The 56,438-nt window shown below is 64.1% G+C and carries 50 protein-coding genes and 1 tRNA gene (1 of these 51 running past the window's edge); 24 read left to right on the top strand and 27 right to left on the bottom strand.

Features of this window, described 5'->3' with window-relative positions:
• The 3 genes in view from ACJRPG_RS05760 to ACJRPG_RS05750 are tightly spaced (at most 26 nt apart) and all read right to left on the bottom strand, a layout consistent with a single transcriptional unit that may run on beyond the window.
• Positions 1–39, bottom strand: the start of a protein-coding gene (locus ACJRPG_RS05760) for a sensor histidine kinase, YfiR-like protein-associated (RefSeq protein ID WP_407999083.1). 1,863 nt of this gene lie to the left of the window's left edge; only the first 39 of its 1,902 coding nucleotides appear in the window; it begins with the start codon at positions 37–39; the stop codon falls past the left edge of the window.
• Between the two features lie 26 nt (positions 40–65).
• On the bottom strand, positions 66–668 hold the full coding sequence (locus tag ACJRPG_RS05755) for a TOL_0243 family YfiR-like periplasmic protein (RefSeq protein ID WP_407999082.1): 603 nt from the start codon (positions 666–668) through the stop codon (positions 66–68).
• A 4-nt stretch (positions 669–672) separates the two neighbouring features.
• Entirely contained in the window at positions 673–2,604 is a 1,932-nt protein-coding gene (locus ACJRPG_RS05750; protein ID WP_407999081.1) for a TOL_0244 family TonB-dependent receptor, read from the bottom strand.
• 371 nt (positions 2,605–2,975) lie between these two features.
• Between ACJRPG_RS05750 and ACJRPG_RS05745 the strand changes: the two genes are divergently transcribed.
• A complete protein-coding gene (locus ACJRPG_RS05745) occupies positions 2,976–3,764 on the top strand; it encodes a 2OG-Fe(II) oxygenase (protein WP_407999384.1) in 789 nt (262 codons plus the stop codon).
• Positions 3,765–3,887: 123 nt separating this feature from the next.
• Here the strand turns inward: ACJRPG_RS05745 and ACJRPG_RS05740 are convergent, their stop codons facing one another.
• Positions 3,888–7,541 carry a DUF4214 domain-containing protein gene (locus ACJRPG_RS05740; protein WP_407999080.1) on the bottom strand — a complete coding sequence of 1,218 codons (3,654 nt, stop codon included), beginning with the start codon at positions 7,539–7,541 and terminating at the stop codon, positions 3,888–3,890.
• Between the two features lie 466 nt (positions 7,542–8,007).
• Here ACJRPG_RS05740 and ACJRPG_RS05735 point away from each other — a divergent pair, with 466 nt between their 5' ends.
• Complete coding sequence (locus tag ACJRPG_RS05735) at positions 8,008–8,850, top strand: hypothetical protein (protein WP_407999079.1); 843 nt, start codon at positions 8,008–8,010, stop codon at positions 8,848–8,850.
• A 40-nt stretch (positions 8,851–8,890) separates the two neighbouring features.
• Here ACJRPG_RS05735 and ACJRPG_RS05730 read toward each other — a convergent pair whose 3' ends face one another.
• From ACJRPG_RS05730 to ACJRPG_RS05705, 6 genes are all read right to left on the bottom strand, one after another.
• Complete coding sequence (locus tag ACJRPG_RS05730) at positions 8,891–9,439, bottom strand: TetR/AcrR family transcriptional regulator (RefSeq protein WP_407999078.1); 549 nt, start codon at positions 9,437–9,439, stop codon at positions 8,891–8,893.
• Positions 9,436–9,969: a dihydrofolate reductase family protein gene (locus tag ACJRPG_RS05725; RefSeq protein ID WP_407999077.1), complete on the bottom strand. Its 534-nt coding sequence runs from the start codon at positions 9,967–9,969 to the stop codon at positions 9,436–9,438. The genes ACJRPG_RS05730 and ACJRPG_RS05725 overlap by 4 nt, the downstream gene beginning before the upstream one ends.
• Positions 9,970–10,063: 94 nt before the next feature.
• A tRNA-Ser gene (locus ACJRPG_RS05720) sits at positions 10,064–10,154 on the bottom strand.
• A gap of 103 nt (positions 10,155–10,257) precedes the next feature.
• Positions 10,258–11,547, bottom strand: a complete 1,290-nt coding sequence (gene serS / locus ACJRPG_RS05715; RefSeq protein WP_407999076.1) for a serine--tRNA ligase — start codon at positions 11,545–11,547, stop codon at positions 10,258–10,260.
• Between the two features lie 84 nt (positions 11,548–11,631).
• The gene (locus ACJRPG_RS05710) at positions 11,632–11,832 is read right to left on the bottom strand and encodes a hypothetical protein (protein WP_407999075.1); all 201 of its coding nucleotides are present in this window, start codon (positions 11,830–11,832) and stop codon (positions 11,632–11,634) included.
• 140 nt (positions 11,833–11,972) lie between these two features.
• The gene (locus ACJRPG_RS05705) at positions 11,973–13,421 is read right to left on the bottom strand and encodes an aminotransferase-like domain-containing protein (RefSeq protein WP_407999074.1); all 1,449 of its coding nucleotides are present in this window, start codon (positions 13,419–13,421) and stop codon (positions 11,973–11,975) included.
• A gap of 175 nt (positions 13,422–13,596) precedes the next feature.
• Here ACJRPG_RS05705 and ACJRPG_RS05700 point away from each other — a divergent pair, with 175 nt between their 5' ends.
• Positions 13,597–13,923, top strand: coding sequence for a DUF2917 domain-containing protein (locus ACJRPG_RS05700; protein WP_407999073.1), 327 nt, complete (start codon positions 13,597–13,599; stop codon positions 13,921–13,923).
• A 1-nt stretch (position 13,924) separates the two neighbouring features.
• On the opposite strand, the gene ACJRPG_RS05695 is transcribed toward ACJRPG_RS05700, so the two are convergent.
• Positions 13,925–14,221 carry a YciI-like protein gene (locus ACJRPG_RS05695; protein WP_407999072.1) on the bottom strand — a complete coding sequence of 99 codons (297 nt, stop codon included), beginning with the start codon at positions 14,219–14,221 and terminating at the stop codon, positions 13,925–13,927.
• Between the two features lie 46 nt (positions 14,222–14,267).
• Here ACJRPG_RS05695 and ACJRPG_RS05690 point away from each other — a divergent pair, with 46 nt between their 5' ends.
• Complete coding sequence (locus ACJRPG_RS05690; protein ID WP_407999071.1) at positions 14,268–14,597, top strand: DHCW motif cupin fold protein; 330 nt, start codon at positions 14,268–14,270, stop codon at positions 14,595–14,597.
• Between the two features lie 3 nt (positions 14,598–14,600).
• Here the strand turns inward: ACJRPG_RS05690 and ACJRPG_RS05685 are convergent, their stop codons facing one another.
• Positions 14,601–14,981: a tautomerase family protein gene (locus tag ACJRPG_RS05685; protein WP_407999070.1), complete on the bottom strand. Its 381-nt coding sequence runs from the start codon at positions 14,979–14,981 to the stop codon at positions 14,601–14,603.
• Between the two features lie 84 nt (positions 14,982–15,065).
• Between ACJRPG_RS05685 and ACJRPG_RS05680 the strand changes: the two genes are divergently transcribed.
• The 8 genes from ACJRPG_RS05680 (at position 15,066) to ACJRPG_RS05645 (ending at position 26,833) form a co-directional block, all read left to right on the top strand.
• Complete coding sequence (locus ACJRPG_RS05680; RefSeq protein WP_407999069.1) at positions 15,066–15,923, top strand: LysR family transcriptional regulator; 858 nt, start codon at positions 15,066–15,068, stop codon at positions 15,921–15,923.
• Positions 15,924–15,978: 55 nt separating this feature from the next.
• Complete coding sequence (locus ACJRPG_RS05675; RefSeq protein WP_407999068.1) at positions 15,979–16,962, top strand: Gfo/Idh/MocA family protein; 984 nt, start codon at positions 15,979–15,981, stop codon at positions 16,960–16,962.
• Between the two features lie 312 nt (positions 16,963–17,274).
• Complete coding sequence (locus ACJRPG_RS05670; protein WP_407999067.1) at positions 17,275–17,748, top strand: gluconokinase; 474 nt, start codon at positions 17,275–17,277, stop codon at positions 17,746–17,748.
• Positions 17,749–17,851: 103 nt separating this feature from the next.
• A complete protein-coding gene (locus ACJRPG_RS05665; RefSeq protein ID WP_407999066.1) occupies positions 17,852–20,818 on the top strand; it encodes a TonB-dependent receptor domain-containing protein in 2,967 nt (988 codons plus the stop codon).
• Positions 20,819–20,830: 12 nt separating this feature from the next.
• Positions 20,831–22,138 carry a gluconate:H+ symporter gene (locus ACJRPG_RS05660; protein ID WP_407999065.1) on the top strand — a complete coding sequence of 436 codons (1,308 nt, stop codon included), beginning with the start codon at positions 20,831–20,833 and terminating at the stop codon, positions 22,136–22,138.
• Positions 22,139–22,152: 14 nt separating this feature from the next.
• The gene (locus ACJRPG_RS05655) at positions 22,153–25,173 is read left to right on the top strand and encodes a glycosyl hydrolase family 28-related protein (protein WP_407999064.1); all 3,021 of its coding nucleotides are present in this window, start codon (positions 22,153–22,155) and stop codon (positions 25,171–25,173) included.
• Complete coding sequence (locus ACJRPG_RS05650) at positions 25,170–26,060, top strand: alpha/beta hydrolase (RefSeq protein WP_407999063.1); 891 nt, start codon at positions 25,170–25,172, stop codon at positions 26,058–26,060. Before ACJRPG_RS05655 ends, ACJRPG_RS05650 begins: the two co-directional genes overlap by 4 nt.
• A 14-nt stretch (positions 26,061–26,074) precedes the next feature.
• On the top strand, positions 26,075–26,833 hold the full coding sequence (locus tag ACJRPG_RS05645) for a ThuA domain-containing protein (RefSeq protein WP_407999062.1): 759 nt from the start codon (positions 26,075–26,077) through the stop codon (positions 26,831–26,833).
• 124 nt (positions 26,834–26,957) lie between these two features.
• Here the strand turns inward: ACJRPG_RS05645 and ACJRPG_RS05640 are convergent, their stop codons facing one another.
• The 3 genes from ACJRPG_RS05640 to ACJRPG_RS05630 are packed head-to-tail and all read right to left on the bottom strand — an operon-like array spanning position 26,958 to position 31,266.
• Complete coding sequence (locus tag ACJRPG_RS05640; protein WP_407999061.1) at positions 26,958–28,265, bottom strand: replication-associated recombination protein A; 1,308 nt, start codon at positions 28,263–28,265, stop codon at positions 26,958–26,960.
• Positions 28,266–28,267: 2 nt separating this feature from the next.
• Positions 28,268–28,900, bottom strand: a complete 633-nt coding sequence (gene lolA / locus ACJRPG_RS05635; protein ID WP_407999060.1) for an outer membrane lipoprotein chaperone LolA — start codon at positions 28,898–28,900, stop codon at positions 28,268–28,270.
• An 8-nt stretch (positions 28,901–28,908) separates the two neighbouring features.
• Positions 28,909–31,266 (bottom strand): DNA translocase FtsK, encoded by a 2,358-nt coding sequence (locus ACJRPG_RS05630; RefSeq protein WP_407999059.1) that lies wholly within the window; start codon positions 31,264–31,266, stop codon positions 28,909–28,911.
• A 205-nt stretch (positions 31,267–31,471) separates the two neighbouring features.
• Between ACJRPG_RS05630 and trxB the strand changes: the two genes are divergently transcribed.
• The 3 genes from trxB (at position 31,472) to ACJRPG_RS05615 (ending at position 33,860) form a co-directional block, all read left to right on the top strand.
• Positions 31,472–32,422, top strand: coding sequence for a thioredoxin-disulfide reductase (trxB, locus tag ACJRPG_RS05625; protein ID WP_407999058.1), 951 nt, complete (start codon positions 31,472–31,474; stop codon positions 32,420–32,422).
• A 3-nt stretch (positions 32,423–32,425) separates the two neighbouring features.
• The gene (locus ACJRPG_RS05620; protein ID WP_407999057.1) at positions 32,426–33,115 is read left to right on the top strand and encodes a Smr/MutS family protein; all 690 of its coding nucleotides are present in this window, start codon (positions 32,426–32,428) and stop codon (positions 33,113–33,115) included.
• A gap of 115 nt (positions 33,116–33,230) precedes the next feature.
• Positions 33,231–33,860 carry a trimeric intracellular cation channel family protein gene (locus ACJRPG_RS05615; RefSeq protein WP_407999056.1) on the top strand — a complete coding sequence of 210 codons (630 nt, stop codon included), beginning with the start codon at positions 33,231–33,233 and terminating at the stop codon, positions 33,858–33,860.
• Here ACJRPG_RS05615 and ACJRPG_RS05610 read toward each other — a convergent pair.
• Positions 33,857–34,195 carry a P-II family nitrogen regulator gene (locus tag ACJRPG_RS05610; protein WP_407999055.1) on the bottom strand — a complete coding sequence of 113 codons (339 nt, stop codon included), beginning with the start codon at positions 34,193–34,195 and terminating at the stop codon, positions 33,857–33,859. The two genes, ACJRPG_RS05615 and ACJRPG_RS05610, sit on opposite strands and share 4 nt — an antisense overlap.
• Before the next feature lie 28 nt (positions 34,196–34,223).
• On the bottom strand, positions 34,224–36,278 hold the full coding sequence (locus ACJRPG_RS05605) for an NAD(+) synthase (RefSeq protein WP_407999054.1): 2,055 nt from the start codon (positions 36,276–36,278) through the stop codon (positions 34,224–34,226).
• A gap of 206 nt (positions 36,279–36,484) precedes the next feature.
• On the opposite strand from ACJRPG_RS05605, the gene ACJRPG_RS05600 reads away from it, so the two are divergent.
• The 6 genes from ACJRPG_RS05600 to ACJRPG_RS05575 all read left to right on the top strand — a co-directional run bounded on the left by ACJRPG_RS05600 (position 36,485) and on the right by ACJRPG_RS05575 (position 44,220).
• Positions 36,485–37,627 carry a GNAT family N-acetyltransferase gene (locus tag ACJRPG_RS05600; RefSeq protein ID WP_407999053.1) on the top strand — a complete coding sequence of 381 codons (1,143 nt, stop codon included), beginning with the start codon at positions 36,485–36,487 and terminating at the stop codon, positions 37,625–37,627.
• A gap of 81 nt (positions 37,628–37,708) precedes the next feature.
• Complete coding sequence (locus ACJRPG_RS05595; RefSeq protein WP_407999052.1) at positions 37,709–38,056, top strand: winged helix-turn-helix domain-containing protein; 348 nt, start codon at positions 37,709–37,711, stop codon at positions 38,054–38,056.
• Between the two features lie 94 nt (positions 38,057–38,150).
• Positions 38,151–39,647: a DUF4331 domain-containing protein gene (locus ACJRPG_RS05590; protein ID WP_407999051.1), complete on the top strand. Its 1,497-nt coding sequence runs from the start codon at positions 38,151–38,153 to the stop codon at positions 39,645–39,647.
• Between the two features lie 10 nt (positions 39,648–39,657).
• On the top strand, positions 39,658–39,900 hold the full coding sequence (locus ACJRPG_RS05585) for a hypothetical protein (protein WP_407999050.1): 243 nt from the start codon (positions 39,658–39,660) through the stop codon (positions 39,898–39,900).
• Between the two features lie 70 nt (positions 39,901–39,970).
• Complete coding sequence (locus ACJRPG_RS05580; RefSeq protein WP_407999049.1) at positions 39,971–41,152, top strand: tetratricopeptide repeat protein; 1,182 nt, start codon at positions 39,971–39,973, stop codon at positions 41,150–41,152.
• Entirely contained in the window at positions 41,149–44,220 is a 3,072-nt protein-coding gene (locus tag ACJRPG_RS05575; RefSeq protein WP_407999048.1) for a TonB-dependent receptor domain-containing protein, read from the top strand. Before ACJRPG_RS05580 ends, ACJRPG_RS05575 begins: the two co-directional genes overlap by 4 nt.
• Here the strand turns inward: ACJRPG_RS05575 and ACJRPG_RS05570 are convergent, their stop codons facing one another.
• The 7 genes from ACJRPG_RS05570 to hemC all read right to left on the bottom strand — a co-directional run bounded on the left by ACJRPG_RS05570 (position 44,221) and on the right by hemC (position 50,419).
• Positions 44,221–44,916, bottom strand: a complete 696-nt coding sequence (locus ACJRPG_RS05570) for an anti-sigma factor (RefSeq protein ID WP_407999047.1) — start codon at positions 44,914–44,916, stop codon at positions 44,221–44,223.
• The gene (locus ACJRPG_RS05565; protein WP_407999046.1) at positions 44,913–45,500 is read right to left on the bottom strand and encodes a sigma-70 family RNA polymerase sigma factor; all 588 of its coding nucleotides are present in this window, start codon (positions 45,498–45,500) and stop codon (positions 44,913–44,915) included. Before ACJRPG_RS05565 ends, ACJRPG_RS05570 begins: the two co-directional genes overlap by 4 nt.
• 45 nt (positions 45,501–45,545) lie before the next feature.
• Positions 45,546–46,082 (bottom strand): inorganic diphosphatase, encoded by a 537-nt coding sequence (gene ppa, locus ACJRPG_RS05560; protein WP_407999045.1) that lies wholly within the window; start codon positions 46,080–46,082, stop codon positions 45,546–45,548.
• 81 nt (positions 46,083–46,163) lie between these two features.
• On the bottom strand, positions 46,164–47,360 hold the full coding sequence (locus ACJRPG_RS05555) for a heme biosynthesis protein HemY (RefSeq protein WP_407999044.1): 1,197 nt from the start codon (positions 47,358–47,360) through the stop codon (positions 46,164–46,166).
• Positions 47,361–47,363: 3 nt separating this feature from the next.
• Positions 47,364–48,521, bottom strand: coding sequence for a uroporphyrinogen-III C-methyltransferase (locus tag ACJRPG_RS05550; RefSeq protein WP_407999043.1), 1,158 nt, complete (start codon positions 48,519–48,521; stop codon positions 47,364–47,366).
• On the bottom strand, positions 48,518–49,282 hold the full coding sequence (locus tag ACJRPG_RS05545) for a uroporphyrinogen-III synthase (protein ID WP_407999042.1): 765 nt from the start codon (positions 49,280–49,282) through the stop codon (positions 48,518–48,520). The genes ACJRPG_RS05550 and ACJRPG_RS05545 overlap by 4 nt, the downstream gene beginning before the upstream one ends.
• A gap of 12 nt (positions 49,283–49,294) precedes the next feature.
• Entirely contained in the window at positions 49,295–50,419 is a 1,125-nt protein-coding gene (hemC, locus tag ACJRPG_RS05540; RefSeq protein WP_407999041.1) for a hydroxymethylbilane synthase, read from the bottom strand.
• Positions 50,420–50,570: 151 nt separating this feature from the next.
• On the opposite strand from hemC, the gene ppc reads away from it, so the two are divergent.
• Complete coding sequence (ppc, locus tag ACJRPG_RS05535; protein WP_407999040.1) at positions 50,571–53,390, top strand: phosphoenolpyruvate carboxylase; 2,820 nt, start codon at positions 50,571–50,573, stop codon at positions 53,388–53,390.
• Positions 53,391–53,580: 190 nt separating this feature from the next.
• Positions 53,581–54,201, top strand: coding sequence for a GIN domain-containing protein (locus ACJRPG_RS05530; protein ID WP_407999039.1), 621 nt, complete (start codon positions 53,581–53,583; stop codon positions 54,199–54,201).
• Here the strand turns inward: ACJRPG_RS05530 and ACJRPG_RS05525 are convergent.
• Both ACJRPG_RS05525 and ACJRPG_RS05520 read right to left on the bottom strand, forming a co-directional pair.
• Positions 54,198–54,350 (bottom strand): hypothetical protein, encoded by a 153-nt coding sequence (locus ACJRPG_RS05525; RefSeq protein WP_407999038.1) that lies wholly within the window; start codon positions 54,348–54,350, stop codon positions 54,198–54,200. The genes ACJRPG_RS05530 and ACJRPG_RS05525 overlap by 4 nt on opposite strands.
• A 34-nt stretch (positions 54,351–54,384) precedes the next feature.
• Positions 54,385–55,077, bottom strand: a complete 693-nt coding sequence (locus tag ACJRPG_RS05520) for a GNAT family N-acetyltransferase (RefSeq protein ID WP_407999037.1) — start codon at positions 55,075–55,077, stop codon at positions 54,385–54,387.
• Between the two features lie 46 nt (positions 55,078–55,123).
• On the opposite strand from ACJRPG_RS05520, the gene ACJRPG_RS05515 reads away from it, so the two are divergent.
• Entirely contained in the window at positions 55,124–55,462 is a 339-nt protein-coding gene (locus ACJRPG_RS05515) for a zinc ribbon domain-containing protein YjdM (RefSeq protein WP_407999036.1), read from the top strand.
• On the opposite strand, the gene ACJRPG_RS05510 is transcribed toward ACJRPG_RS05515, so the two are convergent.
• On the bottom strand, positions 55,459–56,436 hold the full coding sequence (locus ACJRPG_RS05510) for a 2-dehydropantoate 2-reductase (protein WP_407999035.1): 978 nt from the start codon (positions 56,434–56,436) through the stop codon (positions 55,459–55,461). The genes ACJRPG_RS05515 and ACJRPG_RS05510 overlap by 4 nt on opposite strands.
• Positions 56,437–56,438: the final 2 nt, after the last annotated feature.

Below are 56,438 nucleotides of genomic sequence, written 5' to 3'. Positions count from 1 at the left end.
TGTGGTTGCCAGCGCCATCACGATCAACCGGACGCGCACCGAGCCCGCCCTCAACAAGGGGAACACTAAGGCTTGTCCTTCTGAATATGGTAGGCCACGGACAGCAGGCGTGAGCTCAGGCGCAAGCCGCTTTTCTCGGCAGCCGGCAGCGACACTTCGAAGCGCACGCGGTTATCGACCAGCCTGAAATTGATCACGGCGCCCTGCTGCAGGCCATTGTCCATTTCGGTCACGCTCAGCACCGACTTCTCGGCGGCATTGCGCAGGGCCTGCACCGGGCGCGTGGCGTCGGCGCCGATGAACACCATCTCCAGCCCATCAAGCGCATCGCCGTCGCGCAGGCGGCGCACCAGCACCGGCCGTCCATTGACCGGTCGTCCGGCCGTGATGCGGGTGAGCTCGGCGGCGATATCGTCCGCCGCCAGCACGCCCACATGCAGCGGCGCATTCGGCGCCGGTTCGGCAAAATCCACATAGCCGAGGAATTTCGAGAGATAGGCCGCCTTCACGCTGCGTTCCAGCGTGGGCACGCCCGGCAACGCGGACTGCGCGCCGCCGGCCAGGCAGGAGAGGCCGAAACCGGCCAGCAGCGCGGCCAGCAGCAGCACCAGCCAGCCGGGCAAGGCGGGCGCCGCCACCTTGTTGTGGGAAAGCGTAGCAGTCGTCATCGGATCAGAACCGCCACGTGAGTTTCAGCTGCGCGCTGCGTTCATACAAGCTGCGCCCGGCCGCTCCGCCAAATTCAGGATGCGAGGCATGCAGCAGGTTCTGGCCGATCAGCGCTACGTCGATATGCTGTGTGGGCTTCCACATCCACTGCATATCGAGCTCGTAATATGCGGGTACATGCGGATTGGGCAGCGCGCCCGTATAACGCAAGGTCCAGTCGAACTGGGTCTGCTCGCTCAGGTCATGCGAGGAGCGCAGCAACCAGTGCCGGGGCGGGTCATTGGTCGCCAGCCCGCTGCTGCCCGATGCGTCCTTGCTGCCGGGCTTGAGTCCGGAGCGCACGCTCTGCACCACGAAGCCCGCGTTCAGGCGCCAGGTGTCCACCGGTTGCCAGCGGCCCCACATTTCGATGCCGCGCACATGGCCATCGCCCATATTGCGGAATTCCTGCAGGCCGGTATTCGGCAGGTTCGCCGTATTCGGCTCCAGGGTGCGCAGGCGGTCATACTGGGCGTAGTAAGCCGTGGCCGAGAACGAAAGCTGGGGCGAAGGCTGGATGCGGTAGCCCAGCTCCGCCACATTGGCCACCTCGGACTGGAATTCGGGGCCGCCGCCCACGACGTAGCGCGGCACGCCGCCGACCATCACCGGAACAACCGGCACGTAGAAATCGCGGTCGATACGCGATGGCGCGCGCACCGTGCGCGCCACATTGGCCCACAGCAGCTGGGTGGGATCCAGCGACCAGCCGAGGCGCACGCCCGGCAGGTATTCCGCGCCGGTATAGGTATTGTGTTCGACCTTCATGCCGAGGGTCAGGCGCAGGTCGTCGCGCAGCGTAATCTCGTCCTGCGCGAACACATTGGCCCAGTGCAGGTCTTTATGCGCAGGCAGGAAGCCCGACAGCGCGTTGGTGATCTGGTCGCGCGAGAAACGGTAGCCGGCGCCCCAGGCCAGATTGTGGCGGTCGCCGAGGCGGGCGCCATGCTGCGCTTCCAGCTCCATCGTGTCCAGCTTCTCGATGAAGGCATTCGGCTGGTTGCGCTCCGTGTGGTCGAGAATCAGTTGCAGCCGCAGGTCCGATTCGTCGGACAGCTTGCGCGTCCAGCGGCTCAGCAGGTTGGCGCCGGAGATCCTGATGTCGCGCGTCCCCGCCTGGCCCAGGGCGCCCTGGTAGGCGTCGCCGGACACGGTCAGGCCGCCCTGCGCCAGATCCCAGTCGGCACGGAAGCCGGCCTGGCGGCGGCGGAACCCGGTTTGCGTATTGGTGCCGCCTGCCGTGTAGGTATCGTCCACTTCCACCGTGCGCGCATAGGCGCGGTAGTGCCCTGCCCCGCCCAGCTTGCCGCCGTAGCGCACCGTACCGTCCCGGTCGCTCTTGCCGCCGCTCACGGTTGCCAGGCCATCCTGGGTATCCTTGGCCGAACGCGTGATGACGTTGATCACGCCGTTTACCGCATTCACGCCCCAGATGGTGGCGCCCGGCCCGCTGATCACCTCGATGCGCTCGATATCCTCCATCACCACGTCCTGGGCATCCCAGAACACGCCGGAGAACAGCGGGCTATAGATGCTGCGCCCGTCGATCATCACCAGCAGCTTGTTTTCGAAGGGGCTGTTGAAGCCGCGCGCCGTAATGGCATAGTTGCGCGCGTCCACCCGCGACACCTGCAGGTTGGGCGCCAGGCGCAGCGCTTCGGGTATCGAGCGCACGCCGCTGCGCCGGATATCGCTGGCGCTGATGATGAAGATGCTGGCGGCCGCATTCGCCAGCCGCTCTTCCTGGCGCGACACCGAGGTAATGACAATGTTCTCCAGCTGCTCCAGCGAGAGGTCGGCTATGTCTCCGGGGGGCATGTCCGCCGCGCAGGCTGTACCAGCCGCCAGCGCCAAGCTCATGGCCAGCGCTACAGGCGCTATTTTCTTATTGTCCACGGGCAGTATCTTATAAATGTAAGAATTGTCGAGGGGCATTATAGGTTCGAAGCTATCACAAGCCGCGCACAACAGGACTTGTAAATGTGTGTATTAGCCACAAATTAGCCGGCAAACAACAAACGAGGATGTCCGGATGTTTCCCAAACCACCGAAACCCGAGCCGCCGCCGCGCGCGGTTCCCACGCAGGTCGTCCAGCGCAAAACCCCTGCCCCGGACTTGCGCATACTGATCGCGCCGCCTCCACCGCCAAAAAAACCTTAGGTATACTCCGGGCATGGAAAAATATACTCGCATGTCCCCCGATTGGGAACGCTGGCTAGATGGTTGCATCCTGAAAGGCTGCAGTACCGCAGATATCGTGACTGCCATGGTCGCGGCCAATTACGACCAGGCCTATTCCGAAAGCGCCACCGCCGAGCGCCGCGCCGTCCTCCAGCAGCGCGCTGCCGAAGCGGCTGCCGGCATCATCCAGACCACGCCGAGCGAGGAGCCCTACCGCTACGGCACGCCGCGCTTCCAGCAGCAGGGCAATGTGATCAATACCAGCGACCGCGTGGTGCGCGTGGCCATGCGCATCGGCCAGCCGGTGGTGGCGGTGCTGGACAACCTCCTCAGCGACGAGGAATGCGACGGCATCATCGCCCTCGCGCGCGGCCAGCTGCAGCCATCGGCCACGGTGGACCCGCTGACGGGCGAAAACCAGGTGAAGGACCACCGCACCAGCCAGGGCACCTTCCTCAAGTCTGAAGGCAATGAGCTGGTGCAGCGCGTGGAACGCCGCATCGCCGAAGTCATGAACGTGCCGGTATCGCACGGCGAAGCGCTGCACGTGCTGCACTACCAGGTCGGCGCCGAATACCGTCCCCACTTCGACTACTTCGATCCCGCCAACACCGGCTTCCACGCCACCCTGCAACGCGGCGGCCAGCGCATCAGCACCCTCATCGTCTACCTGAACGATGTGGAAGACGCGGGCGACACCATCTTCCCCAAGATCCACCTGTCGGTGGTGCCGAAGAAAGGCGCGGCGGTGTACTTCGAATACGTGAACGAATCCGGCCAGCTCGACGAGCTCACGCTGCACGGTGGCGCGCCGGTGCTGGCCGGCGAAAAATGGGTGGCCACCAAGTGGATGCGGCTGGGCGAATTCAAATGACGGTGGCCAGCGCTCCTTCCCATAGCGGAAAATAGTATCAGATAGCGTGATTTAGTAACGCCTGCAAAACACGCTCCGCCCCTCTGGCTGTTCAGGCCTGCAGGGACGGGGCGTACGCAAGGATTACAAGGTATAGGCGATCCCGGCCGGGAAACTGCCAATGATCGCTGCCATGCTCTCATCGCTCAGGCTGAAATCGACCAGGAGCGTGGTTTGCAGGTCCTCGCCGAGTGGCTGGTGCAACTCATTCACGCGGGCGACCCACCAATCGAAGCCTGCCTTGTCGGGCGCACGGTGCAGGACATTTTCGTAGAAGGTCTCGATAAACTCTTCCACGCTACCGGTATTGCCGTAGGTCCTGGCGAACTCGCCACTGCGGACGAACTCCCTTGCGATCGTCCTGATATCGACATCATGGTCGTGTTTATCGAGCCAGAAGCCCATCCCCGCCTTATCCGGGGAGCGCTCGAACGCCGCCTGGTACAGCGCCGCGACACGGCCGGCGTTGCCATTGAGGTCGAGCGCAATAGCACCGTCGCGGAACTGCAGGCGCTCGACGTCGACAGCGAGATCGCTCCCTTCCGCGCCTTTACTGTCCCGCACTGAGACGCCGTTTATCCCGCGTTCCACCACGAAATCGGCGATGCTGCCTGTATATCGGGCGATATCGCGTCCGGCGCCTCCCATCAGTACGTCGTTGCCGGCCCCGCCCACCAGCACATCGTCTGTCGTACCGGTACTGCGTAACAGGTCATGGCCGGCTCCGCCTACCACCGTGCCCTGCCCGCTCACCTCATGTTCCGTCGCCGGCACCGGCAACTCGCGCGGCACATACTTCGCTGGATCTGTCGGCGCCGGCGCCGGCGGTGGCGGCGGTGGCGGCGGTGGCGGCGGTGGCGGCGGTGGCGGCGGTGGCGGTGGCGGCGGTGGCGGTGGCGGTGGCGGTGGCGGTGGCGTAGAGTCGACAACCGTCAATCCACCGGGCCCGTGCTGAAGGAGTGCATCGGCAAACTGCAGAAATTCCATGTTATGAAGCACGTCGCTGCCTTCTGCGCCCTTGACGGTAACAATGCCGCCTTCGGCACGAACCAGATAGCTGGCGAAGCTGCCGTTGAAAACCGCCACATCGGTCCCATCGCCTCCGTCCAGCATGTCGTTGCCGCGCCCGCCCGTCAGGCGGTTATCCGCCCCGTTTCCGACAATCCGGTCGTCACCATCCCCACCCACCGCATTTTCGATGACAGTGCCGTAATTGATGGTTAACTGCCCGGGTGCGGTGATCATGCCGCCCCGGCTGCCAACGTAGTCCCACATCCCGGGCGTCAGGTGCAGCACCAGCGGGGCCGTCAGTCCGGCGCCGCTAACGGTGTCGATGCCAGCGCCATCCCAGATAAAATTGGCAGCGCTCGCGGAAATCGCGTAGGTGTCGTTGCCCGCGCGCTGCGCGGAATTCGGGCCGTAAAGATAATGCAGCGCCGCCAGGTCAAGCGGCCCCACACCGAATCCGGGTTGCAGGTATCCAGGCATCGGGAACGGCACCTTGGGCCCCATCAGCGTGTTGGCGCCATCCACTTCGCGTGACGGCAAGGACGGATCGTCCGGCCCATCCTGTCCAGGGTGCTGCAGGCCGAGGGCATGGGCCAGCTCGTGCAAAATCACTGCCCGATTGCCTGGCCCGGCGGCGTCCCCTGCCTCCAGATTGAGCGCAAGCTGGACCCCGTGCGAACGGTCCTGGAAGACCGCGCCGGAGAGCTCCTGCCTGCCGCCCTGATAGATGTTGATGGTATGGTTATCGCTGCCCGCAGCCTCGTCAAAACGGACGCCCGTCACTGAAGCGAGATAGGACAAGGCATCCCTGACATCATTCTGGAACGTCGAGGGGAGCGTGGCCGGCGCACGCTGCGTGCCGTCCGCCGGACCAGTGTCGCTGAAGCGAACGTGCCAGACCGTGGCAGGCCCCACATCGGAGCCGTTGACCGGGTCCGTATCGATGCCGGCCTCAAGGCCCAACAGCATGGCGTCCACCCAGTAAGGGCGCGCATGCGGCCGCTCAGTCACGGTCACGATGCTGTGCATCGAAGCGGAGGTCTGGCCATCGGAGAATGTCCAGAGCAGGTCAGCCACTTGCGACGCCTCGTTGCGATAGGTAATGCCCTGCAGCAGGGCGTTAACGCGAGCGCTGCTGGCATTGGCATTGAACACAATATGGAGCTCGCCATCGGCCTGCGACGCAGTGCCAATATCGCGCCCGCCGACCCAGGCATGGCCATCGTGGAAGGCCAGCACGCCAGACGCGCCGAATTCGCCTGGAAGCGTGCTGGCACCGAGGTGCTCGATATGGAGCACGCTGCCGGCGTAGTTCCCTTTGCTGTCGGACTCGGCGTCGCTGACGCGGGCCGCCGGCGCGAGCAGTACCCCCGCATCGCCGGCAAACACGGTCAGCTCGGTTCCCTCCCCGGCCGGCGCAGCCAGGCTGCGGTCCAGCTGGCCGTCCGGCGTATAGCGTGCCCAAAAATGGCCGGTATGGCGGATTGGCCCGATGGTAATCCCGGCGGCCCCGGTCACGCTGATCGCGCCGTCGGCGCCGATTTGCATGTCACCGACGGCAGCGAAATCGCGGTCCGGCAAGCTGGTCACGGTCAGGCCCTGCGTCCCGAAGCTCATGTCGAGCGTACCGTCGTCCAGCAAACGCGCCAGTGCGAGTTGCTCGCTTGTCCGTTCAGGCGCAGGCACCGATACGCCATCGACCGGGTGCGACACCACGCTGCGCAGACTGCCCGCGAGCGTAATCCGCCCGTCCGCCATCAGCTCGATATCGAACGCGGTGGCGTCCTTGCCCCGAATGCGGTAGCCGGCATCGTCCAGGAAGGCCGACTCCGGGAACAGAATGGTCGCCATGCCGTCGTGCGCGAAGCTGGTATCCAGCGTTCCATCCGGAAGATAGCGGGCGACCGCCATCGCCGTCTCCCCGCCGGCGGGCACCACCGCCAAGGCTTGTCCAGCAGCTAGAATCTTGCCGTCCGGTGTGATGGCCAGCGCTTTGAGCGCGCCATTGGCGGTCGCCGCACCGAAGGGGAACACCGTGGTGACCCGGCCATGGTCACCAAAAGTGGTATCCAAGCCGCCGTCCGCGGACAGGCGCGCCAATTGCCATTTCTGAAAACCGCTGATCTCCCTCAGCGCCAACACGATGCTTCCATCCTGCTGCAGCACGCCGCTACTCACTGCGGCGTTCGCAATGTGAGTGCGGCCATTCGTGCCGAATGCCGTGTCGAGCGCGCCATGATTGTCGGTGCGGATAACAGTAGCACCGTGTTCGGTATCGCAGACGAGCATGAAACGCTCGTCCTCCGTGACCAGCAAACTGCGGGCACCCTCATTGCCCGCCTCGATGAGCACCTGGCCGCCCGTGCCAAAGGAAGTATCGCTACTGCCATCCGCATTCAAACGCATGAGAACCAGGCTGGCCTCATTAAGGTCGTGACCGTCGGCATCCACCGAGGTTTTGCCGAACAAGAGTATCTGGCCGTTCGACAGCTGCACGGCGTCGGCAAACGAGGTTTTGGTGCCGAAATCGCGCGCCAGGTGGCCCGCGCTCAGGCTACCGTCCGGCTCGTAGAACCTTACGCCGTTTTGAACAAGCACGAGTGTCTTGCCGTCCGTCATGGACAGCGTTTTTTTGCCGGGAACGGAGCTCGTATCCGCAGGGCTGATTTGATAGCCCCCAAGGCCGTTCGTTATGACCGGGGGCTGATTGGCCGCCTGAATCAAATTCATATCGTCCTTCGCATTCTCTATTGATCATGATGTCTACCGATCGCCGTGCAGCCGGGGGTGCCGGCCAGCGACGGCCAATGGTAGAACTTGCGAAGCGAAAGAAAGTGCCAAATCCCCGTACAATCCTGCCACCGCAAACATGGGACGAAGTTGCGCCGTTGCGGTAGGGCTTCCGCCCACCCGGCACTCAGGCGCAGGCCCTGCTGGCACGCCTGTTCGACGTTGGCCGGTTTGCGCCGCACTTCGAGTCCGACCGCTCGTCCTCGTCCCGCTACTTGCCCGCCCTTGCGGCGCCTGGTGCGCCGGGTGGCGCTTTGTTCGCCCCGATTGGCAGCCATGGCCTGCTGCAGCTTTCTACAATAGCTGGATTTTGATCAGTGAAAGCGGCTCATCCTATCGGACATACGCCGCCTCACCCTTGCCGCGGTTTTGTCCACGCATGCCGGGGGCGTGCAGCACAGGCAACATGCGCCGTCCTCGGTCTACCTGCGAACGTGCCGCCAGCGGCGGCCGGGAATATTTCCCGCCGCTCAATAATTTAAGCCTCGGCAATGAAAAATTGAAGGACAAGACGGGGAAGCAAATGGCAGAACTCGAAGTAGCGAAGCACGGCAAAAAATTCATCCAGCTCGCGTGGTCGACGGAATACCCGCTGATGCAAAAACTGCGTGAGATCGTGTTCGAAATCGCAGTGATCGTATTCGCGGTCAGCATCAGCATCTGGTTCCACAGTATGAGCGAGCATCGCCACGAGCAAAGGCAGGTCAGGACATTCCTGCTCGGCCTGAAGTCCGACTTGACGCGCAACGTCGCCCAGCTGCAAGGCCTCACGAAACAATACCAGGCTTTTGACGCCAACTACCGATATCTGGCAGCCCTCGATGTAAAAGCCCCGCCCGATTTCGACAAGCTCGCGCATCGCTACGACGCAATCTTCGGCAACGCCTACTTCGTTCCCGTGAACAGTCGCTTCGAAGGATTCAAATCGAGCGGCAAACTGATCAATATTGAAGATGAAGAGCTGCTCAACGACGTCCTGACGCTGCATGAATCCAACCACGCCGCAATCAACAGATCGGAAGGCGGATGGCTCAGAAAACATGCAAGGCTGCTCAATTATCTTGACGCGTCCCTGGCGCACGGGGACGCCCCGGAACAGCGCTATCACGCACTGACGAGCGCCAACGGCAAACGCCTTCTGCGCGACATGGCGACTTATCCTCAACTGTACGAACGCTATCAGGCCGCGATCGACTTGAGCAACAAGATCATCCGGCGCATCGATGAACTCTACGCAAAAGGCGGCTGACAGCATCCACCAGGATAGGTTCGGAGGCCGCCCGATGGGCTCAGGCCAGCCTCGCCAGCAGCTGGTCAAGCGCCTCCAGGTAGCGTGACTGCATCGACGCAGCCTGCTGCGGATGATCACGCAGCGCATGGAATGCCAGCGCATTGCCGTGCGCATGGTCAACCAGGATTTCGAGCCAGAGCACCGCTTCCTTCGTCAGCATCCCGAGCAAGGCAATCAGCCGGTCCGTGATGTCGCGCGTCGTTCCCGCGAAGGCTGCGGGCTGGGCGAAAATGGCCAGCGTAAGCTGCGGGTAGTCCTTCACCGCGCCGTGATAGCGGACCAGCAAGGTCCGGATCCGCGTGGCCGGATCTTCGTCAGCAGCATCCGCGGCAAGTACCGCAGCATAGACCCGGTCCGAAATCGCACGCAGCAGCCCGGCGTGATCGCTCACGTGATGATAAAGGCTCATCGGGGTCACATTCAGCCGCGTCGCCAGCGCCCGCATCGAAAGCCCCTGCCCCTCCTCCAGCAACAGCAAGGCAGCATCGAGAATCTGCCCGCGCGTCATGCCATCGCCGCGCACCGGGCGCCCGCGCGGCTTGTTCATTGCAGGCGATAGCTGGATTGCACAAGGCCGGACGGGAAGCTGCGGCTCGCCGTCAGCGTGAGGCTGCGGTCCTCCGGCAGCGCACCGAACAGCGGGCGGCCTGCCCCGATCAGCACCGGTACGGTGGTGATGACCATGTCTGCGATCAAGCCCTCGCGCAGGAAGGATTGCACCAGCTGGCCGCCGTCAACATATGCGCGCCGCGCGCCTTGCCGCGCCAGCTCCTCCATTGCCTCCCTCGGGGACAGTGCGGCAAAGCGCACCTTGCCTTGCAGCGACGCGGGCACCGGCGTTCCTGCAAGCTGCCGCGACAACACCAGCACCGGCAGCCCATAAGGCCAGGCATCGAAAGTCGCCACCTTCTCATAGCTGCCCCGGCCCATCACGATCACGTCCTTGTCGGCGATGAAGTCATTGAAACCATGGTCTTCGGACGGATCGTCGCGCGCGAGGAGCCATTCGATATCGCCATCAGCGCGGGCGATATAGCCATCAAGGCTGGCAGCAATAAAAACATGTCCCGTAATCATATGTCCCCCAGTATTTATACGCTGTATATTTTAATGGAAAATAAGGCGCAAAACAAAAACCCGCTTCCTTTTCAGGAAACGGGTTTCGTCATACTGGCGGAGAGGGTGGGATTCGAACCCACGGTAGGGGGACACCCTACGCCTGATTTCGAGTCAGGTACATTCGACCACTCTGCCACCTCTCCAGGTGTTCTGTACGTTGGTCTGTGTGACTCACATTTTCCGCTTACTGCTGCGGAAGACCAGCATTATAGCAGCCCTTCCAGAAAATGGAAGGGCATTTTTGCATTAAGCCGAGAGCTTCGTGAGACCGCCCATATAAGGCTGCAGCACTGCGGGAATTTCCACGCTGCCGTCGGCCTGCTGGTAGTTCTCCAGCACGGCCACCAGGGTGCGGCCCACGGCCAGGCCGGAACCGTTCAGGGTGTGCAGCAGTTCAGGCTTGCCCTGCGCATTGCGGAAGCGCGCCTGCATGCGGCGGGCCTGGAAGGCTTCGCAGTTCGACAGGGACGAGATCTCGCGGTAGGTGTTCTGCGCCGGCAGCCACACTTCCAGGTCGTAGGTCTTGGCGGCGCCGAAGCCCATGTCGCCCGTGCACAGCGACATCACGCGGTACGGCAGGCCAAGCTGCTGCAGGATGGTTTCGGCATGGCCGACCATCTCTTCCAGCGCTTCATACGATTTCTCCGGATGCACCACCTGCACCATCTCGACCTTGTCGAACTGGTGCTGGCGGATCATGCCGCGCGTGTCGCGGCCGTAGCTGCCCGCTTCGGAACGGAAGCATGGCGTGTGCGCCGTCATGCGCAGCGGCAGCGTGTCGGCCGCCACGATTTCGTCGCGCACGATATTGGTCAGCGACACTTCCGAGGTCGGGATCAGGTAGAAGGTCTCGCCCTCGCCTTCCGCGCCGCCCTTCTTCACCGAGAACAGGTCGGCTTCGAACTTCGGCAGCTGGCCGGTGCCCAGCAGGGACTCGGCGTTCACCATATATGGCGTGTAGCACTCGGTGTAGCCATGCTTGTCGGTGTGCGTATCGAGCATGAACTGCGCGAGGGCGCGGTGCAGGCGTGCGATGCCGCCTTTCATGACGGAGAAACGCGAGCCGGTCAGCTTGGTGGCGGTGTCGAAGTCGAGGCCCAGCGGCGCGCCCACGTCGACGTGATCCTTGATCTCGAAATCGAAGCTGCGCGGGGTACCCACTTTGCGCACTTCGACATTGCCCGTTTCATCGGTACCCACGGGCACGGATTCGTGCGGCAGGTTCGGCACGGCCTGCAGGAAAGCGCCCAGCTTCTCCTGCACCACGGCCAGCGCCTGTTCATTGTTCTTGAGCTCATCGCCCAGGCCTGCTACTTCGGCCATGACGGCGGTAGTGTCTTCGCCCTTGCCCTTCATCATACCGATTTGCTTGGACAGCGAATTGCGCTTGCCCTGCAGTTCTTCGGTACGGGTCTGGATCGCCTTGCGCTCGCCTTCGAGGGCGTTGAAGCCGGCCACGTCCAGCTGGAACTTGCGGGTCGCCAGTTTGGCGGCGACGGTATCAATGTCTTTACGGAGCAGTTGGATGTCAATCATGGGGTCATGCGGCTATGTCGAAACCACAATTGTACCAAGACCAGCTCCTGCAGCCGCGAGTTTTGCGCCCTCCGGCGTTCCGGCTCAGATCAGGGCGGCTTTTTCGGCGGCGCTCAGGCGTTTGGCGGCCACGTGCACCACCGGCATTTCGGTTTGCTGGGCGCTCATCACTGCGCGGTCGGCCGCCACGTCCAGCGGCTTTTCGCTCACGGTAGCGAAGCTGAATACACCGCCGATCAGGGCGGCTGCGAGGAAGATGGCTTCCATGTGTTTGGTGGCATTCATGATGTTCTCCTTCAGGTCAGTGTTAAGTGCTGCTTGCATGGTTACACTGTACCTAAAGGCCCTATGCACCGCGAGCGGTGTGCGACAAGGCGCAGAAAACGCGGAATGAAATGCAAAAAGGCGGCGCCGAAGCCGATCGATCAGGCGGCGCGGCCCATATCCGGGGAGCCCTCCTCGGCATGGCGCTGGACCAGCTGCCCCAGGCGCGCGACCGCGCGTTCGATCTCGTCGCTCCAGGCGTTGCCGCAGTTAAGGCGGAGATAGTTGGCGAATTTACCGCTGGCCGAGAACAGCGGACCGGGCACGAAGGCCACGCCTTTCGCTACCGCTTCCTCATGCAGGGCGAGCGCATCCACCTGCTGCGGCATCTGCACCCACAGCACAAAACCGCCCTGCGGCTCGCTGACCGAACAATCGGAGGGGAAATGCGCGCAGACCGCGTCCGACATGCGGGCGATGCGCTGCGCCAGCACCCGCCGCATCTTGCGCACCTGGATATCGTAGCTGCTGCCGTTCAGGAAATCGGCCAGCACGGCCTGGAAGAACTGGCTGGTAGAGCCGCTGGACACCATCTTGAGCAGCGCCACTTCCTGCGCCCAGCGCCCGGCCGCCACATAGCCCACGCGTGAAGCGGGCGTCACCGCTTTCGAGAACGATGAGCACAGCAGCACGTAGCCGCTCGTATCGTAGGCCTTGATCGGCCATGGGCGCTCGGCCGTGAAGCACAGGTCGCGGTACACATCGTCTTCGATCAGCGGCACCTTGTGCCGCGCCACCAGCGCGGCCAGGCGGCGCTTGTTCTCGTCGGGCATGATGCAGCCCAGCGGGTTGTTCGCATTGGGAATGAAAAGGCAGGCCTGCACCAGTCCCGCATCCAGCGCCAGCTCCAGCGCGTCGATGGATGGCCCGGTCTTCGGATGCGTGGGAATCTCCAGCGCCTTCATGCCCAGGCTCTCGATCAGCTGCAGCAGCACGAAATAGGTCGCGGATTCGATGGCAATGGTGTCGCCCGGCTGGGCCACGGCGCGCAGGCACAGGCTGATGGCTTCGGTGCAGGAGCTGGTGACGACGATTTCGGCCGGATCCAGCTGGCCCCAGTCCAGCGCGCGCCGCACCACCTGCCGCGTGAACGCCGGCTCATTGGTTTCGTAGCAGCTCACCTTGCTCAGCAGCGCCGGGTCGCGCCGCGCCACCGAGGCCACCGCCTTCTGCACGCGCCGCATCGGCAGCAGCTCGTCCGGCGGCCAGGCCGAGCCCAGGTGCACCACCTGCGGCGACTCGTTCGCCTTGAGCACGCGCATCAGGGTATTGTTAATGCCCACATAGGCGGGCTCGCGCAGCGGTTCGGGATCGGGCAGCGCCGCCAGCATGCGGCTGCGGTGGCGCACGTAGTAGCCGGCCTGCGGACGGGCTTCGATCAGGCCCCGGTCCTCCATCAGGCGCAAAGCCTGCAGCACGGTGCTGACGGACAGGCGCTTCTGCTGCGCCAGATGGCGTATCGACGGCAGCTTGTCGCCGGGCGCAAACATGCGCTGGGCGATCAGCGCGTCCAGCTCATTGGCCAGCTGCTCGTACAGATTGATGGACATCCCGCTATTCTCGCGCCGCCGCTGCCTGCCGGAACAGGTACAGCGGCATTCTTTTTCGACCAGTACAGTGTAGCGGAAGTGCATCTGTACACATAACAATATCGTTTTGCTGCATCTGTTATGGTTTCTGCCGGCTGGCTATTCTGGAGACATTGCAACAGCGCAGGAGGCCGCCATGGAATACCAGCTCACCCCGAACCGTCCGCTTCGCCTGGAACAGGCCGAGGGCCAGACCGTGCAGTGCATCGAGGGAACGGCCTGGATTACCGCCTACGGCCAGCACACCGATTTCATGCTGCGCTCCGGCCAGCAATTCGTGGTGCCGAACGACGGCCTGACCCTGGTGGAAGCAGTGGGCGACGGCCGCATCCGCGTCGGCGAACCGGCCGAACAGTCGCGCATGCAGCAGCTGCTGCGCCAGGCCCATATCCGACTGGTGCAGGCGCGCGACCACACCCGCCACAGCCTGCAGCCGGCGCCCTGCGACGACTGCATCTATTGAATCAGCGCAGCGGATTGCTCGCCGTTTCGCCGACGACCGTGTGCCATTTGCGCACGGTCCACTTCTTCACGATACCGTTCAGCACATAAGGATCGGCTTTGGCGAAAGCTTCCGCCGCGGCGGGCGACTCGCTCGTGAACAGCAGCATGGCGCTTTCGATCGGTTCGCCAACCGCGCCGCCCAGCACCAGCTCGCCGCGCTCCACGTACTGCCAGGCCAGCCCGAGATGATCGGCGCGGAACAGTTCGCGACGCTGGAGGTAGTCGTCGGCGAGTTCATAGGACAAAAGGAAGTGCATGGTCGGGTCTCCGGCAAAATATCCATCATAACGCGAAGGAGCAAGGATGCAGATGAGCGGCATCCCGTTCGGCACCACCGATTGGGCAGGGATTGAAACCACCGAACACCCCGGCGTCACCGGCAAGGCCTTCGGGCGCACACAGCGCTTCGGCGACGTCCGCGTGCGCATGGTCGAATACACGCCGGGCTACCTGGCCGACCACTGGTGCGTGAAAGGCCACGTCCTGCTCTGCCTCGAGGGCGAACTGCACACCGAACTGGAAGACGGCCGCAGTTTCGTACTCAGGTCCGGCATGAGCTACCAGGTCGCCGACAACGCCGAACCGCACCGCTCCTCAACCGCAACGGGCGCGAAACTCTTCATCGTCGATTGAACTTCAGGCGTACTGCGCCAGCCCATTCCCCAAGGACCAATTCTCCTTTTCGACTTCCACCAGGTTGACGAAAACGTCTTCCGGGCGGATTCCGGGCTGGTACGCGAGAAGTTCGGCGATGCGGCGGAACAGGGCTTTCTTCTGCTCGATGCTGCGCGTGTTGTTGGCCGTGATCTGGATGTAGACGATGTCGGCGCTGCGCGCAACACCCAGATAGGTGGTGCTGAAGCGGAAGCTGGCCGCCTCGTGCTCGGTGATGGCCATGAACTGGTCGTCTTCCGGCACATTGAAGGTTTCGTGCATGGCTCGGGCCAGCTGGTTGAAGATGGCCTGGCGGTAGCTTTCCGGCTTTCCGGCGCGGAGGGAGATGTGGCAGAGCGGCATGATGGGTCCATAAAAGTTGTTCAGGACTTCATGCTATCCATTCTGATATGATATCTCCACTCATATCAATCATTACAAATAGCCATGACTGAGCGCGCACTGGATGTGGATGCCGTGGAAGCTTTCGTCCGTATTGCCGAACTGGGCAGCTTCACCCGGGCGGCCGAGGTGCTGGGCAGCACCCAGGCTGCCGTCAGCCTGAAGCTCAAGCGCATGGAGGACAAGCTGGGCTACCGGCTGATCGAACGCACGCCGCGCTATGTGGAATTGTCGGCGCGGGGCGCCGCCTTCCTGGAACCGGCGCGCGAGCTGCTGGAGGTGCACGAGCGCGCACTGGCGGCGCTGGTCAGCACGCGGCAGCGCCTTACCATCGGCATCAGCGACCACGTGGCTGGGCCGGAACTCCCTGCCCTCATCGCCCGCATGAATGCGCAGGATCCACAGCTGCTGATCGAAATCCGCATCGGCTCCTCCTGCGACCTGCTGCAAAGCTACGACCGGCGCGAACTGGATACGGTCATCGTCCGCCTGCACACCGGCCGTGATGATGGCGAGACGCTGGCCGAGGAGCAGTTCGCATGGTTCGCCGGCCCGGCCTGGCAGTATCGCGCGGGCGAGCCGCTGCCCATCGTGACGCTGGCCGAACCTTGCGGTGTGCGTGTGATGTCGAGCAGGCTGCTGGACGAAGCGGAGATTCCCTGGAGCCAGGCCTTCGTTGGCGGCGGCGTGGCGGCCGTGACGGCGGCCGTGATGGCAGGCCTTGGCGTCGCGGCGCTGGCCCCGCGCATGCTGCCTTTCGGCGCCGTGGATGTGGGCAGCAAACTGCGGCTGCCTGCCCTGCCCCGTTTGCCCGTGCTGCTGCATACGCGCGTGAAGGAAGGCAGGCCGCAGCAGGCGCTGACTGCCCTGTCGGCGGCCTTCCGCAGCGCCGTGCGCGCTTAATCCGTTCGCGTATATAGTGCGGGTTCCGCGCACAGCGCATTCAAACGGAACGGACATGGAAAAACAGATCAGGTGGGGAATTCTCGGCACCGGCCGCATCGCACACGACTTCGCCGTCGGCCTGCGCGATGTGCCGGGCGCAGTACTTGCAGCAGTGGGCTCGCGCACCAAAGAGAGCGCACAGTCCTTCGCCGGCGAGTTTGGCGCTGCGGCGGCCTATGGCTCCTATGAAGAACTGGCGCAGGCGCCGGACGTGGACATCATCTACATCGGCACGCCCCACCCCATGCATGCCGCGAATGCCAAGCTCGCCCTGCATGGCGGCAAGGCCGTGCTGTGCGAAAAACCGTTCGCGATGAACCTGCGCGAGGCGGAGGAAATCGTGGCCCTGGCACGCGCCCGTAATCTCTTCCTGATGGAAGCAATGTGGACCCGCTTCATGCCCGCCCTGGCCGAAGTGCGCCGTATCATCGGCTCCGGCGAGATCGGCGCCGTAGGCCAGGTGCACGCCGACTTCGGCATCTCGGCCACCACCGACCCGGAGCACCGGGTGAACAAACTGGAACTGGGCGGCGGCGCATTGCTGGACCTTGGCATCTATCCGCTGTCGATCGCCTGCGCCCTGCTGGGCAAGGTGAGCTCGGTGCAGGCCCAGGCCATCATCGGCGAAACCGGCGTTGACCTGAGCACCGCCTTCACCATGAAACATGAGGGCGGCACGCTCTCCGTGTGCAGCTGCTCGCTGCGCGCCCGCTCAGCCTGCGAGCTGGTCGTCTCCGGCACCAAAGGCAGCATACGCATGCACCGCATGTTCCATATGGCCACCCAGCTCACCGTCGCGCTGCAGGACGGCAGTTCGCGCGTCGTCGACGTGCCTTATCTCGGCAACGGCTACCCCCATGAGGCCATCGCTGCCGGCGATTGCCTGCGTGCCGGCCGGATCGAACATCCGCTGATGAGCCACGAGGAAACGCTGAGCCTGATGGCGCTGCTCGACAGCATTCGCGGCCAGATCGGCCTGCGCTACCCGGCGGACTGATGGTTAATCACGTGTCGTAAATACCACATCAAATATTCGATGCTGCACCGCAGCACTGATAGCGCTATCAGTGCTGCACCCTGTTCCACTGAGTGAAAGCCCGTTATTCCTTGGCGCAACGCCGGGCGAAATCGCCCCACGACAGATCCTCCACACTGCGCTGCAGCGAAAATCGGATGTTTACAAAGTAGCGAACTTGTTTAAAACTTAGCAAAAGTAAATGATAGCGCTAACTAGAGTACCCCGGACATAGAGAGAAACATGACATTAGCGAGCAATTCAACCCCGCCTAGCGCGACCCGCTGGGTTGTTATGGGCGTCAGCGGGTGTGGCAAGAGCACCATCGGCACCGCCTTGGCGGCCACCCTTGCCGTGCCCTTCCTGGAAGGCGACGCCTTTCACCCCGAAAGCAATGTGGCCAAGATGTCAGCCGGCATTCCGCTCGACGACCAGGACCGCGCCGGCTGGCTGCGCGCCCTGGCGGCCGAGATCCGGGGCGCGCGCGAACAGGGCAAGGGGCTGGTGCTTTCCTGCTCCGCACTGAAACGCCGTTACCGCGACCTGCTGCGCGAGGCCGACCCTGCGCTGCAGTTCGTGCACCTGTCCGGCCCGCGCGGCCTGATCGCAGCGCGCATGCAGCAGCGCGTGGACCACTACATGCCGCCTGCGCTGCTGGACAGCCAGCTGGACATTCTTGAGGCACTGGAGGACGACGAAGCAGGCATGGTCCTGGACATCACGCTGGCGCCAACGACGCTGGTGGACCGCATCACCGGTAAAGCTTGACCGCGGGGGTCCGCACCCGCCCTGTTGTAAAGACTGGCGTAGCACCCCGCTTCGAGGCGGCACGCCGATTTCACTAAGAAGATGGCAATAATAGGAGACTGAAATGCGTAAACCCGTTCAACGAACTTTAATCAGCCTGGCCGTATCCAGCGCCTGCTATATGCTGGCGGCCGGAGCGCAGGCCCAGGAGCAGGCCCAGCCTGCCGCCAGCGCCACCGCGGCGCCGGAAGCCCAGGCCCCTGCGGCCGCCGAAGCCCCGAGCAGCGTGGTCACGGTGTCCGGCTCGCGCATCGCCGCGCGCGGCTTCAGCATGCCGACGCCGACTACCAGCCTGTCCACCGCGGACCTGGAGAAAGCGGCCAAGCCCAACCTGTTCAATACCCTGACCGAACTGCCTGCACTGCAGGGCAGCACCGGCCGCACCACCAGCACCAACAGCACCAGCTCCGGCATCCAGGGCCTGTCCTCGCTCAGCCTGCGCGGCCTGGGCACCATCCGGACCCTGACCCTGCTGGACGGCCAGCGCGTGGTGGGCGCCAACGTCACCGGCGTTACCGACGTCAGCCAGTTCCCGCAGCTGCTGGTCAAGCGCGTGGACGTGGTGACGGGCGGCGCCTCGGCCTCCTACGGTTCGGACGCAGTTGGCGGCGTGGTCAACTTCGTCACCGACAAGCGCTTCACCGGCTTCAAGGCCAATGTGCAGGGCGGCCAGACCAAGTATGACGACGACCGCGGCGCCACCGTGCAGGCTGCCTGGGGCCGCGGCTTTATGGACGACCGCCTGCACGTTACCGTGAGCGGCGAGTTCACCAAAGAGAACGGCATCGAATCGCCCGGCTTCGGCGAAGTGGGTCCTAACGGCCGCACCTGGTACCAGAATCCTGCCTATTCGGTGCGCCCGCTGGCGCAGACCAACGACGGCCTGCCGCAATACCGCGTGATCAAACACGCGCAGCAATACCAGTACTCCAAATACGGCCTGATCACCAGCGGCCCGCTGCAAGGCACCGCCTTCGGCGATGGCGGCGTGCCATATCAGTTCCAGTACGGCTCGAACGGCAAGCCGACCGGCACCGGCGCCGTCACCAACTGTATCAACCCGTTCTGTATCGGCGGCGACTTGAGCGGCAGCGTGGGCGCGGGCACCAACCTGGCCATGGAATTCAAGCGCCAGGTGGCTTATACCCGTGTGTCCTATGACCTGACACCGGACCATACGCTCTATTTCACCGCCAACTTCGGCCAGGTGGCCTCGCACTTCTCGCCCAATCCGGGCGCGGCCAAGAACGCCAACCTGACCATCCAGTGCAGCAACCCTTACGTGCCGGCGTCGATTGTGGCGGCCTGCGCGCAAAACAACATCACCAGCTTCCAGTACGGCACGGCCAACGCCATCTTCCCGGAAAATATCAATGTGCATCCGGTACGCACGCAGCGCCGCTTCGTGGTGGGTGCGGAAGGCAAGTTCCCTGCATTCGGCAAGGAATGGCGCTATGACGCCTACGTCACGCACGGCGAGAACAAGACCAATATCGACGTGCATGACATCACGCTCAATGCCCGCTACAACGCGGCCATTGACGCGGTGCGCCTGCCGGACGGCACCATCGCCTGCCGCAACACGGTGGCGCGTGCATCCGGCTGCAAACCGTTCAACATCATCGGCAACAACCCGGTGGACATGGCTGCATGGCGCTACATCGCGCCGGAACAGGGTCCGCGCCAGCGCACCACCCAGAGCCAGCAAGTGGGCAGCTTCAACCTCAACGGCGAAGTGTTTGAAGGCTGGGCCGGTCCGATCGCACTCGCGACCGGCGCCGAATACCGCCGTGAAAAATACCGCGTGCGCGGCGATGCCTATGGCAACGGCGTGTGGCAGGAATCGCCGAACAACGAGTACTACCCGGTCGATCCGCTGCTGAACACCAGCATCGGCAACAACTGGTACGCCGGTAACTACCACAACGGCAAGGGCGAATACAGCGTGCGCGAAGCTTACGTGGAACTGAACGTACCGCTGTTCAAGAACGCCACCTTCGGCGAGGCCAACCTGAACCTGGCCGACCGCGAAACCAAGTACAGCACCGCCGGCAGCATCGGCAGCTGGAAGCTGGGCGCTACCTGGCAAACGCCGGTCGATGGCCTGCGTCTGCGCGGCGTGACCTCGAAAGATGTGCGCGCACCTAACCTGAGCGAGCTGTATGCGGCGCCGCTGGTCGTGAACAACGTGGTGCAGTACCAGGGCAACACCATCAGCGTACAGGAACGCACCATCGGCAACACCAACCTGCGTCCTGAAGTCGCCCGTAACAACACCTTCGGTATCGTGCTGAGCCAGCCGAAGTGGGCGCCGGGCTTCTCGGCCTCGGTGGACTACTTCGACATCGAGGTCAAAGGCGTGATCTCGGCGCTGACCATCCAGCAGGAAGTGGACCTGTGCGTAGCGGGCAACCAGGAAATCTGCTCGGCCATGGTGCTGAACAGCCCAGGCAACAACTATGTGACGCTGCAGGCATTCAACCTGGCTTCGCTGAAGACCAAGGGCTTCGATATCGAGACCTCCTACCGCACCAATCTCGACAAGCTGAACCTGCCGGGCCGCTTCACCTTCCGCGCACTGGCCACCCGCAACCTGCACTACATCACCGATTCCGGCGTGGTGGGCACGATTCCGGTCGATAACGCCGGTTCGAACATGAGCAACACGCCGAAGTGGAAACTGCTGGCGCAGCAGACCTGGGATCATGACAAGCTGAGCCTGACCCTGAGCGAACGCTGGATCAGCGATGGCGTCTACCGTAATGACTTCATCGAGTGCCAAACGGGCTGCCCGACGTCGACCATCATCCACCCGACCATCTACAGCAACAAGATGAAGGGCGCGACCTACTTCGACCTGGGCGGCAGCTACAACTTCTCGAAGCAGCTGCAGTTCTACTTCAAGATCGACAACCTGACGGACCGCGATCCGGAAGCCGCGCCGCAGAACAACGCGAGCTACGGCATCAACCCGGCGCTGTACGACGTGGTTGGCCGTACCTACCGCGTGGGCCTGCGCTACAGCCTGTAACGGGAGCCAGCCGTGGGAAACATCGTTTCCGTACTGCTGGCGGTCAGCCTGCTGACCATCCTGATCGCGTGGGGAAAGGTGCCGCCGCTGCTGGCCTTCGTGGCCGCAGCGCTGGCGGCCGCCTTGCTGCTGGGCGTCCCGCCCGCCAGCATCCCCGGCGCGATCGAGAAGGGCATCGGCGACCTGCTCGGCTCCCTGGTGGTGGTGATCTGCCTCGGCGCGGTGTTCGGCAAGCTGATCGCCGACAGCGGCGCCGCGCGGCGCATCGCCACCTGCCTGATTGCGGCGCTCGGCCCATCGCGCCTGCCGGTGGCGCTGACCATCACCGGCTTCGTGGTCGGCATTCCCCTCTACTACAACGTCGGCTTCGTGCTGCTGGTGCCGCTGATCTTCTCGCTGGTTTACCAGTCGGGACGGCCGGCAGTGGCGCTGGCAATTCCTTTGCTGGCCGGTTTATCGATTGCGCACGGCTTCCTGCCGCCGCACCCCTCCCCGGTAGCGCTGGTGTCGGCGATTCATGCCGATATGGGCACGACGCTCCTGTACGGCATTCTGGTCGGTGTGCCTACGCTGATCATCGCCGGGCCGGTGTTCGCCATGAGCCTGAAGCGCATCGAGGCCGCACCGGCCGCGATGTTCCGCAGCGAGCCCGCGCCGGAATCCGAACTGCCCGGCGCCTTCAACAGCTTCGCCACCGCCCTGCTGCCGGTGCTGCTGCTGGCTGCGACCACGCTCATCACAACGGCCCGGCCGGAGCTGAATGGCGCGCTGCCGCTGCTGTCCAATCCACTGATCGTGATGCTGCTGTCTTACGTGATTGCGCTGTTCACGCTTGGCCTGGCGCGCGGCCGGCGGCTGTCGCAGCTCATGCAGGGCCCGGCGGACGCCATGCGTGAAATCGCCCCCATCCTGCTCATCATCGCGGGCGCCGGCGCCCTCAAGCAGGTGCTGGTGGTGTCCGGCGTGAGCGCGGAACTGGGGGCGCAGCTGGCCAGCCTGCCGGTGCCGCCGCTGGTGCTGGGCTGGTCGGTGGCCACGCTGATCCGCATCTGCCTCGGCTCGGCCACGGTGGCCGGTGTGACGGCAGGCGGCATCGTCGCGCCGCTGGTGGAAAGCTCGGGCGTGAACCCGAACCTGATGGTGCTCGCCATCGGCGCCGGAAGCCTGATGTGCAGCCATGTGAACGATTCCGGCTTCTGGATGTTCAAGGAATATTTCGGCCTGTCGCTGCGGGATACCTTCCGCTCCTGGACCCTGATGGAAACCCTGGTCGGCGTGGTCGGCCTGCTGTTCGTCCTGCTCCTGTCGCTATTCGTCTGATAAGGATACAAACAATGAAATTGACACTACCTGCCCGCCCGGCGCTGGCCCTGGCGGCGCTGCTGGCCGCATCCGCAGCATCCGCAGCTTCGCAGTCCGCCTACCAGAGCATGCCTGAAGACCCGCGCTCCGTCGTGGTCCGCGCCAAGGGCGATGGCAAGGCGGACGACAGCGCCGCCATCCAGGAGGCCATCAACCGCGCCGCCAACAAAGGCGAAGGCGGCGTGGTCTTCCTGCCGTCGGGGCGCTACCGCATCACCCGCTCCATCCTGATTCCGCTGGCCGTGCGCGTGTACGGCGTGGGTCCCACGCGTCCGGTGCTGCTGCTGGCGCCGAACACGCCCGGCTTCCAGAAGGGCGTAGCCAATATGGTGATCTTCACCGGCGGCGACCAGTACAGCGTGGGCAAGGTGCCGATGCCGGTGCCGAGCGCCGTGCCCTTCAGCGAAAACGTGCGCAATGCGAATTCCTCCACCTTCTATTCTGCCCTGTCGAACGTGGACTTCGAGATCAAGGACGGCAATCCGGCCGCTGCCGGCGTGCGCATGCACACGGCCCAGCACTCGAACCTGAGCCACATCGACTTCCACATCGGCTCCGGCCTGGCCGGCGTCTACCAGGTGGGCAACGTGGCCTACAACCTGCGCTTCTACGGCGGCCGCTACGGCATCCTGTCCGAGAAAACATCGCCGGCCTGGCAGTTTACGCTGATGGATTCGAGCTTCGACGGCCAGCGCGATGCGGCAATCCGCGAGCATGAGGCCGGGCTCACCATGGTCAATACGGAGATCCGCAATACGCCTGTGGGCGTTGAGATCGACCGCGGCTACGGTGACTGGCTGTGGGGCAAGGACGTGCGCTTCGAAAACGTGAGCAAGGCCGCGCTCATCGTCAGCAACGAGAACAACGTTTATACGCAGGTCGGCTTCGAACAGGCCCGCGCACGCAACGTGCCGACCTTCGTGCGCTTCCGCGACAGCGGCAAGACCCTTCCGGGCAAGGGCCGCGACTATCTGGTGAATGAATTCAATTACGGTCTTACGCTGAAGCAGATGGGCGAGCCGGGCCAGTTCGCTACCAACTACAAAACCACGACCTTGCCCGCTGCAGCCACGCCCGCACGTGCACTGCGGCCGCTGCCACCGACCGGCGAATGGGCCAATGTGCGTAAATTCGGCGCCGTCGGCGATGGCGTTACCGACGATACGGCAGCCGTCCAGAAAGCCATCGACAACAGCCGCGTGGTGTATCTGCCGCTGGGCTTCTACGTCGTCAACGACACCATCCGCATGAAGCCGGACACAGTGATCATCGCGCTGCATCCGGGCCTGACCCAGCTGCTGATTCCGAACGGTTCCACGAAGTTCGCCGGTATTGGCGCGCCGGTGCCGCTGCTGGAGAGTGCCCGCGGCGGAGACGCCATCGTGTCCGGCATCGGCCTCGCTACGGGCGAAGTGAACCCGCGCGCAGTGGCACTGATGTGGCGCGCCGGCGAACACTCGCTGGTGGACGATGTGCGCATCCAGGGCGGCCACGGCACGCGCCTGTATGACGGCAGCCGCAGCGATCCTTATAAGAAGGACGCCAAGTTCGACACCACGGCTCATTGGGACCGACAGTATCCGAGCATCTGGGTGACGGACAATGGCGGCGGCACCTTCAGCGGCGTGTGGACGCCGAGCGGTTATGCGCAGGCAGGCTTCTACGTCAGCAATACGAAGACGCCGGGCAAGGTGTATGAGCTGTCGGCCGAGCACCATATCCGCGCCGAGATCGTGCTCGATGGCGTGGAGAACTGGGAATTCCTGGCGCCGCAAACCGAGGAAGAAGTGCGCGACGGCGCTGATTCGGTCTCGCTCGAAATCCGCAACTCGAAGAACCTGCTGTTCGCGAACTACCACGGCTACCGCGTAACCCGCTCCTACAAGCCGATGCCGGCGGCGGTGACGATCACGAACTCCAGCGACATCCGCTTCCGCAACGTGCACGTCAACGGCGAGAGCGGCTTTGCCACCTGCGACGACAAGGGCTGCACTACCTATCTGCGCGCCAGCAAGTTCGCCTACGAAAATTCGATCCGGGACGTGAGCAACAAGATCGATATCCGCGAGCGCGAGTTCGCCGTGTTCGACTACAGCGGCAAGCAGCGCACCGCCCCGGCCGCGCTGGGCAAGGTGGACAAGCTCGAAGGCGGCTTCTACTCGATCGCCGGCGCCGCCGTGGACGCGCAAGGCAAGCTGTATTTCGTGGACCGTCACTGGAAGCGCATCTACAGCTGGTCGAAGGACGAAGGCCTGGTAGTGGTGCGCGATGCCCCGCTCGACCCGGTCAACCTTGCCATCGACAATAGCGGCAATGTGATGGTGATGTCCTCCTACGGTCCGCAGGCCAGCGTGTATGCCTTCAAGCCCGGCACGCCGGGCCATGAAGTAACGATGATCAAGCCGGCGCCGGTGACCCAGCGCCCGCAGGCGCGTGTCGCGGTGCCTGTCAACTTCTGGCAGAACGGCGAATTCAAGGACCAGCTGGATTTCGATACCTACGAGTTCACCACGCTGGCCGAGATGTTCGCGCGCGACGTGGCACTGCCGAAGACGGAAGAATACGTGTCGCCGGACGGCAGCCTGGTGCTGCCCGCCTACCGCGTGCTGCGCCAGGGTCCGCCGGACCACCTGGGCTTCCGCTGGGCCGACTCGCTGCAGACGCACGGCTTCGTGAGCGCGCCTGCCGGCCAGCGCGTGGTGTTCACCAACGGCTCCGAAAACCGCACCTTCAGCGGCATCGTGCAGCAGGGCGGAGGCATCACCGACCTGAAACAGCTGGCCGACCGTGGCGGCGAGAGCGCCGCTGTTGGCCCGAATGGCGACGTCTATGTGGCCAACGGCCAGGTCTTCATCTACGGCCAGGACGGCAAGCAGAAAGGCCGTATCGACGTGCCGGAGCGCCCGCTGCAGCTAATCTTCGGCGGTGCAGGCAAGCGCACCCTGTTCATCCTCACGCATCACTCGCTCTATTCGACGGAGATCAGCCAATGAAGGCCGCCCTCTTCCTCTGTGCCGCGGTGCTTGCGGCGCACGCCGTGGCCCAGCAGCCTGCGCCGCCGAACGTGCAGCTCTGGCCGGACGGCGCACCGGGCTCCGAACAGCGCCGCACCGAAGCGGAAAAGGTGCAGGACGGCGTCTACTACAGCAACGTGCATGCGCCATCGCTGACCGTTCTCAAAGCCGACCCGCGCCACGCCAACGGAGCAGCCATGGTAGTGGTGCCTGGCGGCGGCCACCGCATGCTGGTATTCCAGAACGAAGGCATGCTGGCGGCGAAAAACCTGAACCGCATTGGCGTAACCGCATTCGTGCTCAAATACCGGCTCGCGCGCGACCAGGGTTCCAGCTACTCCATCGAAAACGACGCCGCCAATGACCTGCGCCGCGCCGTACGCTGGGTACGCGCGCACGCGGCGGAATACGGCGTGGACCCGCAGCGCATCGGCATCATGGGCTTCTCGGCGGGCGGCGAACTCGTATCGTTGGTGGCCGACAATCCCGAGTCTGAAGCGAAGGGCAAGCGCGACGCCATCGACCAGGTGAGCGCCCGCCCCGACTTCCAGGTACTGATCTATCCCGGCCCGCTGGGCGTGCCGGCGAAGGACGTGAAGAACGCACCGCCGGCCTTCCTGGCAGCCGGCTCGCGCGACACCTGCTGCATGCCGCCCGCCCTCGCCTTGTACCAGCAGCTGGTGGCGGCAGGGGTTTCGGCCGAACTGCACCTGTACGCCGACACCGACCATGCCTTCAACGTAGGCCAGCGCGGCGAACGCATCTCGCTGCAGCACTGGCCCGACCGCCTGAGCGACTGGCTGGCCGACGGCGGCTGGCTGGTACCGCGCAACGGCCGCAAGCCGGAAGGCGTGCCCGCACCATAGGAAAGGACAAGAAGATGAAACGATGGATCATCGCGCTGGCCGCCACGATGGCGATCGCGCCGAACAGCTGGGCCGAAAGCCAGTTCAAGCTGCTGGTGCTGGCCATGCCCGGCAAATACCACTACGAATACATCCCCATCGCGCGCGACAGCCTCGAACGGATGGCCAAGCTGCACTCCTTCGAATTCACCTGGACCAACAAGACCCAGGATTTCGACGGCGACCTGAAACAGTACGCGGCGGTGATGTTCCTGAACACGCCAGGCGAGGAACTGAGCCCGTCGCAGCGGCGCAAGTTCGAAGACTACATGCGCGCCGGCGGCAACGCGATCGTGGTGCACCGCGCGGCGATCACGCCGCCGGACAACTGGCCGTGGTATGAAAAGCTGGTGGGCCGCCGCATCGGCGTGCACCCAAAGCTGCAAACGGGCGTAGTCACGGTGCTCGACAAAAGCTTCCCCGCCACCTACGGCCTGCCTGAGCGCTGGATCTGGAGCGACGAGTTCTACACCATGAGCAACCCGTACAACATCAGGATCAACACGGTGCTGGGCGTAGACGAATCCACCTACGACCCGCGCAAGATCTGGCCGGGACAAGTCTCCGAGCCGATGGGCAAGGACCACCCGATTGCCTGGCACCACAAGGTCGAGCAAGGCCGCGTATTCGTGACCACGCTGGGCCACAACGGCGAAATGTACCGCGACCCGCAATACCTCGGCCACCTCATGGGCGGCATCTACTGGACCGTCACCGGCAAGGGCACCCAGTAACAACAGCCGAGTCCGCGACACCTTGGGGCCAGGCCCCACTTGTCGCGGACTCGGCCATTGTTTCGACCTCCGCGACACGAGGGGCCTGGCCCCATGGTGTCGCGGGCCCAACCGTAGGGGGAACTTAGTCTTCGCGGGCTTGGCGATCGAGGTCGCGGAGCCAGGCGAGCTTGTCGGCGATTTTGGATTCGATGCCGCGGGGCACGGGCTGGTACCAGCCCGGTTCGGCCATGCCTTCGGGGAGATAGGTTTCGCCTGCCGCGTAGGCATGCGGTTCGTCGTGGGCGTAGCGGTAGTCGTGGCCGTGGCCCAGTTCCTTCATCAGCTTGGTCGGTGCATTGCGCAGGTGGACCGGTACTTCGCGCGACTTGTCGCGCTTGACGAAGGCCATGGCGGCGTTGAAGGCGTTGTAGCCTGCGTTGCTTTTCGCCGCGATGGCGAGGTAGATCACGGCCTGCCCCAGTGCCAGTTCGCCTTCCGGTGAGCCCAGGCGCTCGTAGGTTGCGGCGGCATCGTTGGCCATGGTCAGCGCGCGCGGATCGGCCAGGCCGATGTCTTCCCATGCCATGCGCACGATGCGCCGCGCGAGATAGCGCGGATCGGCGCCACCGTCGATCATGCGGCAGAACCAGTACAGCGCTGCATCCGGATGCGAGCCGCGTACCGATTTGTGCAGGGCCGAAATCTGGTCGTAGAAATTGTCGCCGCCCTTGTCGAAGCGGCGCGCGTTCAGCGTCATCGCGTTCTCGACAAATTTCGCGTCGATCTTTTGCACGCGGGCCGAACGGGCGGCCGTATCGGCCTGCTCCAGCAGGTTGAGGAAGCGGCGCGCATCGCCGTCGGCAAAGCCGACCAGCGTGTCGATGGCCACTTCTTCGAATTCGAGGTCGTGCAGCGCTTCCTTCTGCGCCTTGGCCAGCAGCTGGCGCATTTCTTCGTCGGTCAGCGATTTCAGCACATAGACCTGGGCGCGCGACAGCAATGCCGAGTTGACCTCGAAGCTGGGGTTCTCCGTGGTGGCGCCGATGAAGGTCACTAGCCCGGACTCAACGAAAGGCAGCAAGGCGTCCTGCTGGGCCTTGTTGAAACGGTGAATCTCGTCCACGAACAGGATGGTATGGCGGCCGTACTGGTCCAGGTTCTGCTGCGCCTGCTCCATCGCGGCGCGGATATCCTTCACGCCCGCAAACACGGCCGACAAGGCGATAAAGGCGGCATCGAAAGCGTTGGCGGTAAGGCGGGCGAGCGTGGTTTTGCCCACACCCGGCGGCCCCCACAGGATCATGGAATGCGGCTTGCCTGACTGAAATGCGAGGCGCAGAGGCTTGCCTTCGCCCAGCAGATGACCCTGGCCGATCACTTCGTCCAGGGTCTTGGGACGCAGCGCCTCAGCCAGCGGCTGGCGGGGCTCCGCGGAGAATAAGTCGGCCATGCTTAATTATTGATGACGTCCGCGCCCTTTGGCATGACGAATTTAAAAGAGCCCGCGTTCAGCGCCGGATTCTTTTCAAATTTCTGGAAGGCGAGCACCGAGGTAGCGCCGAAGTTGTCTTTCAGCTCCATCGCTTCCGGCTGGCCGTTGCGCAGGCCGATCAGGATCTGCTCGAAGCTGCTGTCCTTGGTCTTCGGCACGGCCTTCAGCCATTCCATGCCATCGCGCGTACCTGCCTCCGACAGCGTGAAATTCTTGTCCAGGTCATTGCTGCCGAACAGGATAGCTGCCGGCGAAGAACCGAGCGCATCGCCCAGCTTCTTCACCGTTACCTGATTCAGGTCCTTGTCGTAGATATAAAGCTTCTCGCCGTCGGCCTGCAGCACCTGCTCGTAAGGCTTCATATACGACCAGATGAACTTGCCAGGACGGGAGAACACAAAGGTGCCCGACGCGGAGTTGGAGGTTTTGCTGGCGCCATCGACCGTCTTGACCTGCTTCTGCGTGAACTCGCCTTTCGCGGCCTTGGTGCCCGCGGCAAAGGTTTTGAACTGGTCCAGCGCCGCAGCCTGCACGCTCAGCGACACCAACAGCGAACTCGCCGCAAGCGCGGCCATCATCTTCCATTGCTTCATAACGTTCCTTATTCTGCGGAGGCGGCGGGCACCAGGATGTCCCGGTTGCCGTTGGACTGCATGGCCGATACCACGCCGCTCTGTTCCATTTGTTCCAGCAGGCGCGCCGCGCGGTTGTAGCCGATGCGCAAGTGGCGCTGCACCAGCGAGATCGATGCGCGGCGGTTCTTGAGCACCACCTGCACCGCCTGGTCGTACATCGGATCCGCCTCGCCGCTCGCACCGCCCTCGCCCGCCATGGCGTCGCCGCCACCGCCGTCCTCCAGCGTGCCGCCTTCGAGGATGCCTTCAATATAATTCGGTTCGCCCTGCGCCTTCAGGTGGGCCACCACGCGGTGCACCTCATCGTCCGACACAAAGGCGCCGTGCACACGCACCGGCAGGCCGGTGCCGGGCGGCATGTACAGCATGTCGCCCATGCCCAGCAGCGTTTCCGCGCCCATCTGGTCCAGGATGGTCCGCGAGTCGATCTTCGAGGAAACCTGGAACGCAATACGGGTCGGAATATTGGCCTTGATCAGGCCGGTAATCACGTCTACAGATGGGCGCTGCGTCGCCAGAATCAAGTGCAGGCCTGCTGCACGTGCCTTCTGGGCAATACGCGCAATCAACTCTTCCACTTTCTTGCCGACGACCATCATCAGGTCGGCCAATTCATCGATGATGATGACGACAGTTGGCAGCTTTTCCAGCGGTTCCGGCGCATCCGGCGTAATGCTGAACGGATTCGGGATGTGCTCTTCCTTCTTGGCAGCTTCCGCGATCTTCGCGTTATAGCCCGCCAGGTTACGCACGCCCAGCTTGGACATCAGCTTGTAGCGGCGCTCCATCTCGTTCACCGCCCAGTTCAGCGCGTGGCCCGCCTGGCGCATATCGGTGACGACCGGCGCCAGCAGGTGCGGAATGCCTTCATAGACCGACATCTCCAGCATCTTCGGATCGATGAGGATCATGCGCACGTCCTGCGGATCGGACTTGTACAGCAGGGACAGGATGGTGGCGTTGATACCCACCGATTTGCCGGAACCGGTAGTACCCGCCACCAGCAAGTGCGGCATCTTGGCCAGGTCGGCCACCACCGGCTTGCCCGCGATATCCTTGCCCAGCGCCACGGTCAGCGGCGAGGCATTGTCGTTATAGACCTTGGAGCCGACAATCTCCGACAGGCGCACGATCTGGCGCTTCGGATTCGGCAGCTCCAGCGCCATATAGTTCTTGCCCGGAATGGTTTCGACCACGCGGATCGAGGTCAGCGACAGCGAACGCGCCAGGTCGCGCGCCAGGTTCACGATCTGCGAGCCCTTCACGCCGGTGGCGGGTTCGATCTCGTAGCGCGTAACGACCGGGCCGGGATAGGCCGCCACCACCTTGGCTTCCACGCCAAAGTCCGACAGCTTCTTCTCGATCAGGCGGCTGGTGAACTCCAGCGTTTCCACAGCCACGGTTTCCTGCGCGGGCGGGGGCTCGTCCAGCAGCGCCAGCGGCGGCAGGTCGGTGTTTTCCAGGTCGCGGAACAGGCTGGCCTGCTTCTCCTTCTCCACGCGCTCGGATTTGACGACAGTGACCACCTGCGGCTCGATCTTGACGGGCGGCGCGGCCACGGGATGCTTCTCCACATGCTTCTCGCGCTCCTTCACCACCACCTCCTCGCGCTTCACCATGGCCACTTCGCCCTGGCGGCGGTCCTCGCGGTCCTCATAGCGCAGCACCACCCAGTCGATGGCCGTTTCGATGAGCTCGCCGATCCGCTCCGCCACCGCCATCCAGGACACATGGAAGAACAGGCTGAAGCCCAGGCCGAACAGCAGCAGCAGCATCAGGGTTGCGCCGGTGAAGCCCAGGCCAACGTGCATGCCGTGGCCGATGAGCTGCCCCAGCACCCCGCCCGGCGCGCGCGGCAGTTCCACATGCAGCGTGTACATGCGCAGGTATTCCAGGCCCATGCTGCCGACCAGCAGGCAGGCGAAGCCGATCAGGCGGATGATGCCTTCATGGCTGTGTTCGGGATCCTCTTCCTTCTCCAGCACGAAGCGGTTGGTCAGGCGGCGGTAGCCGCGCCAGACGAAGCGGATCAGGTAAATACAGAACCACCAGGCCGAAAAGCCGAAGATATACAGGAACAGGTCCGACGTCCACGCGCCCATGCGTCCACCGAGGTTAGCCACCTTGGGCACCACATTCGCGTGCGACCAGCCGGGGTCGGCCTTGTCGTAGCTCAGCAGGATCAGCACGAAATACAGGCACAGGGCCGCCAGCGCGAACCAGCGCGCTTCGGACAGCAGGCGCACCAGCCGGTTCGGCAGCGGTGCGCGCTCGGTGGTGGAACGGGTATAGGCCGACGTGGCCGGCTGGCTCGATTTGCTCATGTGCTACGGATCCCTGGCGGGATGTTGCATATAGGGAATTTTATAGTGTGCGCCTATTCTAAGCCATAGAGGGGCAAAACGGCCTCCCAATTCATGGGAAATCGGGGCTTCGCTTATAATCTCGCTTTGCTTGGGCGAATGCCTTGTGCTTTGCCGCAACGACCCAATTTTCGGTGTAAACCCACTTTTACTGAAGAAACGTGCCATGACCACTACCAAACACGCCCGCGTCCTGATTCTTGGCTCCGGCCCGGCCGGCTACAGCGCCGCTGTGTACGCCGCCCGCGCCAACCTCAAGCCTATGCTGGTAACGGGTGTCGAGCAAGGCGGCCAGCTGATGACCACCACCGACGTGGAAAACTGGCCGGGCGACCCGCTGGGCGTGCAAGGTCCGGAACTGATGCAGCGCCTGCTGCAGCACGCGGAACGTTTCAATACCGAGATCGTATTCGACCATATCCATACTGCCAAGCTGAACGAGAAGCCCTTCCGCCTGATCGGCGACGCCAATGAATACACCTGCGACGCGCTGATCATCGCCACCGGCGCCTCGGCCCAGTACCTGGGCCTGGAGTCCGAGCAGGCCTTCATGGGCCGCGGCGTGTCCGCCTGCGCCACCTGCGACGGCTTCTTCTACCGTGGCCAGGAAGTGGCCGTGATCGGCGGCGGCAACACCGCTGTCGAGGAAGCGCTCTACCTGTCGAATATCGCCAACAAAGTGACGCTGATCCACCGCCGCGACAAATTCCGCGCCGAACCGATCCTGGTGGACCGCCTGATGGCCAAGGTTGCCGAAGGCAAGATCGAGCTCAAACTGAACAACAACCTGCACGAAGTGAAGGGCGACGACAGCGGCGTGACCGGCCTGACCCTGATGTCGAACGACGGCCAGAAGAGTGAGCTGAGCGTGCACGGCCTGTTCGTGGCCATCGGCCACAAACCGAACACCGGCATCTTCGAAGGCCAGCTGGACATGCACTACGGCTACCTGAAGACCAAATCCGGCATCGAAGGCAATGCCACGGCCACCTCGATCCCCGGTGTGTTCGCTGCGGGCGACGTGCAGGACCAGATCTACCGCCAGGCCATCACCAGCGCCGGTTCGGGCTGCATGGCCGCACTGGACGCGCAGCGCTACCTGGAAGCGCAGGAATAAGCCATGGCTGGACTGAAGGACTTCGCCGACCTGAAAATCCTGAGCAAGCAGCTCAAGGAACAGGGCGAAGCGCGCGCCGCCGCCGAGGCGGAGCGCATCAGGAAAGAAAAACAGGCTGTGGCGGAGGCGAACGTGTTCCGCAGCAGCCTGGGCGGCATCACCAAGCTGCCCGAGTCGGACCGCTACGTCTACCAGGCGCCGAAAACGGTTGGCCCGCTCCCGGCGGCCAAGCGCAAGGGACCGTTGACGGCGGCCGAACAAGCCGAGGACGACGCGGCCGTGCTGCGCGAATCGCTGCTGTCGGACCAGTTCGACGTCGACCATTACATGGAATACGATCCCGCGCTGAACTATCTGGCGCCGGGCGTGGGCAATGACGTGATGAAGCGCCTGCGCAAGGGCTACTGGCAGGTGCAGGACGAGCTCGACCTGCACGGCATGCGCCGCGACGATGCGCGCAATGCGCTGGACGCCTTCCTGCGCCGCGCCAACCAGCGCGGCCAGCGCTGCGTGGTCGTGATCCACGGCCGCGGCTTCGGCTCGAAAGGCCAGGAACCCGTGCTGAAATCGATGGTGCACAGCTGGCTGGTGCAGACAGACGGCGTGATCGCTTTCAGCCAGGCCAATGCAGCCGAGGGCGGCGAAGGCGCCCTCCTCATCCTCCTCCGCGCCGCCCTCCGCATCGAGCGCTAAAAAAAGTTGCCTGAAAATTGGGGACAGACCCTGATTTCTAAAATCCGGGTCTGTCCCCAATTTTCAGGAAATATTTGTTAAGCTGCTGGAATTGACAACTTTTCCAGCCGCGCCGATGAAGCATATTCCCCAGGTTTCCCTGATTACGATCATCGAGGTGATCGCTATCCTGGTCGGGGCGCTGTCGGGGTTTATTGAGGCGCGGCGCAAGCGGATGGATATCGTGGGCGTCTTCACCGTCGCCTTCATCACCGCCTTCGGCGGCGGCACGCTGCGCGATATCCTGCTGGACCGCCGCCCCCTGTTCTGGGTCCATCACCAGGAATACGCGATCCTGATCTTCGTGCTGGCCCTGATCGCCGCCCCGCTGATCCGCACCCTGCGCCACATCGTTTCCGAACGCCTGATCGTGGTGGCGGACGCCGTCGGCCTTGGCCTGTTCGCCGTGGCCGGCGTGTCGCAGGCGCAGGCCGCGAACATGCCGATCTTTATCGCATCGATGATGGGTGTGATTACGGGGATTTTCGGCGGCGTGCTGCGCGATATCGTCTGCAACGAAGTGCCGATGGTGTTCCGCGACGGGAAACCTTATGCCATCTGCGCCTTCTTCGGCGCCTGGCTATATATCGGCCTGCAATACACCGATGTATCGGATGACGTGGCGCTGTGGTCCAGCGCAGCGACGATCACCGTGCTGCGCCTGCTCACATGGAAGTTCGACCTGCGGATAGGCCGGGGATTTTAAACTGCGTCCGCGCCCGTTTCGCCGGTGCGGATACGCACCACCTGCTCCACGTTCTGCACGAAGATCTTGCCGTCACCGATCTTGCCGGTACGGGCAGCCTTGATGATGGCATCGACCACGGTTTCGGCCACGCCGTCATCCACCACCACTTCCACTTTCACTTTCGGCAGAAAATCGACCACGTATTCCGCGCCGCGGTACAGCTCCGTATGGCCCTTCTGGCGGCCGAAGCCCTTCACTTCGGTCACAGTCAGGCCGGTGACGTTCACGTCGGCCAGCGCTTCGCGCACTTCGTCCAGTTTGAAGGGCTTGATGATGGCGGTAATCTGTTTCATGGCATTCTCCTTATTGCGGTTTCTATGATCAGGCATCCGGCACGGACTTGAGGTCTTCCATCCACACCACCGATTCCGAGTCGCTCGGCGCGCGCCAGTCACCTCGTGGGGACAGCGAACCGCCAGAGCCTACCTTCGGCGCATTTGGCACCGTGGAGCGCTTGAACTGGCTGGTCTTGAAGAATCGGTGGAGGAAGATGCCCAGGTTGTGCTTGATGTCCTTCAGCGTGTATTCATTGCGCACCACGTGCGCGTCTTCCGGCCAGGCGCCGGCGCTGCGGTCCTTCCATGCGTGATGTTCGAGGAAGGCGATCTTGGTCGGCGCGAAGCCGAAACGCAGCGTGTAGTAGATATTGAAATCCTGCAGCTCATAAGGGCCGATGATGCTCTGCGTGCTCTGCGCGGGAGCTTTGTCGTCCTTCTTGCCCGGCACCAGTTCGGGACTGATCTCCGTGTTCACCACATCCAGCAGTACCTGCGAGTCGGCCTCGCCGAACTGCTTGCTCTCGGCGACCCAGCGCACCAGGTGCGTGATCAGCGTCTTCGGCACGCTGGCGTTCACATTGTAGTGCGCCATATGGTCGCCTACGCCGAAGGTGCACCAGCCCAGCGCCAGCTCGCTCAGGTCGCCGGTGCCGATCACGATGCCGTGGTTATGGTTCGCCAGGCGGAACAGGTGGCTGGTGCGTTCGCCCGCCTGTACGTTCTCGAAGGTGACGTCGTATTCCTCCTTGCCTTCCGCATAGGGATGGCCGATATCTTCCAGCATCTGCCTGCAGCTTGGACGGATATCGATTTCCCTCGCCGTGCAGCCCACGAATTCCATCAGCGCCCTCGCCTGTTTCAGGGTGCGCTCGCTGGTGGCAAAGCCCGGCATCGTGTAGGCGAGGATATTGGTGCGCGGCAGGCCGAGGCGGTCCATCGCCTTCGCGCACACCAGCAGCGCATGCGTGGAATCGAGGCCGCCGCTGATGCCGATCACCACCTTCTTCACGCCCGAGGAAGACAGCCGCTGGATCAGGGCCTGCACCTGGATGTTATAGACCTCGTTGCAGCGCTTGTCGCGCAGTGCAGGATTCGCGGGCACGTAAGGATAGCGCGCCACCGTACGGCGCAATGGCAGCACATCCTGCGACGGCAGCTGCACTTCGTAGCTCACGGTGCGGAATTTCGCGATCTCGTCGCGGTGACGGCGCATCGACTGGCCGAAGGTATTAGTGCGCATGCGGTCGCGCGACAGGCGCTCCAGGTCAACGTCCGCAAAGATCATGTGCGAGTCGTCGTGGAAGCGCTCGGTCTCGGCCAGCAGCTCGCCGTTTTCGTAGATGATGGCTTGCCCGTCCCACGCCAGGTCGGTGCTCGACTCGCCCCGGCCGGCCGAGGAATACAGGTAGGCCGCCATGCAGCGCGCCGACTGCTGCCCCACCAGCTGGTGGCGATAATCGGATTTGCCGACCACGATATTGGAAGCCGACAGATTCACCAGCACCGTCGCCCCGGCCAGCGAGGCGAAGGACGACGGCGGAATCGGCACCCACACATCCTCGCAGATCTCGGCATGGAATTTGAGCAGCGGCTGGTTCGATGCCTGGAACAGCAGGTCCGCGCCGAAGGGCACGCGCTGGCCCAGCAGGTCGATCTCGGAAGAAATCGCATCATCGGCGGAGCTGAACTGGCGCACCTCATAGAACTCGTTATAGTTCGGCAGGTAGATCTTCGGCACCACACCGAGGATCGCGCCGTCGGCCACCACAACCGCGCAATTGAACAGGCGGTGATCGACGCGCAGCGGGGCGCCCACGATCATGGTTACAGGAATGCGGCGCGAGGCCTTCACCACCTGCTGCAGCGCATCCAGCGTGGCATCCAGCAGGCTACGCTGGTGGAACAGGTCATCGTTCGAATAGGCCGACAATCCCAGCTCGGGGAACGCCACCAGCACCGCCCCCTCCTGCGCCGCCTGTTCCGCCAGCCTGATGGTCTGCTCAGCGTTATAAGCCGGATCCGCCACCCGGCAGCGCGGCACCGCGACACTCAGCCGAACGAAATCATGCGAATACAAATTATGGAAAGGACGAGGCATGGCAATCGGAATCCAGACGGAATAGTCAAGATTCTAACATTGAGCCCCCATCACCGCCGATCACCGTATGGCTGAGTTCGTGTCCACCTAGGGTCAGACCCGAAAGTGGACACGACCTCAACCATGTACTGCATGAGCCCGTGTCCACTTTCGGGTCTGACCCCATGGTGGACACGGGCTGGGCCGTTGTTCGATACAATAAGGCGATGGATTATCGTATGGGTGTTATTTCTTCGCTGGATGAGGTGGGGCAGCAGGCTTGGGATCAGCTGCTGGCAAAGCAGGAGCCGGAGCGGGAACCGAATCCCTTCCTGTCTTACGCCTTTTTGCATGCGCTGCACGAATCGGGCAGCGCGTGCGCCGATACCGGCTGGCAGCCGCAGTATCTCGTGCTGTGGCGGGACGATAAGCTGGCCGCCGCCATGCCGCTTTATGTGAAAGCGCACTCCTACGGCGAGTACGTGTTCGACTGGGCCTGGGCCGATGCCTATCACCGCAACGGCGTCGAGTACTACCCCAAGCTGCTGTCCGCCATCCCCTTCACCCCCGTCACCGGCCCGCGCCTGATGGCCACGGACGATGAAGCCCGCCAGCAGCTGATTGCCTTCCTGATCGAACAGCAGCAGGCTTCGGGCATGTCCTCCACCCATATCCTGTTCCCGCCGGAGGACCAGGTGCAGCAGCTGGAAGACGCGGGCTTCCTGCTCCGCAGCGGCATCCAGTTCCACTGGCTGAACCAGGGCTACCAGGACTTCGATACCTTCCTCGCCACGCTCGAACACAAGAAGCGCAAGAACATCCGCGCCGAGCGGCGCAAGGTGCAGGAGGCCGGCGTCATGCTGCGCCAGGTGCGCGGCGCCGATGCCACGGACGCGGACTGGCGCTTCTTCCACCGCTGCTACAGCAATACCTATGCCGAGCACCGTTCCTCGCCCTATCTGAACCTGGATTTCTTCCGCCGCATCGGCGCCGCCATGCCGCAGAATATCCTGCTGGTGATCGCCGAGCGCAACGGCGAACGCATCGCCGCATCGCTCGTCATTCACAACAACCACACGCTGTACGGCCGCTATTGGGGCGCCATCGAACATGTGCCTTGCCTGCACTTCGAGGCCGCCTATTACCAGCCGCTCGAATTCTGCATCGCGAATGGCATCGAAACCTTCGAGGGCGGCGCGCAGGGCGAACACAAGATGGCGCGCGGCTTCCTGCCCGTCAAAACCCATTCGGCCCACTGGCTCGCCCACCCCGCCTTCTCGGACGCCATCGAACGCTTCCTGCAGCGCGAAGGCGGCGGCATCGACAGCTACATGGATGAGCTGAACGAACGCAATCCCTTCAAGACCTGAACCTATACCAAGAGATAATATCCAGCCCCGCAGAGCTCCCTTAATCTGCCAGTGTCGAACCCATGACCTGGAGAAGAAAAAATGGAACTGCCCACCAACGGCCTGGCCGATTACTGTATCGCTTTCGACGAATTCCGCTACCTGCCGCTGCGCCGTACCCTGCTGCGCGATGAGATGACCGTAAAGCTGGGCGCGCGCGCCTTCGACGTGCTGGGCGCCCTGGTGCAGCGCGCCGGGGTGGTGGTGAGCAAGGATGAACTGCTGCATACCGTATGGCCGCGCAGCGTGGTGGAGGAAGCGAACCTGCGCGTCCACATCCACGCCCTGCGCCGCGCGCTGGGCGACGGCCAGGACGGCCGCCGCTATATCGACAACGTGGCGGGACGCGGCTACTGCTTTGTCACCCCGGTCAACGTACGTCCATATTGAGGTAATTCCGGCAATTTTATTTTTTTTGAATCCGAACTGAATCTTCCCCCGTATAAGCCGATGCAGCACCAACCATCAACCTATCGGGGGACACATGAACACAATTCTCAGGCAATCAGTGCTTGCCGCGCTGGTCTGCAACGCCCTGTCGCTGGGCCTGGCCACCCAGGCCCAGGCTTCGAGCCACCGTGAGGCGCCCTTCCTCACCAAAAGCCCGAAAGTCGACGCCACTGACTTCTATATGTTCCGCAGCTATGAAACCGGCCGCGCCGGTTTCGTCACGCTGATTGCCAATTACGTCCCGCTGCAGGATCCGGGCGCCGGGCCGAATTATTTCCAGATGGACCCCGACGCGCTGTACGAAATCCACATCGACAACAATGGCGACGCCAAGGAAGACATCACCTTCCAGTTCCGCTTCAATACCGCGAACAAGGATACCCAGCTGACCGTCGGCGGCAAGAAAGTTTCCATTCCGCTGGTCATCAACGGCGGGCCGGTCGCCGATCTCAATGCCGCCGGCGCCAATGTACGCGAAACCTATACCGTGAATGTGGTGCGCGGCGACCGCCGTGGCGGCACCCGCAGCCCGGTGGCAAATGCCAGCGGCGGCGCCACCACCTTCGACAAGCCGCTCGACAATATAGGCAACAAGTCGATTCCGGACTATGCGGCCTACGCCGCCAAGCATGTCTACACGGTAAACATTCCCGGCTGCTCGACACCGGCCCGCATGTTCGTCGGCCAGCGCAAGGATCCCTTCGTCGTCAACCTTGGCGAAACCTTTGACCTCATCAATATCAAGGCGCCCGCAGTCGAATTCCTCGCTACCGCAGAACGCAATGCGAAAGACGACCTGGCCGCGAAGAATGTGACCTCGATCGAACTGGAAGTCGCCAGCGCCTGCCTGGTCTCGGCCGCCGATCCCGTCATCGGCGGCTGGACCACGGCCAGCATGCGCCAGGGACGCCTGCTGAATCCAGTGCCCGGTGCCAGCACCGGCGCGTCGAAGGAAGGTGGCGCGTGGACGCAGGTATCGCGCCTGGGCATGCCTCTGGTGAACGAAGTCGTGATCGGCCTCAAGGACAAGGACAGGTTCAACCACAGCAAACCGAGCGCCGACGCCCAGTTCGCCGACTACGTGACCAACCCCACCCTGCCGGCGCTGGTGGGAATCCTCTACGGCAGCGCCGGCGCCAAGGCGCCCACCAATTTCCCGCGCAATGACCTGGTCGCTGCCTTCCTCACCGGCGTCAAGGGCCTGAACCAGCCGGCATCGGTGACGGCATCCGAAATGCTGCGCCTGAACACCTCGATCGCACCGGTGGCGATGGGTGCGCAGAAGCGGCTCGGCGTAATCGATGGCGACAACGCCGGCTTCCCGAACGGCCGCCGTCCCGGCGATGATGTGGTCGATATTGCGCTGCGTGTCGTCATGGGCAAGCTGTGCACGCTGAACCTGGGCTGCGCCCCCTCCGACGCGCCGGCAGGCGGCCTGCGCTTCACGGACGGCGCTTACCTCGATGACAGCTTCTTCACGGCGAGCTTCCCGTATCTGAAAACGCCGCTCGCCGGTTCACCGCAGAAATAAGGAGGCAGCCATGAAAAAGCTCTTCCTGATCCCCGCGCTGCTGGTGCTGAGCGCATGCGGCGGCAGCAGCCATCATGACGATGGCGGCCCGCCGGTCCCGCCGCCCGACAAGCCGCCCGTCACTACCAGCGACACCTTCTTCAGCGCGGTGCTGGCGATGATCGGCATGTCGCCCGACGACCAGGAACCGGCGCCGGTCGACTCCGTCGCCGCGACCTCGCCCGAAGCGACCGAGCCATCGGCCCTTCCGTAACAGTCCTGCGGCGGGCCTGCTATACCAGCGGCCCGCCATTTTGTCTTCCGGACCAAGGAGCGACGATCTCATGAAAACCCTACAAGTCGGCATCGCCGCACTGCTGGTGCTAGGGGCCGGTGCTGCCATGGCCGTCCCCTACACGCCGCAATCGGGCGCGCAGGTAATCGAGACCCTGCCTTCGCGCAGCAATGCGCAGCAACTGGCGCTGCAAGCCATGCGCAGGCAGCTCGCCGCAAAACCCAAGGATCTCGCGCTGGCGGCAAAGCTCGCCCAGCGCTATATCGCACTGGGGCGCAGTGAAACCGATCCACGCTATTTCGGCTATGCACAGGCGGCACTGGCGCCGTGGTGGCATGCTGCCAGCCCGCCAGCCGAGGTGCGCCTGCTGCGGGCGATCCTGCTGCAGAACACGCACCGCTTCGGCAGCGCGATGGAAGACCTGAACGCCGTCGTTGCGGCGGCGCCGGACAATGCCCAGGCCTGGCTCACCCGCGCCACGGTGCAAACCGTGACTGGCGACTACGCGGGGGCCACTGCCAGCTGCGCGCGCCTGTCCTCGATGGCCGAGCAGCTGGCTGCCATCACCTGCATTACCAACACCACCAGCGTGAGCGGGCGGCTCGACCAGAGCGAGCGCCTGCTGGTGGCCACGCTGCGCCGCAACCCGGACAGCGCTCCCGAACTGCGCACATGGTCGCTGACGCTGCTGGCCGAAATGGCAGCCCGGCGCGGCGATGCAGGCGTGGCCGAAGCGCGCTTCCGCGAGGCGCTGCAAGCCAGTCCGCGCGACAGCTACCTGCTCGGCGCCTACGCCGACCTGCTGCTGGACCTGCAACGGCCGCGCGAAGTACTGGCCCTGCTCGACGGCCATCGCCGCATCGATGCCCTGCTGCTGCGCCATGCCATCGCATTGAAGCGGCTCGGCAACGCGCCGGCCGAACTGGCAGCGCAGGTGAAGGAACTGCAGGCGCGCTTCAATGCCGCCGCCCAGCGCGGCGACAGCGTTCACCAGCGCGAACAGGCGCGCTTCGAACTGGAACTGATGCCGCGCGGCGGCAAGGCGCTCGCGCTCGCACAAAGCAACTGGCAGGTGCAGAAGGAACCCGCCGACATGCGCATCCTGCTGGAAGCGGCAGTCCACGCCGGCAAGCCCGATGCGGCAGCGCCGGTCCTGCAATGGATTGCCCGCCACGTCGTGGAGGACATTGCACTGGCAAGCCTGAGCCGGAAACTGGGTGCGGGCGCATGACCCGCCTCCTTATCCTGCTGGTGTCCCTGCTATGCTGCGGCGCTGCCTGGGCCCACAAGCCAAGCGACAGCTACCTCACCCTGCGCACCGCCGGCGCGCAGGTCGATGGCCGCTGGGATATCGCGCTGCGCGATCTGGACTACGCCATCGGCCTGGACACCGATGGCGACGGCAAGCTTACCTGGGATGAAATCCGTTCCCATCATCCCGACATCGCGCGCTACGCGCTGGCGCGCCTGCAGCTCGCGTCGGGCGGCACCAGCTGCCCGCTCATGGCCGGCACGCAGCAGATCGACCAGCACACCGACGGCGCCTACACCGTATTGAGTTTTACGGCAGCCTGCGCCGGCCCTGTGAATGCGCTGGACGTCGCCTACCGGCTCTTCGCCGACACCGACCCGCAGCATAAAGGCCTGCTGCGCATCGAGCACGGTTTCAGCACCAGCACCGCCATCCTGGGAGTGGACAAGCCGGAGCAGACCTTGCAACTGGCTGAAGCTTCATGGCTGGCCAGCTTCGCCGACTACCTGCAACACGGCGTGTGGCATATCTGGATCGGCTTCGACCACATCCTGTTTCTGCTATCCCTGCTGCTGCCGGCTGTACTGGTACGCAAGGACGGGCGCTGGCACAGCGCTCCGGCCTTCCGCAGCGCGGCCCTGGATGTAGTCAGGATCGTCAGCGCATTCACGCTCGCGCATTCGATCACGCTCACCCTGGCCGCCCTCGGCGTGCTGTCGCTGCCCTCGCGCTGGGTGGAATCGGCCATTGCCGCCTCGGTGATCGCCGCTGCGCTGAACAACCTGTTCCCCGTGGTTGACAGGCGCCGCTGGGTGGCGGCCTTCGTGTTCGGCCTGATTCACGGCTTCGGCTTTGCCAGCGTGCTGGCGGACCTCGGCTTGCCGAAAGGAGCGATGGCGGTGGCACTGCTGGGCTTCAACGCGGGCGTGGAGCTGGGCCAGCTGGCCATTGTGGCAGTGTTCCTGCCGCTGGCCTACGCCGCGCGCGCGAGCTGGATCTACCGCCGCATGCTGTTCACCGGCGGCTCGCTGGCCACGGTACTGGTGGCCACGGCCTGGCTGGGGGAGCGCGCACTGGACCTGCAGCTGCTGCCGCAAAGCGAGGCGCGCGCCACCGGCACCGAGGGCGTGCTGCCCGCCGCCATCCCGGTGGTAAACGTCGTTGCACACTACGACACCGCAGTCGGCACCTCGGACGCCGCCAGTGAGGGCGTGATCCGCGCCAGCCTGATTGCGGACCGTCCCGCCCTGCGTACCGGTGAGCTGCTGGAATTCGTGCCCGGCATGATCGTCACCCAGCATAGCGGCGATGGCAAGGCCAACCAGTATTTCCTGCGCGGCTTCAACCTCGACCACGGCACTGACTTCGCCACCTATGTGGACGGCATGCCCGTCAATATGCGCAGCCATGCCCACGGCCAGGGGTATAGCGACCTCAATTTCCTGATTCCGGAACTGGTGCAGCGCATCAGCTACAGCAAGGGTCCCTATTTCGCCAGCGAAGGAGACTTCGCCTCGGCAGGTGCGGCGCATTTCCGCATTGCGGACCGGCTGGAGCAAAATACCGCGAACCTTACGGCAGGCGAGGACGGCTACCGCCGCGCCGTGTTGGCCGGTTCTGCCGCCGTGGCCCAGGGCAGCCTGCTGTACGGTGTGGAACTGCACCGGAACGACGGCCCATGGCAGGTGCCCGAACGCGTGCGCAAGGCCAGCGCCACGCTGCGCTACAGCAGTGGCGACGCCGGCGACGGGTTCAGCATCATGGCCATGGCCTACCGCAACCGCTGGACGGCGACCGACCAGATCCCGCTGCGCGCCGTGGCATCCGGCGCACTCGGCCGCTTCGCCTCACTGGACGACAGCGATGGCGGCAGCAGCGCACGCTACAGCGTGTCCTCCGCGCTTCACAAACGCCTGGGCGCGGCGCGGTTCGAAGTGGACGCCTATGCCTTGCGTTCACGCCTGGACCTGTTCAGCAACTTCACCTACCTGCTGGACCGGCCGGACCAGGGCGACCAGTTCCAGCAAAGCGAACGGCGCGACATGGCAGGCCTGAATGCGTCGCTGAGCTGGCAGCACAGCGAGCGATCGCGCAACCGCATCGGCTTGCAGAGCCGCTTCGACTGGCTGGCGCCGGTGGGGCTTTATGAATCGCTGCGCCGCGGGCGGCAAGCCGTCATCCGCAAAGACCATGTGCGCGAAGGCAGCGTGGGGCTGTACGCGGAGAACGCGACGCAATGGTCGCCGCACCTGCGTACCGTGGCCGGCCTGCGTTTCGACAAATACGCCTTCGACGTCTCAGGCAGCAAAAAAGATGACCGGATCGCGTCGCCCAAACTGTCTTTCATCTGGGGTCCATGGCGCAATACCGAGTATTTCATCAACTACGGCAAGGGCTTCCACAGCAACGATGCGCGCAGCGCCACGCAGGCGCCGCTGGCCGCAACACGCGGCATGGAAGCGGGCATGCGCGCGCAACCGCTGCCCGGCCTGCAAAGCTCCCTCGCGCTATGGCGGCTCGATATCGCCTCCGAACTGCTGTTTGTGGGCGATGCCGGCAACACCGAAGCCACCCGCGCCAGCAAGCGGCACGGGATTGAGTGGAACAACCATTACCTGGTGCGTCCGTGGCTGCTGCTGGATCTGGACCTGGCCGCATCGAAGGCACGCTACCGGGACCGGGATGTGGCGGGGCGCCACATCCCCGGAGCGCTGGACAAGGCCGCCTCGGCCGGCATTACCTTGCTGCCGCGCGGACGCTGGAGCGGCAGCCTGCACTGGCGCTACTTCGGCCCGCGGCCGCTGGTGGAGGACAACAGCGTACGTTCCGCTTCCTCCTCAATGGCCAGCGCCAGGCTGGGATACCAGCTGCGCAAAGGCACACGGCTGGTGCTGGACATGTTCAACCTGTTCAACAGGCGCGCCAGCGATATCGACTACTTTTATGCTTCACGCCTGGCGGGCGAGCCCGCAGGGGGAGTGGAGGATATCCACTTCCACCCTGTCGAACCCCGTTCGATGCGCCTCACGCTCACGCAGCGGTTCTGACTACATCACACGCACCCAATTGCCCTTGTAAAGCACCGGTCCGGTCGGACCGTTCGGGTCTGGCGATCCGCCTTTCGGTTCAAGGCTGATCGCCAGCAGCGCGACATCGCTGCCGATGGCGCGCGCATCGAGCACCAGGTGCGCGCTGCGGTTATCCGCCAGGATGCCCAGCGAGCGCGGTTTGCCGGCCTTGGTGATCGCCCACAGCTGCAGGGTCCTGTCGTCGGCCACCGGCACATTGTTTACAACCCGCACTTCCAGCCTGCCGCGGCGCGTATCGGCCGTCAGCAGAAGCGCCGCCTGCGCCTGTGCATCGGTCAGCGTGGCCACATGGTCGATCACGGCAGCGGGTTCGCGGGTGGCCAGATTAAAGACCAGCACCGCAGCGAGGCCGGACGATACCAGTCCCAGCCCGCGCCAGAAGTTCAGGGAGCCGAACCACGCGCCGCCACGGCGCGTGCCGCGCAGGTCCAGGCGCCGCTCGATGCCGCGCCAGACGCGCGGCGGCGGCGGCTCGCTGCCGGCGAACTCGTTCATCGGCGCCAGTTTGTCCTGCCACTCGGCGACCGTGCGGCGCAGTGCCGCATCGTTGTGCAGCCAGCCTTCGAAACGGCGGCGCGCACCGCCTTTCAGCGTGCCCAGCACGTATTCGGCGGCGAGCTTTTCGCGCAGTTCAGCCTTGTCGCGGTAGTTCATACGCCGTCCCCTTTCCCAAGGCAGCTGCGCAGCCGGTCCAGGCTGCGCCGTATCCATGTCTTCACCGTCCCCACCGGCATTGCCAACTGCTGCGCCACCTCGGTATGCGACAAGTCATGATAGTAGGCCATGGCCAGGACCTGACGGTGACTGCCTTCCAGCAGCGACATGCAGTAAGCCAGCGCCTTCGCTTCTGCCCCCAGCAGCAATTTGTCGATCGGATTGGACTGCGGATCTTCCAGAGCGCTGGCCACTGCGGCATCGAATTTTTCGCCGTCGAGCTCCGCATGTTCATGGCTGCGGCGCAGCACATCCAGCGCGCGGTTGCGCACGATGGTGGCCATCCAGGTCATCGGCGCCGACAACTGTTCACGGTAGGCGGCGGCTGCCTCCCAGATTGCGATATACGCATCCTGCAAGGTTTCTTCCGCCAGCTCCTTCTTCTTCAATATACGCAGCGCGAAGCCAAACAGTTTCGGCGACGTGGCTTTATAGAGTGAATGGAAGGCTTCCCTATCCTTGCGGGCGGTCGCGGCCAGCCACTGGCGCAGCTGGGCGGGATCGGACTGGGCATCTTTGAACACTGTGCACCCCTTATGAAAAAGGCGCCTTCGAGGCGCCTTTGGGTATTACGGGTTTTCTTTCTTGTAGCTGGCCACCCCGTTCAGGATTTCTGCCTTCGCGTCTTCCGGGCCGCCCCAGCCATCCACCTTCACCCACTTGCCTGGCTCCAGGTCTTTGTAGTGCTCGAAGAAGTGCTGGATCTGCTGCAGGCGCAGGTCCTGCAGGTCTTCCGGCTTCTGCCAGTGCTTGTAGATCGGCAGCACTTTATCGACCGGCACCGCCAGCACTTTCGCATCCTTGCCGGCTTCGTCCGTCATTTTCAGCACGCCGATCGCGCGGCAGCGCACCACCACGCCCGGAATCAGCGGGAACGGGGTGATCACCAGCACGTCCACCGGGTCGCCGTCTTCGGACAGGGTGTTCGGCACATAGCCGTAGTTGCACGGATAGTGCATGGCCGTGCCCATGAAGCGGTCCACGAAGATGGCGCCGGACTCTTTGTCCACTTCGTACTTGATCGGATCCGCGTTCATCGGGATCTCGATAATCACATTGAAATCGTTCGGCAGGTCGCGGCCGGCCGGTACTTTGTTCAGACTCATTTTTTCCTCGTTGAAACGCTTTGCGGTTTGTATAACCTGACAATTATAGCGAAAAGCGGCGCGATTGTGCGCCGCAGCAGGCTACAGGATCGTGGCCAGCGCGCACTGGCGGTAGTGGTTGGCCGCCTCTTCCGGCTGCTGCAGAGCTTCATGCAGCTGGGCCAGCTTCAGGTGGGCCTCACGCACCATGCGCGGCTCGGTCGCATCGGACAAGGCCTGCTCCAGGTAGCGCTGGGCCTTGCCCCAGAGCTTCTGTTTCAGGCAGAGGGAGCCCAGCGTGAGCGCCAGTTCGGCGTCCGTCGGGCGTTCCTGGATCCAGGCTTCGCAGTGCTCGATCTGAGCCAGCAGCGCAGCGGAACCAGCGGGAGCGGCGGCGTCGCGGTAGGCGCGCACCACGCGGTCGTCCCAGTTTGCAGACAGGGATTCTTCGGCCACCATGCGGGCCTCGTCGTGCAGGCCGCGCGCATTCAGCGCCGTCGCCGCCAGGCAGGCTACATAGGGCTTCAGGCGGTCGGACTGCGGAATGGAGCTCCACACGCGCTGCACGGATTCAGCATCGTGCAGCTTGTCGGACAGCAGGTCGTCATAGGCCAGCTCACGCAGGCGGGCCGACAGTGCAGGATGGAGCGCCTTGTGCTTGTCCAGCGAACGCACCAGGCGCAGCACTTCCGGCCAGTTCTTGGCCTGCTGCTCGGCCTTCAGCGACCATTGCAGGGCATGGATATGGCGCGTGCCGCTGGCATTCAGTTCGCGCACGGCGGCCAGCGCGGCTTCCGGCTGGTGGTCATCCACCAGCAGCTCGGTCATCGTCATCAGGCGTGCGGTCTTCATGGCGTTGTCGTCGGCCACGCGGTTCAGCCACTGGTCGCGGCGGTGCTGCTGGCGCATGCGGTGCGCGGCGCGGGCGCCGATCAGGGCGGCCACGCCGGCATTTTCAGGCAGTTCCGCTGCACGCAGCGCGGCCTTCTCGGCATGGCCGAAGCGGCCTTCGAACAGGGCCTTCAACGCGTCGCGCAGGCCCTTGTTGCCATCGCGCTCGCGCTTGCGCTGGCGGTAGGCGGCCACGCGCTCGGGCATCTTCAGCGTGGCGCGCACCGTGCGCACCAGCACATAGAGCAGCACGAACAGCAGCACTTCCAGCAGCACGAAGAAGTTCAGCGACAGGTCCACGCGGTACGGCGGATAGAACAGCACCACGTTGCCGGGATTGAAGCGGGCCGTCACGGCGATGCCGATGGCGGCGGCCATCAAGGCCAGTAACCAGAGGAATACGCGCATGGTTTATGGCTTCGCTTTGTAGTTGCGCACGGCGTTCAGGCTGTCGGCCAGCGTCGGCATTTCAATGGCGAGGTTGCTGCCCTGGACCTGGCGCAACAGCGCCTGTACGGTCTGGGTCTGCTTGGCGCGCGTGTCGAAGTAGCGCACCAGCGCTTCCTGCGCGGCCAGCAGGTCGGCGCGGAAGGCTGCTTCGTTACGGGACAGCAGCGCCATGCGCGCGTTCAGCAGGCGCAGTTTCAGGTTCTCGCGCAGGAAGTAGGATTCGCCCGGCGACAGCATCAGCGCGTCCGGCGTTTCCACGCTGCGCACGCGGATCAGCTGGCGCACGTCGGTCCACATTTCGGTGCTCCAGCCGTTCCAGGTGCTTTGCAGCTTGGCCAGCCATGGATTCGGCTCTTCCACCGGCTCCGGTGGCGGTGCCGCTTTTGCGCCGCGCTTCGGCGCAGGCTTGGCTTTTTTCTCCACCGGGGCAGGCAGCACCGGTTTTTCGTCGGCCAGCATCGGCAGCGTGTCCACCTGCGCAATCACGTTATCGAGGCGCACGGCCAGGCCCACGGAGTCCACGTTCGGCAGCGCCTTCAGCTTTTCCATGTCCTTCGCAATGGCGCGGCGGATGGTGATGAATTGCGGCTTGTCGGAACGGGACAGGCTGCGGTCCGCATTCTGCAGCGCGATCAGCGCGCCGGATACGTTGCCGGCCAGCTGCAGCTGCTGGCTGGCGGTGGACAGCACCTGCTCGATTTCGGCCAGCGCCCATTCGTCGCGGTTCTTCGACAGGTCGTTATACAGCTGCTCCAGCGCGAGCTGCTGGCTCTGCGCTTCCTGCTGGCGGCCTTCCAGCACGCCTACCTTGATCTGCAGTTCCTTGGTCGATTCCTGCACCTGGCGCACCAGGTTGCCGGATTCGGCGTTCGCCGCGTCGCCCTTCTGCAGCCGGCGCGCCATTTCTTCGCGCAGGCCGCGCACCTGCTTGTGCGAGCTCCAGGTCTGGGCCGCAAGCAGGATGGCGAGCACGATGACGGCAATCGTCAGCGGCCGTTGCAGCGCGTCCATCAGGCGCGGCTCGGCGCTGACGGGTTGCGGCGCTGCGGGAATTTGGGTGGCTTCCGCCGCATTGCCTTTCGGAGCGGCCGGGTCGGGAATAGTAGGCAAATCGTTCATATTTGGCATTGTAACGCGGCGACCATCCGGTCGTCGCCTGATCCGGTCAGCGTCACACGCTGGAAACCGGCCTGTTTTGCCGTTTCGGCAATCCGGGTATGGGGCACTATTATATGTTGCCGTTGCACTTTAGCAACAGCAAGCGGTCCATCGAGCTCGCCCAGCAGTGCAAGCAGGCCGCGCACGGCCTCGGAGCTGGTGAGCAGCCATTCGGTGTCGCCGTCCGCCAGCTTGCCCAACTGCGCCGCCAGTGAAGGCGTGAGCGTGGGCACGGAGCGGCGGTAGGCGGCCACGGTGTCCACCCGCACGCCGGCCTTGCGCAGGCTGTCGGCCAGCAGTTCGCGGCCGGATTCGCCGCGCACGATCAGGGCGCGCTTGCCGTTCAGCGCCGCCAGGTCCAGCGCGGCCAGCAGGTGTTCGGAGTCGCTGGCCGCGGGATCGGGCGGGCTGACGATGTTCTGCGCGGGCACGCCGTGCGCCAGCAGGGCCGCGCGGCTGCCCTCGCCCACCACGGCAGCCTTCATTCCCGCCGGCCAGGCGGCGATGTGTGTGAACGCGGCTTCCACCGCATTGGGCGATACGAAGGCGGCCAGCGCGTACCCGTCCAGCGCCGCCAGCGCGGCCTTCAGCGGCGCCTGGTCGGGCAGCGGGGAGATTTCCAGCAGCGGCAGCACCTCCACGGCACGGCCCAGCGCCGCAATGCGCTCAGCCAACGGCTGCGCCTGAGCCAGGGGACGGGTGATAACGACGGTGGCGGGCATCCGCTGCGCGGCTCAGGCCTGCGGCTTGCCGCCGGCGCCGGCATCACCCTGCGCCGGCCGCGAGGAAGCCGCGGCATCGGCTGCTGGACGCTGGGCCGCCGCGTTCGGCGTAGCCGCGGCATCGGTGGGGGCGCGCTGCGGCGCTGCGTTCGGCGAAGCGGCGGCATCCGCGGCGGCCGCCTCGGCCAGGCAGACCGAGAGAATCGCGACTGCATCCTGCGCGCGCAGCTTGTCGGCCACCTGCTCGCCCAACTGGTCGGCATCCACGGCCGGGCCATGCACCTCGGCGGTGGCCATGCGCTTGCCGTCCGGCGTGGCGACCATGGCGCGCAGGTGCATCTGGCTGCCGTCCACGGTGGCGAAGGCGGCCAGCGGCACCTGGCAGCTGCCGCCGAATACCTTGGACACCTTGCGCTCCGCCGTCACTGCCTGTGCGGTCGGGATATGGTTGAGCGGCGCCAGCAGTGCTACCAGGTCCACGCCGTCATTGCGCTGCGCGATTTCGATCGCCATGGCGCCCTGCCCGGCCGCCGGCAGGCTGTCCACCGGGTCCAGCAAGGCGCGGATACGCTGCTCTGCACCAAGGCGCTTCAGGCCGGCCGCCGCGAGGATGATGGCCGCGTAGTCGCCGCGGTCCAGTTTGCCCAGCCGTGTATCCAAATTACCACGCAGCGGCTTGATCACGAGATGCGGATAGCGCGCCGCGATCAGCGACTGGCGGCGCAGGCTGCTGGTGCCCACCACGGCGCCCGGCGGAAGCTCGGCCAGCGAAGCGTAGTCGTTGGAAACAAAGGCGTCGCGCGGGTCTTCGCGCTCCAGCACAGCCGCCAGCGCGAAACCTTCGGGCAGCTCCATCGGCACATCCTTCAGCGAATGCACGGCCAGGTCGGCGCGGCCTTCGGCCATCGCCACCTCCAGTTCCTTCACGAACAGGCCCTTGCCGCCCACCTTGGACAGGGTGCGGTCCAGGATCTGGTCGCCCCGCGTCGTCATTCCGAGGATACTTATGCTGCACTGCGGATATAATAATGACAAGCGCGCGCGAACATGCTCGGCCTGCCACATGGCGAGGCGGCTTTCGCGCGAGGCGATCACCAATTTGGAAGGGATCTGCGGAGCCAATTCAGGAGTATTCAAAACCAGTTCTTTCGCTGTTGCTAACGCTGACCGGCGTTCACCAGTTCAATGCGCATGTTTTCAAGACCACAAATTTTAGCATGCGCCCCTATGCAGCCTTCGGCCACAAGCCTTTTGCACCGACACTCATCATCTTTTTGAATCATCAATTATGGTCAAACAAGCTAGTGCATCAGACGAACAAGCCGGCGCGGATAAAGACGCGCCATTGAAAGAAGACATCCGCCTGCTCGGCCGCCTGCTCGGCGACGTGCTGCGCGAGCAGGAAGGCGAGGAAGTATTCGCCGTGGTGGAAACAATCCGCCAGACCGCCGTGCGTTTCCGCCGCGAGGCCGACGCCGGCGCGGCCAAAGAACTGGATGGCATGCTGAAGATTCTCACGCGCGAACAGACCATTTCGGTGGTTCGCGCCTTCTCCTACTTCTCGCACCTGGCCAATATCGCGGAGGACCAGCACCACATCCGCCGCCGCCGCGCCCACTTCCTGGCCGGCTCCGACCCGCAGCGCGGCAGCATTCCCTATGCGCTGGACAAGTTGAAAGCCGCCGGCGTGGATAAAAGCACCGTGGACGGCTTCTTCGCCGACGCGCTGATTGCGCCCGTGCTCACCGCCCACCCGACCGAAGTGCAGCGCAAATCCATCCTGGACGCGGAGCGCGATATCGCCCGCCTGCTGGCCGAACGCGACCTGCCGCTCACCCCGCGCGAACAGGCGCAGAACCTGCACATGCTGCGCGTGCGCATCGCCACCCTGTGGCAGACCCGCATGCTGCGCTACACCAAGCTGACGGTGGCGGACGAAATCGAAAACGCCCTGTCCTACTACCGCATCACCTTCCTCAAGGAGGTGCCGGGCCTGTACGACGATATCGAGGAAGACATCGCCACCCAGTACGGCCACGACACGCCCGAGCAGATCAAGGCCCCCTACCTGCAGATGGGCAGCTGGATCGGCGGCGACCGCGATGGCAACCCGAACGTCAACGCCGGCACCATGAAGCACGCGCTGGAGCGCCAGGCCACCACCGCGCTGGACTTCTATCTGGAAGAAGCGCACGCGCTGGGTGCCGAGCTGTCCATCTCCACGCTGATGGTGGCCTGCAGCCCTGAACTGCAGGCGCTGGCCGACGCTTCGCCCGACCAGTCCGACCACCGCTCGGACGAGCCATACCGCCGCGCCCTGATCGGCGTCTACGCCCGCCTCGCGAGCACGGCGCGCGCGCTGGGCGCTACCAATATCCTGCGCAAGGAAGTGGGCCATGCGGAACCGTATGAATCGCCGGCGCAGTTCGCGGCCGACCTGCAGGTGCTGATCGATTCGCTGGATGCGAACCATGGCGGCATGCTGGCGCGTCCGCGCCTGACCACGCTGAAACGCGCCGCCGAAATCTTCGGCTTCCACCTCGCCTCGCTGGACATGCGCCAGAGCTCGGACATTCACGAGCGCGTGCTGGCCGAACTGTTCGCCAAATCCGGCGCGCATGCCGACTACTCCGCGCTGGACGAAGACAGCAAGGTCAAGCTGCTGCTGGCCGAACTGTCGCAATCGCGCCCGCTGTATTCGCCGTACATCAGCTACTCCGCCGAAACGGATTCGGAACTGAGCATCTTCCGCGCCGCCCGCGAGATCCGCGCGCGCTATGGCGAGCGCGCCATCCGCAACTACATCATCTCGCACACGGAAACCGTGTCCGACCTGCTGGAAGTGCTGGTGCTGCAGCAGGAAACAGGCCTGCTGCGCCAGGACGGCAATGGCGGCTACGTGCTGGACCTGATGGTGATTCCGCTGTTCGAAACCATTCCCGACCTGCAGCGCGCTGCGGGCATCATGGAAAGCGTGATGGGAATCCCGATGGTGAAGCAGCTCATCGAACGCCAGGGCCAGATCCAGGAAGTGATGCTGGGCTACTCCGACTCGAACAAGGACGGCGGCTTCCTCACCTCCAACTGGGAACTGTACAAGGCAGAGATCGCGCTGATCGACGTGTTCGCGAAAGCGGGCGTGAAGCTGCGCCTGTTCCATGGCCGCGGCGGCACGGTCGGCCGGGGCGGCGGCCCAAGCTACGAGGCCATCCTGGCGCAGCCGAAAGGCACCGTGAACGGCCAGATCCGCCTGACCGAACAGGGCGAGATCATCGCCTCCAAGTTCTCCAACGCCGAAATCGGCCGCCGCAACCTGGAACTGCTGGTCGCCGCCACGCTGGAAGCCAGCCTGCTGCCGCCGCCATCGGGCAGCGCGCAGAAGGAGCAGCTGGCGGGCTTCGAGGAAGTGATGGCGCAGATTTCGGACCGCGCCTACAAGGCCTACCGCAACCTGGTCTATGAAACTCCCGGTTTCACGGACTACTTCTTTGCTGCCACGCCGATTGCAGAAATCGCGGAGTTGAACCTCGGTTCGCGTCCCGCATCGCGCAAATCGACCAAGCGCATCGAAGACCTGCGCGCCATTCCATGGGGCTTCAGCTGGGGCCAGTGCCGCCTGCTGCTGCCGGGCTGGTACGGTTTCGGCAGCGCCATCGGCGCCTGGATCGCGGACGGCGACCGCGAACAGCGCATCGAGCTGCTGCGCCAGATGTACCAGCACTGGCCCTTCTTTGCCACGCTGCTGTCGAACATGGACATGGTGCTGGCCAAGACCGACCTCGCCATCGCCTCGCGCTATGCGGAGCTGGTGGCGGACAAGGAACTGCGCGAGCGCATCTTCCGCCGCATCACGGAAGAGTACACGCACACGCTGGCCTGCCTGGAAGCGATTACCGGCGCAACGGAACGCCTGGCGGGCAACCCGCTGCTGGCGCGCTCCATCACCAACCGCTTCGCCTACCTCGATCCGCTGAACCACCTGCAGGTTGAGCTGATCAAGCGCCACCGCGCAGCGGGCGGCGTGCCGGACAAGGCCGACCCGCGCGTGCACCGAGGCATCCACCTCTCCATCAACGGCGTGGCCGCCGGCCTGCGCAACACGGGCTGACGCGTCATCCCCGCGCAGGCGGGGATCCAGGGGTGAGCCGTTGGCTGATCTCCTGGGTTCCCGCCTGCGCGGGAACGACGCTTTTTTTCGCTTCAAGGGCCGTTTTATGCAGTTCGTCGCATTTCATCAACTTCCCAAGGCAATATGATTAGAATCACTCTCGTCATAATTCATATAAGGGATACCCCAAATGCGACGCTTCCTGATCCTCTCCACCCTCCTGCTGGCCACTGCCGTTCACGCGGCGGAAGAAAAGCGCAGCTTCGCGCCGTTCCGCGCGATTGCCATTGACGGTCCGATCGATCTGGAAGTCCGTGCGGGCAAGGCGCAATCCGTCACGATCTACGGCCGCGATGGTTTCATCAAAAAAGTGGGCATGTCGGTGAAAGCCGAGGAACTGAAAATCACCTACGCGGACAACAAGAACGTTGAAATGAAGAGCGGCGACAAGATCATCATCACCGTGCCTTCACTGGTGAAGTGCGTGGTGGAAGGCGCCGGCCAGGTGCAGCTGTTCGATATCAAGGAAGAGCGTATGGACCTGAGCTTCCAGGGCGCAGGCCGGCTGGCCGGCCAGGGCCAGGTGAAATGGCTGCGCGTACGCGGCCAGGGCGTGGGTGAAGTGGACCTGCGTGCCTTGAAAGCCGAGCGCACCGACGTGAACTTCGAAGGCATCGGCGACGTGAAGATTCATGCCTCCGACACCCTGAACGCCGTGGTGCGCGGCATGGGCAACCTGACCTACTACGGCCACCCGAAACAGCTGAACAAGTCCGTGATGGGACTTGGCGATGTGAAGGCTGGCGACTAAGCCTTCCTGCGCGCCAGGAAACGGCGCCAGCCGAGGATTTCGCAACCAATACCTGCCACGAAGAGCAGCGCGAAACCGGGCTCCTGGCCCACGATGTACAAGGCAATCGCCGCCGCGAACAAGGCGATCGCCGGAAGATGACGCTTCATGCCTGACTCCTTTGTCTGATTCCGGCCAATACTGTCACAAACCGGCCGGCCGTACAAGGCGGGTATGCTTAAGCTCCCGCGTTACCTTGAAGCCCAGCGCCTGGTACAGGGCCTGGGCTTTTTTGTTGGCGGCGCCTACATGCAGGAACGGCGTCTGTCCCTGCTCCTGCATGCCGAACATAATGTGCTGCATCAGCAGGGCTGCATAGCCCCGGCCGCGATAGTCCGGATGGGTGCACACCGCGCTGACTTCGCGGCAATCGCCGAGGTACATGCGTTCCCCGCTGAGCGCCACCAGTTGGCCATCCTGGTAGATGCCGAGATAACGGCCAAGTGTGCCGGTGCGCGGGCGGAAGTAGCCAGGAAACGCGATATCCGTCAGCGCCACCATGGCGGGATCATCGCCTGCAAGCTGGATAACGCCTTCGGCCGCAGGCTTGCTGACCGGCGCGCCGTCATACACCATCTGCACCACGCCCGACACGTCGGTCATCGTCCACTCGGGCGGCACCTGCGGAATGGCGCCGAGGAAGTAGACCTGCGGCGGCAGGTACTCCAGGTCGGTTGCGGGCAGCACCATGCCATCCTCCGGAATCGCGCAGAACGGTGCAACCTCCGGCGCAAAGAACTTCATCCCACCCGCGCTGTGGGCGAAGTCCGCCTGTGCGCTGTTCAGCGCCGCCCAGATCGGGTTCGCCAGCCGCGCCAGCATTTCTTCCTTGATCATGCCGCTCTCCCTGTATACTTCCGGTTTTTCCTGAATTGTTATTCTTATGAGCTCCCTGCCACCCTGCCCTCAATGCCAGTCTGAATTCACCTATGAGGACGGCGGCAACTACATCTGCCCCGAATGCGCGCACGAATGGAGCGCTGTGTCCTCCGAAGCTGCCGACGCGGCCCGCGTCTACAAGGACGCCGCCGGCAACGTGCTGCAGGATGGCGATACCGTCACCGTCATCAAGGACCTGAAACCGAAAGGCTCCGGCGGCGTGATCAAGCAGGGCACCAAGGTCAAGAACATTCGCCTGGTGGATAGCGACCACGATATCGACTGCAAGATCGACGGCTTCGGCGCCATGAGCCTCAAATCCGAATTCGTGCGCAAGGTTTAATACAGGCCGCGCATGCGGGCGAACAGGCGTGTGAGCCCAAGCAGTGCGTCAATATTCGGGGTTGGCACGCCAACGCGCTGGCCGATCTCGCGCGCCGCACCGACGATGCTATCCAGCTCGATGGGCCGCCCCGCTTCGACATCCTGCAGCATGGAGGTTTTGAAGGCACCCAGCTTGCGCGTAACGAGCTGGCGGTCCTCAGGCGTTTCACTGATCCCGCAGCCGATGCGCTGGCCGATGGCGGCGGCCTCGCGCATCGCAGCGAGGCAGAAACCGCTGACCAGCGGATCGTCCAGCAGCTTGTCGGCCGTGGCGCCCGTCATCGCCGAGACCGGGTTGATCGTCATATTCCCCCACAGCTTGTACCAGATGTCGTAGCGGATGCGCGGCGACAGCGTGACCTCGAAACCTGCATGCGACAGCAGGTCCGCCACCTCGCGCGAGCGTGCGGACGCGCCGCCTTCCGGCTCACCGACGATCAGTCCCTTGCCCATCTTGTGCTGCACCAGTCCCGGCTCGGCCACCGAGGCCGAAGCATGCACCACGCAGCCCAGCACGCGCTGGTAAGGGATGGCGGCGCCGATGCGCCCGCCCGGATCCACGCTGTCCAGCGGGCCGCCCGGCAAGCCGGCGGCGCCACTGCCGAACCACCACGGCACGCCGTTCATGGCCGGCAGCACCACCGTGTGCTCGCCGAGCAGCGGCGCTATCGCCTGCGCAATGGCGCCGAGCGCCGGCCCTTTCACGGCGATGACTACCAGGTCCTGCGGGCCCAGCTCCGCGGCGCTCGCCGATGCTGCAGCCAGCGGCGCGGCCACCATGCCATCGTCCATCCGCAAACGCCAGCCATGCGTGCGCAAGGCATCGAGCGTGGCGCCGCGTGCCAGCGCACTGACCTGCGCCCGCCCTGCTGCGGCGAGCCGCGTGCCGACAAAGCCGCCGATCGCGCCTGCTCCAACAATGCAAACCTTCATAT

The organism is Pseudoduganella rhizocola (genome assembly GCF_045984285.3).
Classification (GTDB): Bacteria; Pseudomonadota; Gammaproteobacteria; order Burkholderiales; family Burkholderiaceae_D; genus Rugamonas.
Note: the sequence above shows the minus strand (reverse complement) of the source record. Positions and strands in the feature narration are given on the sequence as shown.

Bases quoted from the DNA above. Each gene is read 5' to 3' on its own strand.
- ACJRPG_RS05755 (WP_407999082.1), bottom strand. From the start codon at position 668: ATGACGACTGCTACGCTTTCCCACAACAAGGTGGCGGCGCCCGCCTTG.
- ACJRPG_RS05745 (WP_407999384.1), top strand. From the start codon at position 2,976: ATGGTCGCGGCCAATTACGACCAGGCCTATTCCGAAAGCGCCACCGCC.
- ACJRPG_RS05740 (WP_407999080.1), bottom strand. From the start codon at position 7,541: ATGAATTTGATTCAGGCGGCCAATCAGCCCCCGGTCATAACGAACGGC.
- ACJRPG_RS05735 (WP_407999079.1), top strand. From the start codon at position 8,008: ATGCGCCGTCCTCGGTCTACCTGCGAACGTGCCGCCAGCGGCGGCCGG.
- ACJRPG_RS05730 (WP_407999078.1), bottom strand. From the start codon at position 9,439: ATGAACAAGCCGCGCGGGCGCCCGGTGCGCGGCGATGGCATGACGCGC.
- ACJRPG_RS05725 (WP_407999077.1), bottom strand. From the start codon at position 9,969: ATGATTACGGGACATGTTTTTATTGCTGCCAGCCTTGATGGCTATATC.
- serS (WP_407999076.1), bottom strand. From the start codon at position 11,547: ATGATTGACATCCAACTGCTCCGTAAAGACATTGATACCGTCGCCGCC.
- ACJRPG_RS05710 (WP_407999075.1), bottom strand. From the start codon at position 11,832: ATGAATGCCACCAAACACATGGAAGCCATCTTCCTCGCAGCCGCCCTG.
- ACJRPG_RS05705 (WP_407999074.1), bottom strand. From the start codon at position 13,421: ATGTCCATCAATCTGTACGAGCAGCTGGCCAATGAGCTGGACGCGCTG.
- ACJRPG_RS05700 (WP_407999073.1), top strand. From the start codon at position 13,597: ATGGAATACCAGCTCACCCCGAACCGTCCGCTTCGCCTGGAACAGGCC.
- ACJRPG_RS05695 (WP_407999072.1), bottom strand. From the start codon at position 14,221: ATGCACTTCCTTTTGTCCTATGAACTCGCCGACGACTACCTCCAGCGT.
- ACJRPG_RS05690 (WP_407999071.1), top strand. From the start codon at position 14,268: ATGCAGATGAGCGGCATCCCGTTCGGCACCACCGATTGGGCAGGGATT.
- ACJRPG_RS05685 (WP_407999070.1), bottom strand. From the start codon at position 14,981: ATGCCGCTCTGCCACATCTCCCTCCGCGCCGGAAAGCCGGAAAGCTAC.
- ACJRPG_RS05680 (WP_407999069.1), top strand. From the start codon at position 15,066: ATGACTGAGCGCGCACTGGATGTGGATGCCGTGGAAGCTTTCGTCCGT.
- ACJRPG_RS05675 (WP_407999068.1), top strand. From the start codon at position 15,979: ATGGAAAAACAGATCAGGTGGGGAATTCTCGGCACCGGCCGCATCGCA.
- ACJRPG_RS05670 (WP_407999067.1), top strand. From the start codon at position 17,275: ATGGGCGTCAGCGGGTGTGGCAAGAGCACCATCGGCACCGCCTTGGCG.
- ACJRPG_RS05665 (WP_407999066.1), top strand. From the start codon at position 17,852: ATGCGTAAACCCGTTCAACGAACTTTAATCAGCCTGGCCGTATCCAGC.
- ACJRPG_RS05655 (WP_407999064.1), top strand. From the start codon at position 22,153: ATGAAATTGACACTACCTGCCCGCCCGGCGCTGGCCCTGGCGGCGCTG.
- ACJRPG_RS05650 (WP_407999063.1), top strand. From the start codon at position 25,170: ATGAAGGCCGCCCTCTTCCTCTGTGCCGCGGTGCTTGCGGCGCACGCC.
- ACJRPG_RS05645 (WP_407999062.1), top strand. From the start codon at position 26,075: ATGAAACGATGGATCATCGCGCTGGCCGCCACGATGGCGATCGCGCCG.
- ACJRPG_RS05640 (WP_407999061.1), bottom strand. From the start codon at position 28,265: ATGGCCGACTTATTCTCCGCGGAGCCCCGCCAGCCGCTGGCTGAGGCG.
- lolA (WP_407999060.1), bottom strand. From the start codon at position 28,900: ATGAAGCAATGGAAGATGATGGCCGCGCTTGCGGCGAGTTCGCTGTTG.
- ACJRPG_RS05630 (WP_407999059.1), bottom strand. From the start codon at position 31,266: ATGAGCAAATCGAGCCAGCCGGCCACGTCGGCCTATACCCGTTCCACC.
- trxB (WP_407999058.1), top strand. From the start codon at position 31,472: ATGACCACTACCAAACACGCCCGCGTCCTGATTCTTGGCTCCGGCCCG.
- ACJRPG_RS05620 (WP_407999057.1), top strand. From the start codon at position 32,426: ATGGCTGGACTGAAGGACTTCGCCGACCTGAAAATCCTGAGCAAGCAG.
- ACJRPG_RS05615 (WP_407999056.1), top strand. From the start codon at position 33,231: ATGAAGCATATTCCCCAGGTTTCCCTGATTACGATCATCGAGGTGATC.
- ACJRPG_RS05610 (WP_407999055.1), bottom strand. From the start codon at position 34,195: ATGAAACAGATTACCGCCATCATCAAGCCCTTCAAACTGGACGAAGTG.
- ACJRPG_RS05605 (WP_407999054.1), bottom strand. From the start codon at position 36,278: ATGCCTCGTCCTTTCCATAATTTGTATTCGCATGATTTCGTTCGGCTG.
- ACJRPG_RS05600 (WP_407999053.1), top strand. From the start codon at position 36,485: ATGGATTATCGTATGGGTGTTATTTCTTCGCTGGATGAGGTGGGGCAG.
- ACJRPG_RS05595 (WP_407999052.1), top strand. From the start codon at position 37,709: ATGGAACTGCCCACCAACGGCCTGGCCGATTACTGTATCGCTTTCGAC.
- ACJRPG_RS05590 (WP_407999051.1), top strand. From the start codon at position 38,151: ATGAACACAATTCTCAGGCAATCAGTGCTTGCCGCGCTGGTCTGCAAC.
- ACJRPG_RS05585 (WP_407999050.1), top strand. From the start codon at position 39,658: ATGAAAAAGCTCTTCCTGATCCCCGCGCTGCTGGTGCTGAGCGCATGC.
- ACJRPG_RS05580 (WP_407999049.1), top strand. From the start codon at position 39,971: ATGAAAACCCTACAAGTCGGCATCGCCGCACTGCTGGTGCTAGGGGCC.
- ACJRPG_RS05575 (WP_407999048.1), top strand. From the start codon at position 41,149: ATGACCCGCCTCCTTATCCTGCTGGTGTCCCTGCTATGCTGCGGCGCT.
- ACJRPG_RS05570 (WP_407999047.1), bottom strand. From the start codon at position 44,916: ATGAACTACCGCGACAAGGCTGAACTGCGCGAAAAGCTCGCCGCCGAA.
- ppa (WP_407999045.1), bottom strand. From the start codon at position 46,082: ATGAGTCTGAACAAAGTACCGGCCGGCCGCGACCTGCCGAACGATTTC.
- ACJRPG_RS05555 (WP_407999044.1), bottom strand. From the start codon at position 47,360: ATGCGCGTATTCCTCTGGTTACTGGCCTTGATGGCCGCCGCCATCGGC.
- ACJRPG_RS05550 (WP_407999043.1), bottom strand. From the start codon at position 48,521: ATGAACGATTTGCCTACTATTCCCGACCCGGCCGCTCCGAAAGGCAAT.
- ACJRPG_RS05545 (WP_407999042.1), bottom strand. From the start codon at position 49,282: ATGCCCGCCACCGTCGTTATCACCCGTCCCCTGGCTCAGGCGCAGCCG.
- ppc (WP_407999040.1), top strand. From the start codon at position 50,571: ATGGTCAAACAAGCTAGTGCATCAGACGAACAAGCCGGCGCGGATAAA.
- ACJRPG_RS05530 (WP_407999039.1), top strand. From the start codon at position 53,581: ATGCGACGCTTCCTGATCCTCTCCACCCTCCTGCTGGCCACTGCCGTT.
- ACJRPG_RS05525 (WP_407999038.1), bottom strand. From the start codon at position 54,350: ATGAAGCGTCATCTTCCGGCGATCGCCTTGTTCGCGGCGGCGATTGCC.
- ACJRPG_RS05520 (WP_407999037.1), bottom strand. From the start codon at position 55,077: ATGATCAAGGAAGAAATGCTGGCGCGGCTGGCGAACCCGATCTGGGCG.
- ACJRPG_RS05515 (WP_407999036.1), top strand. From the start codon at position 55,124: ATGAGCTCCCTGCCACCCTGCCCTCAATGCCAGTCTGAATTCACCTAT.
- ACJRPG_RS05510 (WP_407999035.1), bottom strand. From the start codon at position 56,436: ATGAAGGTTTGCATTGTTGGAGCAGGCGCGATCGGCGGCTTTGTCGGC.